Raw genomic sequence first — 54,981 nt, 5'->3', positions numbered from 1 at the left:
TCAAATAGCCGAGGTAAAGAAATGCAAAGGCTTTGAGTATAATGTAGCATTATGCTACAAATTAGCTGTGTATAACTACCGAGGACAATTTTCATCCGCAATGACGAGAAGCAATACCGCGGATAATTGTAATTTTATGGACAATCAGTTCAGTATCTATATTTGTTATCTCCCTTCGCTTTCCCGCACAAACTCACGCTTTGCTGGCGAACAGCACTGGCGTTCAGCGCTTTAGATCCCTCTCTCTGCCTGAGCTGGCGCAGCGTTGCGCACGGCTAAATCTACGTCAGAATTTTTCGGTTTACCTTTGCTGTAGGCCGTAATGGATTATATTCTCAAGCAGGAGAAGGGATCATGTTTTATTGGATTTTATTAGCACTTGCTATCGTAGCAGAAATTACCGGGACCCTTTCGATGAAATGGGCGAGCGTCAGCGGCGATCGCACCGGTTTTATTTTAATGCTGGCAATGATTGCGCTTTCCTATATTTTTCTGGCCTTCGCGGTTAAAAAAATTGCCCTCGGGGTGGCCTACGCCCTGTGGGAAGGTATCGGTATTTTGCTGATCACGCTGTTCAGCGTCCTGCTGTTCGACGAGACGCTCTCGGTGGTCAAAATGGCGGGTCTGGCGACGCTGGTGGTCGGGATTGTTCTCATCAAGTCCGGCACCAAAAAGGCGGTGAAGCAGCCAGAAGAGAGGACCCATGCAACAGTTTGAGTGGATCCATGCGGCCTGGCTGGCGCTGGCCATCGTGCTGGAGATTGCCGCTAACGTCTTCCTGAAGTTTTCTGATGGCTTTCGCCGCAAGATCTACGGCGTGATGTCACTGCTCGCCGTACTGGGCGCGTTCAGCGCGCTTTCGCAGGCGGTGAAGGGGATTGAGCTGTCGGTGGCCTATGCGCTCTGGGGCGGCTTCGGTATCGCCGCGACCATCACTGCCGGCTGGGTCCTGTTCGGCCAGCGCCTGAACAGTAAAGGCTGGGTCGGCGTGATGCTGTTGATTATCGGGATGGTGTTAATAAAACTGGCCTGATTGAACGCCGCCTGCGCGGGCAGGCGGCAAAATCTGTTCTCTGTATTACTCTTTAAAAAAGAGTATATTCGGTGCGTTTTTTCCCAGCCGCGATGAGGATAGATAATGGTTAACTTGCCTGGTTGGCGTCATCTTCCTTCGGCCAAAACGCTTGCGGTCATTATTCTCCTCGCCGGAATTGGCCTGATCGCTTCGGTTATATCTCTGCTTTATCTGTCGCAGCACCTGATTGGCATCAAAGCGAACGAGATCGACCGCCACCGCTCGGTGCTTTCGGTTAACGGCGCGGTGCAGACCTCAGTGAACCGCGTGATGTCGCTGGTGCTGGATAACTCCATCTGGGACGACGCCGTTAAGCAGGCCTATGCCCCAACGCTCGACACCAAATGGCTGTTCGATTCATGGGGTTCGGGCTTCAAAATAAATAACCTCTACGACGGTACCTTCGTCCTCGATCAGCACTACCGGGTGCTGTGGGGATCGTTTCGCAGTCAGTCCTTTAACGAGTCGGATATCGGCTTTTTCGGCAGCGGCCTGCAGTCGATGATCGCCCAGCACGGCGCGGCGCTGCGCAGCGGAACCAGCGCCTGGGCCGGGATAACCCGAACCCGGGAGGGCATTGCCTTTATCGCTATTGGCCTGATACGCCCGACCGTGGGCCGCCTGCAGGTGTACGACGATACGCGGCGCTATCTGGTGATTACCCGACACATCAACCCCGATATGCTGCAAAAGCTCGGGGATACGTTTCAAATTCGTCATCTGCATACCACCGAAACCAGCGGTGACTATAGCGTGGCGCTGCGCACCAACGGCGGGGAGATTATTAGCTACCTCAGCTGGCAGCCGCGGCTGCCGGGGGCGGAGGCGGCTCAGGCGGCATCCGGCAGCATTCGCCTGATCGCGCTGGTGGCCGCCAGCCTGATCCTGCTGTTCATCCTCTTTAGCTGCTTGGGGCTGTATAAGCTGGCGCGCGGGGAAAAGCTGGCGCGTAAAATTGCCATGACCGACTGGCTGAGCCGGCTGCCCAACCGGCGGGCGCTGATTGAGCGGCTCAACGTGGTGTGTGAACGATCGCCGCACGAGATGCAGAGCGTGGTGTTTATCGACCTCGATGGCTTTAAAGACGTTAACGATAACTACGGGCACGACGTCGGCGATGCGCTGATTACCCACGTCGCCCGCGCGCTGCAGGAGAAGGTCCCCGCCGGGGGGATGCTGGCGCGCATGGGCGGGGATGAGTTTGCCATGACCGTCGGCGGCGAGCAGGCGATAAGCCAGGCGTCGGCGTTCGCCTGGGCGGTGCTGGAAATGCTGAAATCGCCGATTGACCTGAGCGATCGCAAAATCTATATCAGCGCCAGCCTCGGGATCGCCAGCGGAGCGCCGGCCCTGTGCTCCAGCACCGAGCTTTTCCGCCGCGCCGATATCGCCATGTATCATTCGAAGAAGACCGGAAAGGGGCGCACAACCTGGTACGACGAGGCGCTGAGCGACGCCAGGCAGTATCAGCTGAATCTGGAAAACGGCATCCGTCAGGGGCTTGAAAACGACGAGTTTGACGTCTGGTATCAGCCGATAGTCAACGCCGGAACCCTGACCATCGAAGGCGTGGAGGCGCTGATACGCTGGCCGCGGCGGCCCCAGGGCGCGCTGCCGCCTGACGCCTTTATCAGCGTCGCCGAGAGCAGCGGCCTGATTTACGCGCTCGGCCAGTTTGTGCTCCATCGCGCCTGCTGCGACCTGCAGCCGATGGGGGATCTGATGCTGTCGGTAAATATCTCCCCGGCGCAATTTCGTGACCCGGAGTTTGAGTCGCGGGTGGTGCAGGTCCTCGCCCGCTGCCATTTCCCGGCCCGCCGCCTGCAGGTTGAAGTCACCGAGAGCTACGTGATGGAGAACCCCGAACGCGCCCGCGCGGCCATTGAAAACATGAAGGCGCTGGGGGCGGCCGTTGCGCTGGATGATTTTGGCATCGGCTACTCCAGTATTGGCTATCTGCGCAGCTTCAGTTTTGACACGCTGAAGATCGATAAATCGCTGGCCGGGCTGGTAGACACCGACCCGCAGGCGGCGGAGCTGGTGCGCGGTACCGTGCGCATCGCCAGCGCGCTGGGCATGACGGTGGTAGCGGAGGGCGTGGAAAATCAGCAGCAGCTGGCGCTGCTGCGTCGTGCGGGATGCGACAAGCTGCAGGGCTACTATTTCAGCGAGCCCATGCCGATTGCCTCTTTGCTTCAGCTGCGCCAGCAGCAGGGGTAGCGGTTACTCGCCGGCCAGCGTCTCCAGCTTGTCACGAAAACCGGTTACCGAAATGGCCCGATTATCTGCGCGCCAGCGATCCTTCGGCCCCGGCGCCGAGCTCTGGACGGCAATCACCTGCCAGCCGTCTTCGGTTTTTAACAGCAGCGGTGAACCGCTATCGCCGGGTAAGGTATCGCACTGGTGCGACAGAACCGAGGTCTGGGCCCAGCCGGTCACGATGCAGTCCTGATGGTTGTACAGATTATCGAGGTGATCTTCCGGGTAGCCGGACTGGGTCACCTTGCGCTCGGCGACCTTTAGCGCGGCGGTCAGGTCGGCCTTACTGCCGGGAAACAGCGGGATCGGGTCGATTCCGGAAGGCGCATAGCGCAGCACCACTAAACCAAAGTCCGAAGGCGCGGCGGCGGAGGGGACTATCCAGCCGTCACCGTCGGCCTTCAGGCGCCTGCCTAATGACGGGTCCACCCGACCCTCGACGCCGTGAATTTCGTAAACCCAGCCGTTTTTGCGCGAGATAAAGCGCAGGGCGACGACTTTATCCGGCTTGCCCTTCGGCGGCGTCAGCAGGCAGTGCCCGGCGGTCAGCGCCAGGTTGGGGGCGATAAGGGTGGCGGTGCACAGATTGCCGCTGGCCGTCTCCAGCTGGCCAATGGCGTCCCACGGGGCTTCGGCGGGGTTGCTTACCGGCTTGCGGTCATCATGACCAAAAAACAGGGTCTTGATATCTTTCGCGCTCATGCCGTCATCGTCAGCCTGTGCAAACAGAGGAAACAGGCAAAATGAACACAGTAATAACAGTACGTCTCTACGCATATCACTCTCTGAGGAGATAATTATACTCACCATCCTGCTGGCCACCCGAGTGCGCCGGGGATGATTTTGGGTATATTGAAAGTAGCAGGAGATTTAAGTTTATGAAAGTTAACAGTAATTTTAATTAAATCACTACACCGTTAGCCCCCGGTAAAATTGCCGCTTCGCACGCAAAGAAGGTCGATAACTCAACTAGTTAGCGCGTATTTTTTGCTGCTGTCATTTCCGCAGAAAGCGGCCCTGGAAGCAACAGATATCGGGTTACAGAAAGTACCAAAAAGAGGGCGCCATCTGCGCCCGGTCATGATGCGTTTTTCCAGCGTTTGTTAATAATAATCATTAGACTAATGCTATATAAAACAAACAACTTCACAAAAAACCGTCCTTTTTTACACCATTTGTGCTTACTTGCAAAACGAAACATTTTCTCACTCAAAACGCTGTTATTGATAGCAGCCGTTGAGCAAACAGAGATGTTGTCCCCGCGATGATATCGGTGATTTCTGGCTCCAGTCTCGGGAGGACGTATGTCGAAAAAAGGTATTCGTGCGTTGGTTTATGTATCCGTTGTGTCCGTCTTTATCTGGGGTGCTGCGGGGTATCTGGTGGTGCAGGCGGTCAGCGTTTTGTAAGCCATCACCACATCGCTGCACGTCATTGCGGGGCTTTTCCCCGCCGAAGGATCCCGTCGGGAAAAGGCCACGGGACGTGCGCGAGCAAAAATGCCTGCAGCAGAGCAATCGGCTGCGGGCTGAGCGTATTTGCAGACCACACCAGATAGTATCCCTCACCGGTAGCGACGGCCTGCGAAAACGGCAGCGTCAGCAGTCCCGCCTGCAGCGCCTGCTGGCTAAGTAGCAGATCGCCCACCGAAACGCCGTGACCGCTCATGGCCGCCATATTGCCCTGTTCCAGGCTATCGAAAACCAGCCCCTGAGAGAGATCTACCGCCGAATGCTGCCCGCTATGCTGCAGCCAGCGCCGCCAGTCCCGGCGGTCGGTGGTCGGGTGAATTAGCGGACAGGAGGCTAAATCTTCCCGCGCCGCCGGCGTCATTGCCGGCGCGCAGACCGGGATCAGCCACTCGGCGAACAGCAGCGTCTGGCGCTTATCCGCGCCAAAGTTCCCGTCGCCAAGGAGGATCGCGCAGTCGTAAGGCTCCCGCGCAAAATCCACGCTGTCCTTATCCATCCATACGCTGCTGAGCTCGATTTCAGGGCGCTGATGCTGCTGGCGAAAGCGCTGCAGTACGTCCAGCAGCCAGCGCATGGTTAGCGTCGAGGGCGCCTTCAGCCGCAGCTTTCCCGCCTGTCGGCGCAGCGTATGGCAGGCCCTGTCGATGGCCGAAAAGCTCTCCTCCAGCGCGTTTGCCAGCTGCCGCCCGGCATCGGTGATGATCACTTTTGGCCCCTGACGAATAAACAGTCGGCACTCGAACCACGCCTCCAGGGTAGCGATATGCCGGCTGACGGCGCCGGGGGTGACGTGCAGCGCGGCGGCGGCCCGGCTAAACGAGCCCAGACGCGCGGCGGTTTCAAACGCGCGCAGGGCGTAGAGGGGAGGCGTCGACATCGTTATGGATCTCTATAGTGAGTAATACTCACATTCAAACTCACCATTTCTCGTTTTTCAATCTGTTAATCAAAGAACAGAATGCAGAAATCTAAATTATTGAGTGAGTTATTATCATGAACTACATGCTGGTGGCGGGATATTGTCTGACGGTCGTGGCCCTGATTGCGACCCCGGGGCCGGTGGTGCTGCTGGTGACCGGGACGGCGGCGCGGGAGGGTTACGCCCGGGCGATACGGACGATGATCGGCGGCAATCTGGCCTCGCTGCTGCTGATAGCGGTCGCTGCGGCAATGCTGACCGGCGCGCTGCACCTCGACCCGCAGGCGCTGACGCTGGTGGCGATCGGCGGATCGCTGTACGTTGCCGTTCTGGCGGTAGGAATGCTGCGCGAAACCTCAGCCGCTCGCCCGGCGGCCCGGCGCGGCGGGCTGACGGTGGGATTTATCACCGCCCTGGGTAATCCCAAAGACATTCTGTTTTTTGTCGCGTTTTTTCCGCAGTTTATTCATATCACCGCCGATAGCGGCACGAGCCTTGGGATCCTGACCGCGCTGTGGGTGGTTATCGACCTTAGCGTACTCTCACTTTATATTCTCGCCATTCATCGCTGGCTGACGCCGGCGCACACCCGGCTGTTAACGATGATGTCGGCCGCTTTCCTGCTGGTCATGGCCCTCTACGGCCTTGGCTACAATCTTTGGCAATTCATCGGGAGCCGGGCCTAGGTCCGCGTAAAGAGGCTATGGTTGAAGGGGGCTACCGGGAAGGAGAGTTAACGATGATCGAGAATGACGCGCTGCGCGCAGCGGCGAACGGTGAAAGAGACGATATTGCGCCCGCGCTATTCGCCGCCGAGCTTCTGGCTGCCCGGGAGAGAATTACGCAGCTGGAGCGGCAGCTGGCAACGCCGGTAAGGCTGCCGGTGTGCTGTGCGAGTCCGGTCTGTGAGATTGAAGCAGGTTATGCGGCAGGGGTCAGCGACTGTCGAAATGCGATACGTCAGGCGGGTTATCCGATCGAAGGGGATGATTAAGCGGTTCCGCGTTAGTAGAGAAAAAAGCGGGTCGCAACCAGCGCACAGATAATCAGCAGGATCAGAATGAGCTCGAAACGGTAGCGCCGCAGCATAGTATCCTCCAGAAAAAAACGGCGCTGAAGCAGCGCCGATTTATTACGATACCAGACTAACCGGGTTAATTATGCAGCCGGCTGTGCAGCAGGTTTAGCCGCAGCGTGGTGTTTAGCTTTGTGGTGTTTTTTAGCGGCCTGAGCTTTCTGCGCTACGGCAGGTTTAGCGGCAGCTTTGTGGTGTTTTTTCGCAGCCTGAGCTTTCTGCGCTACGGCCGGTTTTGCTGCAGCTTTGTGGTGCTTTTTAGCGGCCTGGGCTTTCTGAGCGGCAGCCGGTTTAGCTTCTGCCTTTTTGTGTTTTTTTGCAGCCTGAGCTTTCTGCTCTGCGGCCGGTTTAGCGGCAGCTTTATGGTGTTTTTTGTGATGAGTGGTCTTGGCAGTGGTGCTGTGAGTTGCAGCAGCCGGAGCCTGAGTGGTGCTTACTGCATCAGCAGCGAAAGCAGCAGAAGACAGACCCATAGCAGCGGCAACGACCAGAGCTAATACTTTTTTCATTCTGATATCCTCGAAAAGGTTTTTTTCATTCAACCCCACTGCGGGGCCGGTGAAAGAACTATATGCTTCTCTTTTCGAGCTTTCCGTGAGTGTTTGGTATCGGCGTGTAACCGAATGTACGACGCGGATCATTATGTAGAAATAATGCGCCGGGACGTTGCCCGGCGCGGAGTTTTACAGATAGCGGGAGATCAGATGCTGGCGGAAGTAGTCGCTGTTCAAATCTTCCCCGGTGGCGTTGTGAATCAGCTGGGAAGTGGTGAAGCGGCTGCCGTGCTGCCAGATGTTCTGCTGCAGCCAGTCGAACAGGCTGGAGAAGTCGCCGCTGGCAATCTGGCTCTCGAGCTGCGGTAAGGCGCGTCTGGCGGCCGCCATCAGCTGCGCCGCGTACATCGCTCCCAGGGTATAGGAAGGGAAGTAGCCAAAGCCGCCGTCGGTCCAGTGAATATCCTGCATACAGCCGTTGCGATAGTTACCGGTGGTGGAGAGTCCCAGCCAGCTCTGCATTTTTTCATCCCACAGCGCCGGGATATCGTCAACCTCGATGTCGCCATCGATCAGCGCTCGCTCAATCTCATAGCGCAGAATAACGTGCGCCGGATAGCTGACCTCATCGGCGTCCACGCGAATAAACCCGGGCTTAACGCGCTGATTCCAGGCAACGAAGTTCTCGCTGCTGAACGCCGGCTGCTCGCCGAAACGCTGGCGTACGGCGGGCAGCAGACGGTTTAAAAACGCGTCGCTGCGGCCGAGCTGCATTTCGAAAAACAGACTTTGTGATTCGTGGATCGCCGTCGAGCGGGCGAGGGCGACCGGCTGATCGATCCAGGTGCGCGGCAAATTCTGCTCATAGCGGGCGTGGCCCGTTTCGTGGATAACGCCAAACAGCGCGCTCAGCAGATCGTCTTCGTTGTAGCGGGTGGTGATTCGCACGTCCTGCGGCACGCCGCCGCAGAACGGATGGGCGCTGATGTCCAGACGCCCGGCGTTGAAGTCAAAGCCCAGCACGCGCATCGCTTCCAGCCCGAGCTCGCGCTGATCGGCAATGGGGAACGGGCCCTGCGGCGCGATGAGCGGATGCTGGGCCTGTTTCTCAACCACGTTCGCCAGCAGCGACGGCAGCCAGGACTTGAGGTCGGCAAACAGCACGTCCAGCCGGGCGCTGGTCATATCGGGTTCAAAAATATCCAGCAGGGCATCGTACGGCGAACAGCCCTTAGCTTCGGCGCGCAGGGCCGCCTCCTGGCGGCTCAGCTTGACGACTTCGCGCAGGTTATCGGCGAAGCCTTCCCAGTCATTGGCCGGACGCTGGCTGCGCCAGGCGTGCTCGCAGCGGCTGCCGGCCAGCGATTTAGCCTCAACAAGGCTCTCCGGCAGCAGGGCCGCCTGGGCGTGCTGGCGGGTCATTTCGCGCAGGTTGGCCTGCTCAACGTCGTTAAGATCTTCCTGCAGGGCGTTGTGCAGCGCCTGAGCCACGCTCTTATCGGTCAGGATTTGGTGCTGCAGCACGCCCAGCTCCGCCAGCGCCGCACCGCGCGCCGCGCTGCCGCCCGGCGGCATCATGGCGAACATATCCCACCCGGCGATGGCGCCCAGATGTGAAAAGCGCGACAGACGCTGGAAAGTATGGGTAAGCTGCTGATAGTTTTTGTTTTCTGCCATAGTAAATTCTGACCTGTTGCAAGTGAACGAGAGGCATAGCCTGTTGACCCCTACACTATCCTGATCCTCCGGACGGGTCGAGTGACGCGAGTGAATTGCCTGCCGGGATTGGCGATGCGCTGAACTGCACAAATCTTCCAGACAGACGTAAAAGGATAGACAATGCTGATGGCGTGGGGGAGAGATTATGACAAACGACTGGCTTGAGCTGCGACAGCATGCAGATTCGGGAATTGAAACCATCAAGGCGCACTTCGAGGGGCACGCCTACGATCCGCACTGGCACGACAGCTATCTGGTGGGGATAACGCTGTCCGGGACCCAGCAGTTTTCCTGCCGCCGGGAGCGCCATCGCAGCCATCCCGGCGACGCCTTCCTGCTTGAACCCGGCGAGATCCACGACGGCGACGCGCCGGTGGCGGGGGGCTTCACCTATCTGACCTTCTATCTCGACGAACGCTGGCTGACGCACACCCTGCAGGGCCTCTACGAGTCGGTTCCCGGCAGCTACTCGCTCCATTTCCCCCGCACCTTGACCCGCGAGCCGCGTCTCGTTCGGGCTATCGGCGAGACGTTTTCGACGCTGCACGGCAATGAGATGCGCATCGTGCAGCAGAGCCGTATGGATGACCTGCTGGCCGAGCTCACCGCGCACTGCAGCTGGCGGAAAAAGCTGCCGTCGCATATCCGGAGCGCGGCGGTGGCGCACCGGGCGAGGGATTATCTGTATGCGCATATGGGGGACAATATCGGTCTTGCCGACCTGGCGGCGGCAACCGGGACCGATCGCTTCACGTTGACGCGCTGTTTTAAGCGCGAGTTTCACCTCGCGCCGCACGCGTGGCTTATCCAGCTGCGGCTGGCGAAAGCGCGCCAGCTGCTGGCCTGCGGCGAGCTGCCGGTGGACGTTGCCGCCGCGACGGGGTTTGCCGATCAAAGCCATCTTGGCCGCTGGTTCCTGCGTTCGTATCGGCTCACCCCGGCCCACTACCGGCGCCTGTGCACAAACCTTCCAGACGTTTCCAGAAAATAGCCGCACAGTGGTGGCTCCTGACAACAAGGAGTCACCTGTGGATCTGCTGCCCTATCTGCTGTTTGCCTTCGTCGCCTCCATTACTCCTGGGCCGACGAATATCCTGATCCTCACCAACAGCCAGCGCTATGGCGTACGCGCGACGCTCTCCGCGGTGGCGGGGGCCTGCGTCTCGGCCAGCGTGATTGTATTGATATCCGGCGCCGGTGCCGGGGAGCTTCTGCATCAACATCCGCTGGTCCGCCAGCTGATGAGCTGGACCGGCGCGCTGTGGCTCAGCTGGCTTAGCTGGCAGCTGTTCAACGCGCCGGCGCCGAATTTGCAAACGTCCACCGCGGCGCGCTTTACCGCCCGCGCCGCCGCGCTGCTGCAGATAGTCAATCCGAAGACGTGGATGATGGCGCTGGCGGTGGTTGGCCTGTTTGCGCCCACCGGCGACGGGGCGATATGGAGCATTGCGCGGATGGCGGCGTGGTTTTTAGTGATTTCGCTGCTGTGCCTTGCGGCGTGGGCGTTGTTGGGGCAGATCGTCAACCGGGTCTTTCGCACCCCTGCGGCGCTGGTTCGTTTCCAGCGCGCGATGGCGCTGCTGCTGCTGATTTCCGCGTGGGCGGGAATCCTGTAGCCACCCCGCGACGGCGGCGGTCATCATAATGTCATCATGATGTGGCCAGGATAGCAGATTGTTTCTCAGCCAGCGGCTAAACTCATAGGGAGCCAGGGCCGCTGATGCGGGGTTAATATGAATCCGTTCACCTTGCTGTTTATCGCACTCCTTTCAATCGACGCCGTCAGAGAGCTGCTGGGGGCCTCATCGATACTGGGAATGTGGTGAGCAGCGTGGCCGTGAAGGCCACGTGATTACTCGCTATTTCAGACGCTTGTGCAAACAGGCGCCGGTAACGAGTGCTACCGTCAGCATCAGGGCAATAAAGCCGCCAACGCCATTCCAGCCGTAGTTATGCCAGAACACCCCGCCTAAGGTCCCGGCAATGCTTGAACCCAGATAGTAGCTAAACAGATACAGCGATGATGCCTGGCCGCGGGCGCGGCGCGCGCGCGGGCCAATCCAGCTGCTGGCGACCGAGTGCGCGGCAAAAAAACCGGCCGAAAAGAGCAGCATGCCGCTGAATATCAGCCACAGCGAGGGGAAAAGCGTCAGCAGCAGGCCGCCAAGCATCACCGCGATAGAGACCAGCATTACCGGGCCGCGTCCGTAGCGGGCGGTCATGGCCCCGGCCTTCGGCGAGCTCCAGGTTCCGGTCAAATAGGCGACAGAGAGCAGGCCGACCACCGCCTGGTTCAGCGACCACGGCGACATCATCAGACGATAGCCGATGTAGTTAAACAGCGTCACGAAAGCCCCCATCAGCAGGAACCCTTCGAGAAAGAGCAGCGGCAGGCCGCGATCGCGCCAGTGCAGGCGGAAGTTAATCAGCAGCGATTTTGGCCGCAGCGAGGTCGGGCGGAAATGGCGCGACTCCGGCAAAATTCGCCAGAACATAATGGCCGAGGCGAGGGCAAAGCAGCCGATCGCCGCCAGCGCCACGCGCCAGCCGAAGAAGTCGGTAAACACCCCGGTGAGCAGGCGTCCGCTCATGCCGCCAATCGAGTTGCCGCTGATGTACAGCCCCATCGAGAAGGCCACCACGCTGGGGTGGATCTCCTCGCTCAGGTAGGTCATGCCAACGGCCGCCACGCCGCTGAGCGACAGGCCGATCAGTGCGCGCATGATGAGGATCCCGTGCCAGGTGGTCATGACCGTTGACAGCAGGGCGCAGCAGGAGGCCAGCACCAGCGCGGTAACCATCACCTTTTTACGCCCGATGGCATCCGAGATGGGACCGGTAAACAGCAGCCCGACGGCGAGCATGGCGGTGGAAATCGACAGCGAAATACTGCTGCTGGCCGGCGTGATGCCGAACTCGCTCGACAGCACCGGCAGGATCGGCTGCACGCAGTAGAGCAGGGCAAAGGTGGCGAGACCGGCAGAGAACAGCGCCAGGGTGACGCGCATAAACTGAGGAGTACCGCGTTTAATAAACTGATTTGGCTGGGATACCACATTATTGTCGATGACTTCGCTTGCCGGCGCGATGTCAGCGGTAGTTGTACGACTCACGGAAAATCCTTGCTGAGAAACTCGGGGTTAGGTGACCTCACAGGTCACATTTTTAGAGTATGAAAATGTAAATATTCTGTCTAATATATTAATAATCTCAAATAAGACGTTTTAAATATGAATATCGAGCTGCGCCACCTGCGCTACTTTATTGCCGTCGCCGAAGAGCTCCATTTTGGCCACGCGGCGGCGCGGCTGAATATTTCCCAGCCGCCGCTGAGCCAGCAGATTCAGATCCTCGAACAGCAGATCGGCGCCCGGCTGTTTGCCCGCACCAACCGCAGCGTCAGCCTGACGGCGGCGGGAAAGCAGTTTCTTGCCGATAGCCGCCAAATCCTCACCCAGGTTGAGGATGCCGCCGCCCGGGCGGGGCGCCTGCACCACGGCGAAACCGGCGAACTGCATATCGGCTTTACCTCCTCGGCGCCGTTTATTAAGGCCGTCTCCGATACCCTGTCGACCTTTCGCCGCCGCTACCCGGACGTGCATATCCAGACCCGGGAAACCAACACCCGGGAACAAATTGTGCCGCTTAACGAAGGAGCGTTAGACCTCGGGCTGATGCGCAACACCCGGCTGCCGGAAACGCTGGTGTGGCAGTGCATTCTGCGCGAACCGCTGCTGGCAATGGTGCCCAGCGATCATCCGCTGGCGCGCCAGGATGCGGTGAGCCTGGCGGAGCTGGCGCGTCAGCCGTTCGTCTTTTTTGACCCGCACGTGGGTACCGGTCTGTATGACGATATTCTCGGCCTGATGCGCCGCTACGGTCTCACGCCGACGATTGCTCAGGAGGTCGGCGAGGCGATGACGATTATTGGCCTGGTGTCGTCCGGGCTTGGCGTATCCATTCTGCCAGCCTCATTTAAGCGGGTTCAGCTCAATGAAATGCGCTGGCTGCCGATCGTCGAGCAGGACGCCGTTTCCGAAATGTGGCTGGTCTGGTCGAAGCATCGCGAGCAGGGGCAGGCGGCACAGCGCTTCCGGGAGCAGCTTCTTCACGCCGCTTTGATGCACAATTAGGACAAAATCAGCTCAAAATTGTGCGGTAAATCACAAGGCTAAGCAAAAATTTGACGTGCACCGTCGAAGTGCTTCACCATAGCTGAAAGTTTATTTCGAAGCGCGAAAATAAAGGGAGTCAACGGTGGTAGCGGATAGTCAGCCTGGCCATATCGATCAAATAAAGCAGACCAATGCAGGAGCAGTGTATCGCCTGATCGATCAGCTTGGCCCGGTATCGCGCATCGATCTCTCCCGTTTTGCCCAGCTGGCGCCGGCCAGTATTACCAAAATTGTCCGCGAGATGCTGGAAGCGCATCTGGTGCAGGAGACGGAAATCCAGGATCCGGGCAGCCGCGGGCGTCCGGCGGTGGGCCTGATGGTGGAAACCGAGGCCTGGCACTATCTTTCCGTGCGTATCAGCCGGGGTGAGATTCACCTCGCGCTGCGCGACTTAAGCAGCAAGCTGGTGGTCGAGGAGCAGCTCGAGCTGGCGCTGCAGCACGAACAGCCTTTCCTGAGCCGGGTCGTTGAGCATATTGACCGCTTTTTTATTCGCCATCAAAAGAAGCTGGAACGCCTGACGGCAATCGCCGTGACCATGCCGGGAATTATCGATACCGAAAATGGCATCATCCATCGGATGCCGTTTTATGATGACGTGAAGGATCTGCCGCTTGGCGAAGTGCTGGCCAACCATACCGGTGTTTCGGTTTATATTCAGCACGATATCAGCGCCTGGACCATGGCGGAGTCGCTGTTTGGCGCTTCCAGAGGGGCGAGGGACGTGATTCAGGTGGTGATTGACCATAACGTCGGCGCCGGGGTGATTACCGACGGCCGCCTACTGCACGCCGGGAGCAGCAGCCTGGTGGAGATCGGCCATACTCAGGTCGACCCTTACGGCAAGCGCTGCTACTGCGGCAACCACGGCTGTCTGGAAACCATTGCCAGCGTCGAGAGCGTGCTGGAGCTTACTCAGGTACGGATGACCAAATCGATGAGCTCAATGCTGCACCAGCAGCCGCTGAGCGTTGAGTGGCTCTGTCAGGCGGCGCTGCAGGGCGATTTGCTGGCTCGCGATATTATCAGCGGCGTCGGCCAGCACGTCGGACGAATTCTGGCAATCATGGTTAACCTCTTCAATCCGCAAAAAATTCTTATCGGCTCTCCGTTTAGCCTCGCGGCGGATATCCTGTTTCCGGCTATTTCTGACTGCATTCGTCAACAGTCGCTGCCGGCCTATAGCCGACACATTACCGTCGAAAGTACCCAGTTCTCCAACCGCGGAACTATGGCCGGCGCCGCGCTGGTTAAAGATGCCCTCTATAACGGATCGCTGCTGATACGACTGTTACAGGGTTAACATTTTTTCATAGTCACACTAAAAATTGCGCTATCTCAAGCTGGCATTCGCCGGCTTCGCGTAGACTTTTCCCACAGTTTTCTATCCATTTTCTGTATATATCCGCACGATTCGCGCAGCCGGAAGGCCGCTACGCAGGGAATCCCGACGCCTTACTTTGCTAAGTGTTCAGGGTGAGCGAGGAGCGCTAACCGCTATGCCGCCTGAAGCATGACGGGTATATATTTCATCAACATAACTGTGGGGTTAGTGATGTTTAAGCGTTTCTTTATAACAGGTACTGACACCGCCGTCGGGAAGACGGTGGTTTCTCGTGCGCTGCTGCAGGCACTGGCCGCTGAGGGCAAAAGCGTCGCCGGGTACAAGCCTGTAGCGAAGGGCAGCAAAGAGACGCCGGACGGGTTGCGTAACAAAGACGCGCTGATTTTACAAAGCGTGTCGACGCTGGCGTTACCCTATGATGCTGTCAATCCCATAGCGTTAAGCGAAGATGAAAGCAGCGTGGCGCACAGCAGCCCCATCAACTACGGGCTGCTGACGGACGGACTGCAGCGCCTGAGCGGCCAGGTCGATCACGTGGTGGTTGAGGGAACCGGCGGCTGGCGCAGCCTGATGAACGATCTGCGTCCGCTGTCCGAATGGGTGGTGCAGGAGCAGCTGCCGGTACTGATGGTGGTGGGCATTCAGGAGGGCTGTATCAACCACGCCCTGCTGACCGCGCAGGCCATTGCCAATGACGGCCTGCCGCTTATCGGCTGGGTCGCCAACCGCATTAATCCGGGTCTGGCGCACTACGCTGAAATCATCGACGTCTTAAGCAAAAAACTGCCGGGTCCGCTGATCGGCGAATTGCCCTATCTGCCGCGCGCCGAGCAGCGCGAGCTGAGCCAGTATATTGACCTGGCGCGGCTAGGTGAGGTGATGGCGGTAGATCGAGTCCTGGCGTAGCGTTCGCGACAGCACCGATGCCAGCACGCTGGCCATCAACAAGCCGGGCAGTAGCGCATATTGCCCGGTCATTTCACAAATCATCAGGGTCGACATAATTGGCGCGTGCGTTGTTGCCGCCAGGAAGGTCGCCATTCCGGCCAGACCCAGCATAATCGCCACCTCAGAACCGTGCAGCCACAGGCCGGTGAAGCTGGCGAACAGCATGCCCATTGCCAGCCCGACAAACAGCGTCGGCGTAAACACGCCGCCGGGCGCGCCCGAGCCGCTGCTGGCCAGTACCGCAAGCAGCTTACAGGCGAATACCACGGCGATTGCTCCCAGCAGCGGCGGCGACTGGAGATAGCTCTGTACAGTGCTGTAACCGTTCCCCCATACCGCCGGCGCCAGCAGCGACAGCAGGCCAACGATGACGCCGCCGAGCGCCAGCGGCCAGGGCGGCGAGAGGCGCATGCGCAGAAAGCCGCGATGGCTCCAGCCCATCAGCCAGACGAAGATCGGCCCGCAGAGCCCGGCCAGCAGGCCGGTCGCCAGCATCAGCCCGTAGTGAACGGCGGTGAGGGGAAGGCTGAGCGTCACCTGGTAAAGGGGCTGCTGGCTGCCGTTTAGCAGATGGCTGACCAGCAGCGCGACAACCGCTGAAATAACCACCGGGCCGAGCGAAGCCAGCATCAGCGTACCGAACAGAATCTCGGCAATAAACAGGCTTCCGGCCAGGGGGGCGTGATAGGCGCTGGCCATGCCGGCGGCGGCACCGCAGGCTACCCATAATTTCCACTCCTCTTTGGGCGTGAAGCGCCGGGCGAACAGCGAGGCCGCCAGCGCCGCCAGCAGGATCATCGCCCCCTCGCGGCCAATGGCGCTGCCGGTGGTCACCACCAGCAGCGAGGCGCAGGATTTTATCAGGCTGGCCGGCGTATCGAAGCGGCCGTCGCCGGTTTCCAGCGCCTCCATATAATCGGTCGGCGCATGCGGACGCTGGCGGGTGCGGCGCTGCCAGATCCAGAGCAGGGTGCCGGCGGCAAATCCTCCGGCCGCTGGCGTCAGCAGCCGTCGCCACCACGGCAGCGATTCGGCGGCGTTGACCAGGCTTCCGCTCCGATTGCTGAGGAGCAGCGCCTCCAGCAGCCCCATCGCGGCATGAAAGAGCGCCACGGCGAGTGCCGCCAGAATACCGATCAGCGTGGCGACCAGCAGGCGGCGAAACATGACCTGAATATCAGGATAAGCAGGCAAACGATGCATCGGACATTACGCGTTGCGGGAATGAGTGCCTTATTGTGCAGGGGAATAACGTTATAAGCAAAAGCGATAAGTGCCTCCTTTGCCGCCGCGCAGCGGAGAAAAGGAGGAACGGAAGACACTTTATGTGACGTTGTCACTCATGGGCTGGACATCTGAGATCCGCGACATGGCGACGAGGCTAGCGATAGAGCGGTTTGTCGGCGACGACAAGAGTCAGCGTGTCTTGCCACTCCGCCAGCGTGGCCTGGCTTAGCTGACCCAGGGCCTGGTAAAACGGATGTCCGGCTTCGCTGACGAAAACCGCCAGGAAGCGGCCCGACCAGGGCAGCAGATGCCGGGCCAGCAGCTGCGAAAAGGCCTCATCCTGCCCGGACTCGCATAGCCAGGCGGCCAGCAGCAGCAGGGTGCCAAAGCTATCTTCCGGATCGTTGTTCTGCGCGGCGCGGGCGATGCCGTTCTGCCGCATCCACTCCCTGAGCTCCAGCGTCGAATCGCCGAACAGGACATTCTCTTTATCCAGCCAGACGGAGCCCCACGGCGGTGCCGGCAGGGCCCAGGGGCCGATAAACAGGCGCTGCCACGCCTCGTCCAGCGGCTCGTCGTTGTGTTCGGTGAAGCGGGCAACCACCTCAGCGGGCACCGCAAAGGGCCACTGGGCCTGCCAGCTTCCGTCGCGCAGGGCGCTGACCAGCGGGGCGGCCTGCTCGCTTTGCGGGGCAAACGAAAATAGCGCGCCGAGGGTGCGGGCGCTCAGCGCGACGGCGTCGCGGAATGGGGGTTGCATCATGCTTATATTCCTTAGTGCGGCGCGGCTGTCCGCGCACGAAAAATTAACCGGCAACTGCCGTGCCGACGGTCATATGCAGGCCATAAAACAGGCTGCGGCCAATCAGTTCTCCGGCCAGCACCAGCAGCAGCCCGAGGCATAACCCGCCGGTACGCGGGCGGATGCCGCGAATGAGCGGGCACAGCCAGCAGCCGAGACCAAGGGCCAGCAGCGCGATGCGCCAGGTTTGCCAGAACCCGTACCCCGGAACCAACGCGCCGGCGCGCTGCACCGAGCTGTGAATATCGCCGAGGCCAAAACCCTGCAGCACGACGATGGCACTGCTGGCCAGCAGCGCCAGAACGCTCAGCGAGGCGAAGACGCTGCCGTTAAACGACACGTTGGCTGCGCGCAGCAGCAGTGCGGCAAACAGCGGCCCGCAGAGCAGCATGGTCAGAAAAAAGGCGCCGGTGGTATAGCCATTATACCATGTCGGAACGGTATCAATCTGGTAAACCCGGGTCATTGCAAAGACAAAAACGCCCCCCAGCAGCATGCTCACGGCCAGCCACGGCGCACTCAGCGCGGCGGGCATTTTGCTGGTGACCGCCAGCAGCCACCACAGCCCGCCGACGGCAAAGAAGATGATGCCGCTGGCGATTTCATTACTCAGCGCCGACTCGCCGAGGCGATTGAGCGAATTGAACGCCCGCAGCGGTGAACCAAGGTGCAGCATGGAGGCGAGAAAGCCGACCCCCATCAGCAGCCAGATAGCGATCATGCTGCGCACCAGGCGCTGCCGGGCTTCGGAGTTATTTTTCAGCGACAGCCAGCCCAGGCCGCTGACGATCAGCGCTCCCGCCGCACACTGGCCCAGCACCGTAAACAGCACCAGCGGCCATTCATGCCATCCGTTTCCCATACTCGTTCTCCTTAGGCTTTGGCAATTTCAACCAGGTTGGTGTGCTGAGGATTGCCTTTCGCCAGCGGCGACGGACGGTGGGTGGTCAGCGTATTAATGCAGGCGCCGCGGTCGACACGATCCCCGTCCATATTGGCGTCATGCCACGCACCCTGGCCCATCGCTGAGACACCGGGCATAATGCGCGGCGTTACTTTTGCCGGAATGCGCAGCTCGCCGCGCTGGTTAAAGACGCGCACCATATCGCCGTTTTTAATCCCGCGACGCTCGGCGTCCAGCGGGTTAATCCACACCTCCTGGCGGCAGGCGGCCTGCAGAATATCGACGTTACCGTAGCTCGAGTGGGTGCGCGCTTTGTAGTGGAAGCCAAAAAGCTGCAGCGGAAACTGGCTGCGCAGCGGGTCATCCCAGCCTTCGAAGGTGGAGGCGTACACCGGCAGCGGGCTGATGGTGTCGTCCGCCGCAAGCTGCCAGCTGGCGGCGATATCGGCCAGCCGGCTGGAGTAGATCTCAATTTTGCCGGAAGGCGTTTTTAGCGGATTGGCGAGCGGGTCGCGGCGGAAATCGCGATAGGCGACAAAATGGCCCGCGGGATCCTTACGCTTATAGATCCCCATGGCTTTAAGTTCGTCGTAGGCGGGCAGCGCGGGGTCTTTCGCCAGCATCAGGGCGTAAAGATGCTGCAGCCACTGCGCCTGAGTGCGTCCTTCGGTAAACTTTTGCAGGACCTCATCGCCGAGGCGTTTTGCCACTTCGCTGAGGATCCAGTAGATCGGTTTGCGCTCAAACTTCGGCGAGGTGGCGGGCTGAATAAAGATCAGGTAGCCCATATTGCCGGCGTAGTCGTTGGGGATAATATCCTCCTGCTCGACGGTCATCAGGTCCGGAAGCAGGATGTCGGCATATTTAGCCGATGAGGTCATAAAGTTATCGATCACCACGATGGTTTCGCACCTGCTGTCGTCCTGCAGGATTTCGTGGGTCCGGTTGATGTCAGAATGCTGATTAATAATGGTATTCCCGGCGTAGTTCCACAGGAACTTGATCGGCACGTCCAGCTTATCCTTGCCGCGTACGCCGTCGCGCAGGGCGGTCATTTCGGGCCCGCGCGCGATGGCGTCGGTCCAGCTAAAGCAGGAGATGGCGGTTTTCACCGGGTTAGTCAGCACCGGCAGGCGCTCGATGGTGATGGTATAGGTTGATTCGCGCGCGCCGCTGTTGCCGCCGCTAATCCCGACGTTGCCGGTCAGAATCGGCAGCATGGCGATGGCCCTGGCGGCCAGCTCGCCGTTGGCCTGGCGCTGTGGCCCCCAGCCCTGACAAATATAGGCCGGCCTGGTGCTGCCGATCTCTCGCGCCAGCTTGACGATGCGGTCGACCGGAATGCCGCAAATCCGCGACGCCCACTGCGGCGTTTTAGCGGTTCCATCATCCCCTTCGCCTAGGATCCAGGCCTTATAATGGCTGTTTGCCGGCGCGCCTGCGGGCAGCGTTTTTTCGTCGTAGCCTACGCAGCAGGTATCAAGGAACGGCTGGTCGACAAGGTTTTCCGTTATCAGTACCCAGGCGATGCCGGCCACCAGCGCCGCGTCGGTGCCGGGGCGAATGGGGATCCACTCGTCTTCGCGGCCGGCGGCGGTATCGGTATAGCGCGGATCGATAACGATCATTCTGGCGTTGGAGCGCGCGCGAGCCTGTTCAAGATAATAGGTAATCCCGCCGCCGCTCATGCGGGTTTCCGCCGGGTTATTGCCGAACATCACCACCAGCCTGCTGTTTTCGATGTCGGAGGTGCTGTTGCCCTCGTTGCTGCCGTAGGTGTAGGGCATGGCGCAGGCAATTTGGGCGGTGCTGTAGGTGCCGTACTGGTTTAAAGAGCCGCCGTAGCAGTTCATCAGGCGGGTTACCGGGGAAGCGGAGGGCGACGAGCGGGTCATGTTGCCGCCGACGATCCCGGAGGAGTAGTTGATGTAGACCGCTTCGTTACCGTACTCTTTAACGATCCGCTGCAGGCTGCCGGCCAGGGTGTCCAGCGCTTCGTCCCAGCTGATGCGGGCAAACTTTCCTTCGCCGCGCTTACCGACTCGTTTCATCGGATAGTTCAGGCGGTCGGGGTGGTTGATGCGTCGGCGGATAGAGCGGCCGCGCAGGCAGGCCCGCACCTGGTGATCGCCATAAATATCCTGCCCGGTGTTATCGGTCTCAACCCACACCACTTCGTCATCGCGTACGTGCAGACGCAGCGCGCAGCGGCTGCCGCAGTTCACCGAGCAGGCTCCCCACACCACCCGTTCTTCGCCCTGGGTGGCCTGCTGAACGGCCGCCGCCGCGCCGCGCAGGCTAAACGGCAGCGACACTGCGCCGGCCGCTAACGCCAGTGAACCGATCGCTGAGGATTTAATTAGCGTGCGACGGCTGAGGCCGCCGTCATATTCCGGATAAGACATTACTCACTCCCTGATTGTTATTATGATGAAATTCCGCCGGATTCTGCATTCGAGCGGATGGGAGATCCATAATACTTATATAGAGGTAGATGAATATTATCCCTGGTCAACCCAGGGATAATATCCTTCACTTGAAGCAGGGGCGGGTTACTGCGCTTCGCTGTCGGTGCCGGCGCTGCGGGTATAGGTGATTTTAAAGGTGTCGTTGGCGCAGTGTCCGACAACCTGAGCGCCGGGCTGGTCAGGCTGGTCGCTGGGGACGATGCTCAGGCTAAAGCTCGTCGCCGGCACGCCGTTATTGATGATTTTCTGCTGAATATCGCTTTTTACCCGTTCGCAGGAATCCGGTGCGGCAAGCGCTGATGTCGAACCCAGCAGCAGAGCCGCGCAGAGCCAGGGGGATATTTTCATCATAAACTCCTTATTGACGTCATCCAGATTTAAGCATAGCAGAACTGGTGTAAACAATTGTATTTGCTAATATGATTGCATAGGGACACAGAAGGAATCGGGCGTGAACAAACTGTTTTTACTGGTTTTGGCGACCATGGCGCTCAGCGCCTGCGATAATCAATCCGCGCCGCAGGCCTTTACGCCAGAAATGGCGAGTTTTTCCAACGAATTTGAATTTGACCCGCTGCGTGGCCCGGTGAAAGATTTCAGCCAGACGCTGCTCGATGAGCATGATGAAGTGGTGAAACAGGTCAGCGGGCGATTATCCAGCGAGGGCTGCTTCGATCTGCTGGCTTTCCAGGATCGCGAAAATAACACCGGCGCCACGCTGCTGCTCGACGCGAACTACTATCTCGATGCGCAAACGCGTGAAAAGCGCCTGCGCCTGCAGGGAAAGTGCCAGCTTGCCGAAATGCCGTCGGCGGGCGTGAGCTGGGAAACGGATGACAATGGCTTTGTGGTGACCGCCCGCGGCAAAGAGACCACGGCCAGCTACCGCTATGATGACGAAGGCTATCCGCTAGGCAAAACCACCACCGCCAAAGACGAGCGCTTTACGGTGGTCTCAACGCCGGCGGCCGATCCGCGTAAAAAGCTGGACTACACGGCGGTGAGCACCTTCAACGATCGCGAGCTAGGCAGCGTGCGGCAGACCTGCGACTACGACAGTCACGACAACCCGGTGAAGTGCGAGCTGCAGGTTATCGATGAAAGCGTGCAGCCGCCGTTAACGCGCCACTACACCATCAAAAATAGCATCGAATACTACTGAGCCGTTGGCTTCAGCAGCGTCGGGCCCTGCGGGCGGTGTTCGCTAAGGTACTGATGCTGGAACAGGCACATCCGAATAGTATTGCGGTATTCGCCGTTAATGAAAAACTCGTGAATGAGCTCGCCCTCGACCATAAACCCAAGCTTGCGGTAGATGTGGATCGCTTTTTCATTTTCGCTGTCGACGATGAGGTACAGCTTATAGAGGTTGAGTACGGTAAAGCCGTAGTCCATTGCCAGCTTAGCGGCGCGGGTCGCAAGACCTCGCCCCTGATAGTCCGGGGAGATAATAATCTGAAACTCGGCGCGTCGGTGGACGTGGTTAATCTCAACCAGCTCGACCAGACCGGCTTTTTCCCCGTCGCACTCAATCACAAACCGGCGCTCGCTCTGATCGTGAATATGCTTGTCATAGAGGTCCGAGAGCTCGACAAAGGCCTCATACGGCTCTTCAAACCAGTAGCGCATTACGCTGGCGTTGTTATCGAGCTGGTGAACAAAACGGAGATCTTCGCGCTCTAGCGGGCGCAGCTTGACGGTATGAGCGTCGGTCATGGGTGTTCCTGTGCAGCAATGCTGGCGATAATAATGAATTATGGCGCCCGCAGGCGCCATGCGTGACGGGTTACGGCGCTACGGTACGGCCGGTGCGGCGATCGAGGCAGCGCAGGGTATTCGGCTCCCAGTAGGCGTTGACGTTCGCGCTTTTCTGGCAGTTATCCTGGGCATCAAAAGCGACGTCGGCCTTATCCCATTCTTTCTCGGTGCGCGTGTTGACCTTATGGCGCAGAGTGCGGGTGTCGTTCCACTGCTCTTTTTCCATGGCGGCGTTCTGGCGGCTCTGCGCGCTATCGCCGGATTCAATCACCAGCGTGTCGGTTTTAGCAAAAGACGAGGCGGTGAAGGCCACGGCGCTTAGCGCCAGCATGGCGGTCAGGCACCAGCGTTTGTTCAGTGTCATTTTCATCACGGTTTCCTTTGAGTGATAAAAAGGGATAGCCCTTAATACGAGTTTACTACATCTCTTTTCTACGGCATACCCGACAAAAGGAAGTGGGAGCGGGGCAATTATCGCGTAGAATGCCGCCACTCTCTGCGCTATTTACGTATCTTTAATGCTCAAAACCACGCTGCTCTTTTTCGCCACCGCCCTGTGCGAAATCCTCGGCTGCTATTTACCCTGGCTCTGGCTAAAGCGGGGTGCCACGCCGCTGCTGCTGCTGCCCGCCGGACTCGCGCTGGCGATGTTCGTCTGGCTGCTGACCCTGCACCCGGCGGCGAGCGGACGCGTTTACGCCGCCTACGGCGGAGTCTATGTCTGCACCGCGCTGCTGTGGCTGCGCTTTGTTGACGGCGTTAAGCTCAGCCACTACGACTGGGCCGGCGCGGTTATTGCGCTGTGCGGAATGCTCATTATCGTCGCCGGATGGGGTCGCGCGTAGCCAACCTTACGGGCGCAGCGCCGGGGCAGACGATGCGCCGACCGTGCGGAATCGCGCCTGTTTCCACCTCTGTTTACCGCGTTTCTTCAGCCAGCGGCCGCCGCGTCAGGCCCGGGCATTAATGTGACCAATAGCATCTTTTTCGATCATTATACTTGTATGGTAGTAGGTCTGGTGATTTAATTTTATTCACTAACCGCAGAGATGTAAGGAATAAAAAAAGATGAAGATCGTTGCCGCTGAAGTTTTCGTCACCTGTCCTGGACGTAACTTTGTCACCCTAAAAATCACCACCGATGACGGCATCGTCGGGCTGGGGGATGCCACCTTAAACGGTCGCGAGCTCTCCGTCGCATCGTACCTGCAGGATCACCTCTGCCCGCAGCTTATCGGCCGCGACGCGCAGCGTATCGAAGATATCTGGCAGTTCTTCTACAAGGGCGCCTATTGGCGCCGCGGGCCGGTGACCATGTCGGCTATCTCTGCCGTCGATATGGCCCTGTGGGATATTAAAGCGAAGGCGGCGGGGATGCCGCTGTATCAGCTGCTGGGCGGGGCTTCACGTGAAGGGGTGATGGTTTACTGCCACACCACGGGCCACTCCATTGACGAAGTGCTGGATGACTACGCTCGCCACAAAGAGATGGGCTTTAAGGCCATCCGCGTGCAGTGCGGCATTCCTGGGATGAAGACCACCTACGGGATGGCAAAAGGCAAAGGGCAGGCCTACGAGCCGGCGACCAAAGGCCTGTGGCCGGAAGAGCAGCTGTGGTCGACGGAGAAGTATCTTGATTTTACCCCGCAGCTGTTTGCCGCCGTGCGCGAAAGATTTGGTTTCAACGAGCACCTTCTGCATGACATGCACCATCGCCTGACGCCGATCGAGGCCGCGCGCTTTGGCAAGAGCATCGAGGAGTATCGTCTGTTCTGGATGGAGGATCCGACGCCGGCTGAAAATCAGGAGTGCTTCCGCCTGATCCGCCAGCACACCGTGACCCCCATTGCGGTCGGGGAAGTCTTTAACAGCATCTGGGACTGCAAGCAGCTGATAGAGGAGCAGCTGATTGACTATATCCGCACCACCGTGACCCACGCCGGCGGGATCACCGGCATGCGCCGTATCGCCGATTTTGCCTCGCTTTATCAGGTGCGCACCGGCTCGCACGGCCCGTCCGACCTGTCGCCGATCTGCATGGCGGCGGCGCTACACTTTGACCTGTGGGTGCCGAACTTTGGCGTCCAGGAGTACATGGGCTACTCCGAGCAGATGCTCGACGTTTTCCCGCATAGCTGGACGTTCGATAACGGCTATATGCACCCAGGCGAAAAGCCAGGGCTGGGAATTGAGTTTGACGAGAAGCTGGCAGCGAAATATCCGTACGATCCGGCCTGCCTGCCGGTGGCGCGGTTAGAAGATGGCACCTTGTGGAACTGGTAAGGAGAATAAAATGAAAAGTATCGTTATCCGCCAGCCCAATGAGCTGGTGATTGAGGCGCGCGCGCTGCCAGAGCCTGCCGCGGGGGACGTTCGGGTCAAGGTGCAGCTGGCGGGAATATGCGGCTCGGATAGCCACATCTATCGCGGACACAACCCGTTTGCAAAATACCCGCGCGTTATCGGCCACGAATTCTTCGGCACTATCGATGCGGTTGGCGCCGGGGTGACGGATAAAACCGTGGGCCAGCGGGTGTGCGTGGATCCGGTTATCAGCTGCGGACGCTGCTATCCCTGCTCGGTAGGCAAACCGAACGTCTGCACCTCGTTGGTGGTTATCGGTGTGCACCGGGACGGCGGCTTCAGCGAGTATGCGGTGGTGCCGGCGAAAAACGCCTGGCAGGTGCCAGACGGCGTGTCGGACAGGCATGCGGTAATGGTGGAACCCTTCACGATCGCCGCCAACGTGACCGGGCAGGTGACGCCGACCGAGCAGGACGTGGCGCTGGTTTACGGCGCCGGGCCGATGGGCTTAACCACCATCCAGGTCCTTAAGCAGGTCTACAAAGTCGGCCAGGTGATTGTGGTTGACCGAATCGATGAACGGTTGCAGATGGCCCAGCGCAACGGTGCCGACCGCACGATCAATAACGGCGAGCACTCATTAGCCGAGGTGTTAGAGGTGAAGCCGACGCTAATTATCGACGCCGCCTGCCACCCGACAATATTACAGGAGGCGGTTACGCTGGCTTCACCGGCGGCCAGAATTGTCCTGATGGGATTCTCTACCGAGCCGTCGCAGGTGGCGCAGCAGGGGATTACCGGTAAAGAGCTGTCGATATTTTCCTCGCGGCTAAACGCCAATAAATTCCCGATTGTTTTGCGCTGGCTGGAACAAGGGCTGATTAATCCGGAAATGTTAATTACCCATACCTTCGACTATCAACAGGTCGCTGAGGCAATGGAGCTGTTTGAAAATGACCGCAAGAGCTGCTGTAAGGTTTTATTAACCTTCTGACAGCCAATACAACGCCAGACTCTATATCCTACACAATTAGAGATTATAAAGATGACGACAGTAAAGAATGAGAGAACAACCTCCGATCTCATCCGCGCGGCTGTATCCGGTTGGTTAGGTACCGCGCTGGAGTTTATGGATTTCCAGCTTTACTCTTTAGGCGCCGCGCTGGTATTCCATGAAATATTCTTCCCCGAACAGTCTGCGGCGATGGCGCTTATTTTAGCCATGGGGACCTACGGCGCAGGATATATTGCCCGCATCGTCGGGGCGTTTATTTTCGGCAGAATGGGCGATAGCATCGGCCGCAAGAAAGTTCTTTTTATTACCATCACCATGATGGGCATCTGTACGACGCTGATCGGCGTTTTACCCACCTATGCCCAGGTGGGGATCCTTGCGCCGGTGCTGCTGGTCACCCTGCGCGTGATTCAGGGGCTGGGCGCGGGCGCGGAAATATCCGGGGCCGGAACGATGCTGGCGGAATATGCGCCGAAAGGTAAGCGCGGCATTATCTCTTCGCTGGTGGCGATGGGAACCAACTGCGGCACCCTCAGCGCTACGGCAATCTGGGCGGTGATGTTCTTCCTGCTCGACCGCGAGCAGCTGGTGGCGTGGGGCTGGCGTATTCCGTTCCTTGCCAGCGTGGTGGTGATGATCTTCGCCATCTGGCTGCGCTTGAACCTCAAGGAAAGCCCGGTATTTGAAAAAGTCGCCGAGGGCGGCAGCCGGCAGAGCGCCGCCAGCAGCCAGGAGAATAGCTTTGGCGCGATGCTGAAGAGTAAATCATTCTGGCTGGCAACCGGCCTGCGCTTCGGCCAGGCGGGCAACTCGGGGCTGATTCAAACCTTCCTTGCGGGCTATCTGGTGCAAACCCTGCTGTTTGATAAAGCGATCCCGACAGATGCGTTAATGATTAGCTCGGCGATCGGTTTTATCACTATTCCGCTGCTAGGCTGGCTTTCAGATAAAGTAGGGCGGCGCACGCCGTATATTATCGTCAATATTTCGGCGATTATTTTAGCCTATCCGATGCTGGCAATTATCATGGATAAAAGCCACAGCGTGAGCACTATTATGGCATCGTTGGTTGTTATTCATAACGTGGCGGTACTGGGCCTGTTTGCGCTGGAAAATATTACCATGGCCGAGCTGTTTGGATCGCGTAATCGCTTCACCCGCATGGCTATCTCAAAAGAGATGGGGGGGCTGGTTGCCGTGGGTTTCGGCCCGGTGCTGGCGGGTATTTTCTGTAATATGACCGACTCGTGGCTGCCGGTGGTGGTGATGCTGATTTGCTATTCGGTGATCGGCTTACTGTCCGCCATCCTGATGCCGGAAGTGCGCGACCGCGACCTGAGCCTGGCAAACGATGCCGCCGATACGCTCCCGCTGCGTAAAGACGAAAAATCCGGCCAGTATATTTAAAAAAAGAGTCTGGCTCTGCGTCATTATCATCTCTGCTGATAGCTGGAAAGTATTTATTGATATTTAGATGGCCTCCCGGTCGCGCTGATTATTTTCTCTGGCGACTGTCCGGGAGCTCTGACTCTATTTTACATATTACGCAGAGAGTCAGGCGCCGCTGCGGATATATTCTCTGCATCTTATTGAGCAATGGACGTGATTGTTAAGAGGGGAGTTATGGCATTAATTAATGAGCGTTTTATGATGAGTAACGATCGTGGCGTGAGCTTATACAATGATATTGCTAAGAATCTGCCGATTATTGACTATCATTGTCATCTCGAGGCCAGGGACATTTATGAGAACAACGCCTTTGCTAATATAAGCGAGCTTTGGCTGGCCGGCGATCATTATAAATGGCGGGCCATGCGGGCTAACGCTATTGATGAACGTTTTATTACCGGCGACGCCGCAGCCGAGGAGAAATTCCAGGCCTGGGCGGAGACGGTCGAGTCCTGCTTTGGCAACCCGCTTTATCACTGGACTCATCTTGAGCTGCAGGCCTATTTTGACTGCGATGAAGCGCTGAATCGCCAAAGCTGGCGCCGAATTATGAACCACTGCAACGCGCGGCTGCGGGAGAACGCGTTCACGCCTCGCCAGCTGATCCTGCGCTCGAATGTCGAGACGATCTGCACCACGGACTCGCCGCTGGATACCCTGCATTACCACAAGCTCCTGAAGAGTGATGACGGCTTTCCGGTGAAGGTACTGCCCACCTTTCGCCCAGACGGTTTCTTCGAAGAGAACCCGCAGGCGTTCTTCATCTTTATGCAGCAGCTCGCGGCCATAGCTGATGTGCCGATCGCCACGCTGGATGATTTTGAAAGGGCGCTAGCCAATCGCGTCGACTATTTCCACGATGCCGGATGCCGCATCTCCGATCACGGTTTACAGGCTCTGGTCTGGCGCGAGGTGTCTCGGCAGGAAGCCGCAAGGCTCTTTGCGCAGAAGCTCAGCGGCCAGGAGCTGACTGCCGAAGAGCAGCATGGCCTGAATAGCGCGATTTTTGTGCTGCTGGCAAAGCACTACCGGCGCTGCGGCTGGGCGATGCAGATTCATTTTGGCGCCATTCGTAACAATAACAGCCTGATGCTGGAGCAATCCGGAATTAACTCTGGCTTCGACTCCATTGCCGATCAGCCGGCGCTTGCCGGCAGTTTGAATCAGTTTCTCGACGGCCTGAGCCGGCGCCATGCGCTGCCGAAAACCATCGTCTACAACCTGAATGCGGCCTACAACGACGTCGTGGCATCGGCTATTGCCAACTTTCAGAGCGCAGAGCACGGCGTTAAATCGCCGATCCAGTTTGGCTCCGGCTGGTGGTTTAACGATACCCGGCGCGGCATGGAGAGTCAGCTAAACACGCTGGCCGACCAGGGCTTACTAATGAATTTTATTGGCATGCTCACCGACTCCCGCAGTCTTATTTCGTATCCTCGCCATGATTATTTTCGCCGTATTCTTTGTAATTTAATTGGCGGCTGGGTGACGCGCGGTGAAGTCCATGATGATGAAGTGATATTAACCAGAATGATAAAAAACATCTGTCACGATAATGCGCAAGCATATTTTAAATTTTAATATTCATCCTGACGTGAGGATTTGATATGGCTCGGAGTAATAAGAAAATTACCATCCCGGTAAGTATCGGATATGGTATGACCGATATTATGGGAGGCGGAGCGTTTACCGTAATTGGTGCCTGGCTGCTGTTTTTTTACACCACCTTTGTGGGCCTCTCGCCCATTGAAGCCGCCTCTATTGTGGCCATCGCACGTATTGTGGATGCCATCGTTAGCCTGTTTATGGGCAGCTTTACCGACCACTTTTATAAGAATTATTTAGGTAAGAAGTTCGGCCGCCGGCGCTTTTTTCTGCTGATCGGCGCGCCGCTGATGCTGGTCTATGCGCTGCTTTGGCTGGATGGCATGAGCTACGGCTTCTACCTTGCGGTATATCTGGCGTTTGAGATTATTGCCGCCATGGTCTTAATTCCCTGGGAAACCCTGCCTTCGGAAATGACCAAAGATTTTAATGCGCGTACCAAGCTTTCAACCTGCCGCATGTTTCTCTCCGCTTCCGGAACCTTTCTCGCAACGTTTATTCCCGGCCTGCTGATTAATCACTTTGGCGAAAATGACGCCAGCGCCTATTTCATCAACGGGGTGGTGTTTGCGGTGCTGTTTATGCTCTGCGTGTTTATCTCGTGGAAGGTCACCTGGGAACGTGAGCTGACGCCGGAAATGCAGGCAGAGTTAGAAAGTAAAGCCGTGGAGAAGACCTTTGCCGAGAAGATGAGGTCCTTTGGTCATCTATTTAAGGAGTACGCTTCGACCCTCAAGGTTCGCGCGTTTCGCAAGCATTTGGCTATTTATCTGTTCTCGTTCACCGCGAAAGATGTCTATAACACGGTGTTCGTCTTTTTCTGCGTCTACTGCCTGAACGTCTCATCTTCGCTGGCGGGAACGCTGCTGTCGATGAGCATCGTGGGCCTGCCGGTTACGCTGGCGGCCGGGGTCGCCATTATCAAGTACGGCCCGTCGCGTCTGTACGTCTTCGCCTATTGCCTGATGATGCTGTGCCTCGGCGGGCTGTTCCTCGTTTATCAATTCCCGACGGACAATAAGGTTCTGCTGCTGCTGATCCTTGCCGGCGTGTACCAGGTGGGGCGCTGCGTCCTTGAATTTACGCCGTGGAACGTTTTCCCGTTTATCCCGGATATCGATGAAATGATCACCCGTCAGCGTCGGGAAGGCCTGTTCGCCGCCGTGATGACGTTTTCGCGTAAGACGACGGTGGCGATCGCCACGTTCGCGGTGGGGCTGCTGCTGCAAAGCGGCGGTTTTGTGAAGGGCAGCGTCAATCAGCCGCAGGAAGCCATTGATACCATCGCCATACTGCTTTTCGCCGGTACCGCAGGGCTGCTGCTGATCGCGCTGTGGCAGGCGCTGACCTTCCACCTCAACAAGCAGACGCACAAGATCTTTGTCGATGAGGTCGATCGCCTGAAGGCCAACGGTCTCAAGCAGAACGTCACCCCCGAAGCGCGACGCATTGTTGAAGACCTCACCGGCTACGACTATGACCAGCTGTGGTGCGATATCCCGGCGGAAAAACGTCGCCCAGAGCCGGCACCCTCGGCGCAAAGTTAAGCAAACCTGTGTGATAGCTTGTGGTGAAAAACAAAAAAATGCCAGACCTGTCACACAACATTGTATTTCTGTCGTACCAATCGCCCGTTAATTAATGCAAATCAAAACACAGTCACTCACGGGCGGTAATCTGGTATGGCAGTCAACACTCATACCGTTTCTATACAGCGAGTCTAAAGATGCAAAACACGCTTTTAACAGCCAGAGCAACGCTTCCTTCTTACGATCGCAGCACCCTTATTTCCCGTATCGTTCACCTCGGTTTCGGCGCCTTTCACCGCGCGCACCAGGCGGTCTATGCCGATATTCTGGCCGCGGAACACGGCAGCGACTGGGGGTATACCGAGGTAAACCTGATTGGCGGCGAGCAGCAAATTGCCGATCTGCAGCAGCAGGACCTGCTGTATACCGTCGCCGAAATGTCGGCGGAAGCCTGGACCGCGCGGGTGGTCGGCGTCGTTAAGCAGGCGATGCATGCGCAGGTTGCGGGGCTGGAAAGCGTACTTGCAAAAATGTGTGAACCGCAGGTGGCTATTGTTTCGCTGACCATCACGGAAAAGGGCTACTGCCATTCACCGGCCAGCGGTGAGCTGCAGCTGGATCATCCGCTGATAGTTGCCGATATACAGAATCCGCATCAGCCGAAGTCCGCGCCAGGCGTTATCGTGGAAGCGCTGGCGCGCCGTAAAGCCGCCGGTTTACAGGCATTCAGCGTGATGTCCTGCGACAATATGCCGGAAAACGGTCACGTATTACGTAACGTGGTCTGCGCCCTGGCGCGGGCTATCGATAGCGAGCTTGCCGACTGGATCGCCGAAAGCGTGACCTTCCCGTCAACGATGGTCGATCGCATCGTTCCGGCAGTGACCCCCGCGACCCTGGATAAAATCGAACAGCTGACCGGCGTGCGCGATCCGGCCGGCGTCGCCTGCGAGCCGTTCCGTCAGTGGGTCATTGAGGATAATTTTGTCGCCGGGCGCCCGGAATGGGAAAAGGCGGGCGCCGAGCTGGTGGCCGACGTTGTGCCGTTTGAAGAGATGAAGCTGCGTATGCTCAACGGCAGCCACTCCTTCCTCGCTTATCTCGGCTACCTTGCCGGGTATCAGCACATTAACGACTGTATGCAGGACCAGAACTATCTTCGCGCAGCCCGCAGCCTGATGCTCAACGAACAGGCGCCGACGCTGAAAGTGCAGGGCGTCGATCTGGCTCGCTACGCCGGGCTGCTGATCGAACGCTACAGCAATCCGGCGCTTCAGCACCGGACGTGGCAGATTGCGATGGACGGCAGCCAAAAGCTGCCGCAGAGAATGCTGGATTCGGTACGCTGGCATCTGGCGCAGCGCAGCGATTTTAGCCTGCTGGCGCTGGGCGTAGCCGGCTGGATGCGCTACGTTGGCGGTGTCGACGACCGGGGCGAGGCGATTGAGATTTGTGACCCGCTGCTGCCGGTGATTCAGCAGGCCGTGCGCGCGAGCGCCGATGGCGAAGCGCGGGTGAACGCGCTGCTCGGTATCGAGGCCATATTTGGCGCCAGCCTGGCGCAGGATCCGCGCTTTGTCGATGCGGTGACTCAGGCCTATCTCTCGCTGCAGAGCCGGGGGGCGAAGGCGACCGTTGCGGCCTGGGCACTGGCGCAGTAATCTCGCTTCAATGCCGCCGGCTCCGGCGGCATTAACGCGGCTTTGGCGAATAGCGTTCGCCAGCGCGTCTTACCCGTACGTCATTCCACCGATCTTCACTCTTTCTGCAATAAATATGATCCGGGCCATTGCATATACATAACTATAGCTATCCACAGTTAAATAAATATAAGCTGTGTTTGTTTTAATGGCTTATGTATTTATTAGGCCGATTGTTTGTTCTCCATTTAGAATGTTTATGGCATAGTGAAGCCTCTGGAATACACTTCCTCAGGAAAAAGGAGAGCGGGCTATGTACAAAAAAATTTTATTGCCTGTAGATGTTTTTGAAATGGATTTAAGCGATAAGGCGGTACGTCACGCTGAATTTTTAGCCTCAGCGGAAAACGGCGAAATTACGTTATTAAACGTCCTGCCAAACAGCAGTCGCTCTATTCTTCGCGGTTTTGCGGCCGATATTCATAAATTCGAAACCTTTATGAAAGAGGAGTCGGAGAAAAAAATGAAGACCCTGTCGCGTCTGTTTTCAATCCCGCCAGAGCGTCTTCATACCCGGGTCGTGTTTGGCAACGTGCGCGATGAAATATTAGCTATCAGCAACAGCGATGAGTATGACGTGATTGTTGTCGGCTCGCGCAAACCGGGTATTTCCACCCATCTGCTGGGCTCTAACGCCGAGTCTATTCTACGCTACGCTAAAATACCGGTGCTGGTGGTTCGATAACGGCCCTGGTCTGCATCTTTAGCGGCAGGAGAGTGCACCTGCCGCTAGCGCAACTACTCTTCGCTAAACCAGTCGCGGTTTTCCTGGCGAATTAATAGTACCGACTCGCTAATTTCGTGCAGGTGCAGATGCATCGCCGCGTCTACCGCGTCGGCATCGCGATTTTCCAGCGCCTTGAAAATTTGGTGATGCTGACGCAGCAGCATTTCCGGCGAGCTGATGTGATCGAGGCTCATATAGCGTACCCGGTCAATCGTCGCCTTAATATTCTCCACGGTGTCCCAGGCAAGCTGGCAGTCGGCAATAAGCGACAGCTTCTGATGAAACTCATCGTCCAGCTGGAAGAAATCATTGAGCTGCTGGCGTTCAACCGCCGTGCGCTGCTGATTAAGATTTTGCTCAAGCTGATAAATTTGCTCGCTGTTGACCATTCCCGCCGCCCGACGCACCACCGCACACTCGATGGCCTGGCGCACGAAGCAGCCGTTGCGGACCTGCGACAGGGATATTTTATTGACGTAGCTGCCGCGCTGCGGACGGATTTGGATCAGGCCATTTTCCGCCAGCTTAATAAACGCCTCGCGCACCGGCTGACGGGAAACGTCAAAGCGCACGGAGACTTCCTTTTCAGACAGCGGCGTGCCGGGTGGGATCAGACAATGGACGATATCCCGGCGGAGGATCCGATAAATCTGCTGATTTACCGGTTGTGTTGGATTGAGCTGTGATTCTGCGGCCATTGATGGTTACTTTTTAATGGATTATGTGCGCTATTTTACGCGTTTTTTGCCTTTGCGCCCATACCCGGCCCGCAGGCCGGGCAAGGGGATTAGCCCTGACGGTGCACGCTGAGGCCGGCGAAGCTTTGGCTAACCGGCATCATTTCCAGAGTATTAATATTGACGTGTTTCGGCAGGTTGGCGACCCACCACACGGCTTCCGTCACGTCGTCCGGCGTCAGCGCCTGGGTATTTTCGTAGGCTTTGCCGGCTTTCGCGTCGTCGCCTTTAAAGCGGACGTTGGAAAACTCGGTGCCGCCCACCAGTCCTGGCTCGATGTCGGTGACGCGAATCGCCGTGCCGTGCAGGTCGGTGCGCAGGTTGAGGCTAAACTGACGCACGAAGGCTTTGGTCGCCCCGTAGACGTTACCGCCCGCATAGGGCCAGTTGCCGGCGGTTGAGCCGATATTGATAATATGGCCGCGGTTGCGCTCAACCATCCCCGGCAGCACGGCGCGGGTCATATAGACCAGCCCCTTGTTGTTGGTATCGATCATATCTTCCCAGTCTTCAACGCTGGCCCTGTGCGCAGGCTCCAGCCCCAGCGCCAGACCGGCGTTATTGACCAGCACGTCGATGGCCTGCCATTGCGCAGGCAGGCCGGCCATCATCTCTTCGATGGCCGCGCGATTACGGACGTCGAGCTGGGCCGTATAAATGCCGTCGCCAAGCTCGTCTTTCAGCGTTTGCAGACGTTCTTCACGACGTCCGGTGGCGATCACTTTATGCCCATTCTCGACAAAGCGGCGGGTCATACTCTCACCAAAACCTGCTGTTGCTCCGGTAACCAGGATAATCATCTTACTGTTCCTCAACGCTTTTGTGTCGTCATACCATAGCATGCGTTAACGCGGACCGGTAACGGAAATCACCGCGCCTGGTGTGGTTACAGGCGATGAAAAATGAGGCACAGCCAGGCGGTACTTCGAGAATTGATTGCGGTCAATCAATGAGTTGCCTAATCTAACCTGATGCCCGCAGCCTGGAGATAATAATGTCGGAAAATAACCCCTTTTTAAGCGTCAGCCTGCTGCCCTATCAGGCGCCGCGTTTCGATCTGATCGAGGATGAACACTACCGCCCGGCCTTCGATGAAGGCATGCGGCGCCAGCGCGAAGAGATTGCCGCGATAGTGAATAATCCGGCGCCCGCGGATTTTGCCAATACGGTGGTGGCGCTGGAGCTGAGCGGACAGCTGCTGTCGCGCGTGACCCGGGTCTTTTTTGCGATGGCCGGGGCGCATACCAATCCGCTTCTGCAGCAGCTTGATGAGCAGTTTTCCGCCGAGCTTGCGCAGGCGGGCAACGATATCTGGCTTAACACGGCGCTGTTTGAACGCGTGCAGCGCGTGTGGGAGGATCGTGAGCATCTGCAGATCGATGCGGAGTCCCGGCGCCTGCTTGAGGTCACCTGGCAGCGGTTTCTGCTGGCCGGCGCGCGGCTGGCGGAAGAGCAGAAATCGGTGCTGCGGGCGCTAAATACCCAGGCCGCGGCGCTGCAGAGCCAGTTCCAGCAGCGGCTGCTGAGCGCGGCAAAATCCGGTGGCCTGGTGCTTGATTATCTGCACCAGCTGGACGGGCTGAGCGCGGAGGAGATCGCCGAGGCCGCAAAAGCGGCGGCTGTAAAGGGTCTCCAGGACCGCTGGCTGCTGCCGCTGCTCAACACCACGCAGCAGCCGGCGCTGCTGTCACTGCGCAGTCGTCAGACCCGGGAAAACCTGTTTGCCGCAGGCTGGACGCGCAATCAGAAGGGCGATGATAACGATACCCGCGAACTGCTGCTGCAGCTGGTGGCGATCCGGGCGCAGAAAGCGGAGCTGCTGGGCGCGGCTGACTACGCCAGCTGGTCAATGGCCGATCAGATGGCGGGCGCGCCTGCCCAGGCCTTTGAGTTTATGCGCCGAATTGCTCCGGCCGCGCGAGCAAGGGCGGAGCAGGAGCTGGCGGATATTCAACAGGTTATTGATGATGAAGGCGAGGATTTCACCGCCGCCGCCTGGGACTGGCCGTACTATGCGGAGCAGGTGCGGCGCGCCAGGTTCGCTATCGATGAGGCGCAGCTAAAACCCTATTTTGCGCTCGATCGCGTACTGCTGGACGGCGTATTCTGGACCGCATCGCAGCTGTTTGGCCTGCGCTTCGTCGAACGTTTCGACATTCCTGTCTATCATCCAGACGTGCGGGTGTGGGAAATTTTCGACGCTAACGGCGCCGGTATGGCGCTATTTTACGGCGACTATTATGCGCGAGATTCAAAAAGCGGCGGCGCGTGGATGGACGTGTTCGTTGAGCAGTCCACGGAGCTGCGGCAGCAGCCGGTTATCTACAACGTCTGCAACTATCAAAAGCCCGGCTCGGGCCGCAGCGCGCTGCTGTCGTGGGATGAAACCATCACCTTATTCCACGAATTCGGCCACGCGCTGCACGGGCTGTTCGCCAGCCAGCGCTATGCCAGCCTGTCGGGAACCAATACCCCGCGCGATTTTGTCGAGTTTCCGTCGCAAATCTTTGAGCACTGGGCCAGCGAGCCGCAGGTATTTGCCCACTATGCGCGTCATTATCAAACCGGAGAGGCGATGCCCGACGCGCTGCGCGAGAGCATGTACCGGGCGGCGAAGTTTAATAAAGGCTACGACATGAGCGAGCTGCTGGCGGCGGCGATGCTGGATATGCACTGGCATAGCCTGGCGTCGGCGAAGGTCCCGCAGGAGGTGGACGCCTTTGAAGCGGCGGCCCTGCGCGCGGAGAAGTGCGATCTCGCCGCCGTACCGCCGCGCTATCGCAGCAGCTATTTTTCGCATATTTTCGGCGGCGGCTACGCCGCGGGCTATTACGCCTATTTGTGGACGCAGATGCTGGCGGACGACGGCTACCAGTGGTTTGTTGAGCAGGGCGGCCTGACCCGTGAAAACGGCCAGCGCTTCCGCGACGCGATTCTGTCGCGCGGCAATAGCACGGATTTAGCTGAACTTTATCGCCAGTGGCGCGGGCACGATCCTAAGATTGAGCCAATGCTAAAAAATCGCGGGCTAAACGAGTAGGCGATTTTGCCAGGCAAAAGAGAGCCGGGCGTGGAGCCCGGCTTATTTGCCGGTTTTTCTTTTCTCCCAAATCCTTCTAAAACTTCTCCCCAAAAATCGATTTTGACCTTTACAAATTCAGCGACCGGAAGAATGCAGAAACTGCCAAATAAGCATTGTTAAAGCCCATACCGGTACTGTGATTACGAAAGATGGCCTCCGGAAAAAGCTGCTGCATGAAACCACATTGATGTGGTTTGTAGGGAAAACTGAGAACTATCACAAAGATGCCTGCAAATATTATTTTGCAGAGAAAATGTGCTTTAGGTTCAATTTAACCGATTGCGGAGATCGCAAAATGAGCAACGACTTTGGTTATGTAAATTTTCACTATGGTGTTAACGCCTGCGTAGATCGTCGAGTTGTGGCCTATGGTGCATGCGAGGCTATTCGCTGGTGGATTAAAGATGGTGGCCGTGACTGCCGACTGACAAAAGGCCAGAAGAACGGCTGTTACGGTCAGGTCGAACGGCGGGACCAGGAAAGCGCGTTGACGTGCTGGGGGTTGGAACAATGAGTCGATTAACCGCCATTATCTGGGCAGTGGTTATCTGCCTGAACGTTTGTCTTGGGTAGCTGGCCAATCACTACTACGACAACGCCATCGAGTTCAAAAAGCAGCGCGATAAAGCGACTGAGCAGCTCAACCTGGCAAACGCCACCATCACCGACATGCAGACCCGTCAGCGCGATGTAGCTGCACTGGATGCCAAATACACGAAGGAATTAGCCGATGCGCAAAACACCATTAGCGATTTGCGTAGGGATGTCGATTCTGGCAAGCGCAGGTTGCAGCTCAGCGCAAAATGTCCCGCGAACGGAGCGACCGTCGCCGGCAGCGTGGGCGATGCTTCCAGCCCCCGACTTACTGACTCCGCTGAACGGGATTATTGGAGTCTCCGAGCCGGAATCTCCACCATCACAGGGCAAGTGAGCTACCTGCAGGAATACATCCGCACACAGTGCCTGAAATAGTGAATACACCAACATCTTAAGCGCGAGCTACAGAAACCCGCTTTTCTTTAGTTTTTTAGCCAATAAGTAATTAGTGATTGCAGCGAGAGAAATCCCAACGACCCACGGTACGGTTGAAGCCAGCATTAGTGAATTGTTCACGTTAATGCTGGCGGTGATGCAGGCGAAGGTATTTGTTAAAACAAACCATGCAAAAAGTATCTGTTTCATTTGGTTATCTCCATGCGTTTCATCCGAGCAATATCCACCTACAAGCCAGCAAAAGCAAATTGGCGCACAACAATCAGTGCTGGCGAACTGCCCGCAACCAATCGAAAGGGCTACGACGAAATGAGTGAGGCGAAACCGCAGGACGGCAGCACCGTAAAGGGCTATCGCCCGCACCAAAATGCAAGAAGCCTGTATGTGGGCCTGCCGCGCCGTGGCGCGTCCTGACGCTGATTGTTAAGCAGCAGGAGTATATACGCACGCAGTGCCTGAGGTGACGATGCTCATTTTCTTCATAGAGGGGCTTTGATAACGCTCTTCACATCACTGCAAAAAGGCCGAGATTCGTGGTACTGTTTTTTTATTCTAAGGACAGGACTGAAAAATGAAAAAATTTTGTATTATTGTTCTGCTTGGCTTGATGCTCTTGGGGTGCGCACCAAAACCTGCACCTATAATCCCCAAGAATTTATATGAGTATGCAGTGAACGTAAAAAAAGCTGTAGAGCATAATTTTTTTGATTCGATAAATTACAAGGGAGAGGGTTGCACGCTCAAGGTCACGCAACCGCCGGGAGAGCAAATTCAAAAGATTGAGATTGTTTCCGGTGATGACGAACTTTGTAAGCGTGCTATTGAAGCAATAAATGATACGGTTGATTCAGGTAAACTCCCTACAAAGCCAAAAGGCTTACCAACTACAATTCTTTTTGACTTTAAACCCTAACTGTCATCCTGACAGATGAAACACCCAACCGGCAATCCCTGACAATCTGACGTGGGGACAAAGCCTCGATTTGAATGTCAGTCTGCTATCGGCTCTGGGTCAGTGCAACCGGGACAAAGCCGATATCAGGCAATCAGATAAACAACGGGCCTCGCAATAGCGGGGCTTTTTACTATCTAAACAGAGAGAAGATATGAAATTTGGCGAAGCTCTTGAGGCAGTTAAATCTGGCGCGAAGATTTATCGCGAAGGCTGGAACGGGAAAGGTCAGTTTGTCATTAAGGCTGGTGGATACACCGTCAGCGAACCTCGACCCGGCAGTGATTATGCAAAGGCTGGCATTACTGGTGAATTCACTATCGCGCCACATCTCGACCTGAAGAACGCACAAGGCATTATGCAGCCTGGCTGGGTTCCGTCGCAGGTCGATTTGTTCGCTGATGATTGGTTGGCTGAGCCAGTGGCGTAGGCATTATCGAGCCACCTTGTGAGATGGCTCGATAATGCCTACGAAATTAAGAAAATCCCCCCGCATCAATAAAGTCTATGCCGTATGAGTTGATACTGGTGAGCGGTAGTACGATATTAAATATGAGTTTCCCATCCTCATCATCAATTCTTGTTTGGATATAACCTTTCTCTTCCAGGTATTTAAACTGGGCTGCTACATGCTTTATGTCTGTTTCCCCTTCGATAGCCTTGCTCCAGGACTCTGACGACATATTTGATGGGTATGTGAGCCCGGGACCATCGTTAGATCATTCGGGCATTACATCGGCATGGTTCTCGATACGGATCCCTATTCAGCCCCTGAACGATACATCCTATAGATGGCAATACACATGACGAAATCGTTGGCTATGAGCCGCCAAAGCTAAGCTCCACCAGTATCGGGAAAAACGAAATTATCAAGAGTTTCTGGATGCCGATTGCAGTCATGACCTCCATAAATGGCTTGGTATTGACAAGTTTCGAATGGATTGCAACCACCACAGCAAATGTCGCATGTATCGCATCGGTAACATACCAGAGTTATGCTTGGCCCTTCGCCGCCGCTGAATCTGGCATTGTTGAACATCAAGCACTGGCTGAGCAAGAGCGGGCAAGGCAACATACTTCATTTCACGGGTGTTCCGCTGCTCATCGCTTACGGTCTGGCTGTAGATGAAATGTTAACGATCGGTTCTTCTACTACGACCCGTTTCGACGGTCGCGAGCGGCAAGCCTGGAATATGTCGAGCATACCGGCTCAGCCATTGGAGCTGGGAAAACTTCACTGGAAGACTTTGAAAACCAGATACGTCACGCCGAAGCAAAGCTGCTGCGTGCCAAAAACACGTCGACCCAATCTGATGGCGCATGTAGGAGAATTCCCCGCCCTATACGATGGCGAGTTCACTAGAGGACGCCATCGTTACCCGGGCGTTAATCACTGGTGACTTATCCCACCATCCGGGAGCATATTCCAGACAACCAGATCGAGGTGCAAGGGTTCGTCGCGCTCGCTCAGCAGCAGCTCGTGTGGGCAAAGAGCAAGCTTGTAACGTCCGATTGGCTTGGGGGCATAGGCAATGTCACGATCGGCTTCTTCGGCCAAATAAGCGATATATTCTTCTCGGGTTGCAATTGAGCAAAACGCCTGCACATTGTCATCCACTGTCAGATGCCAAACTCAAATTATAGGCCAGAAGCAAAAGATGCCATTTTCTTATTCTCGCGGGGAGTTGTTTCATAGTTTCTGCGTAAAATATTGTCCCTTGATTTACAAGCCTAAGGGTGACCAAAATGCATGTCTCTCCCTTTTACAGGCAGATCCTCCAGATGCTGATAGCGAAAAAACTACCGTCCCCGATGTACCCGACAGTTGATATGGGTCAGCGATCGAAACGCAATCATTGGTATGTAAGAGAAAAGGGCAGCGACCAACCCCAAGACCAGTCATGGTTCGACTGGTGGAAGTCGCGCTCGCTGGGTGGGGGTAAGAATGGCCATATCACTTGGCGATCGACCTGCATCGCCAGAAACGTTCCTGACCCTTTCAATCCGCCTAACTCATTTGAAGTTGATTTCAATGCCCCGGATGGCGAGATTTATCACCTTCTGTTCACCCTGGCTCCTCATGGACCGAATAAATAATAGGGGCGTGATTCAGGCTACTACCGCGCAGTACTGTAGGTGAGGCTTTCGTGGCAGTGAGCTGTTACCAGCAAAGTTTCTGTAGCAGGTACATAAATCGTTGCTTCTGAGACGCGGTAGAAGCCGCGCCCGTTTTACTTTCCGGGCACAGAGCATCCTGCATGAGATCGATGATGAAGAGAAATATGCGCAGAGTTCTACCCGTTATTCTCGCCGCCGTGCTGATTAGTGCCTGTAACGATACGCCTGCGGAGAACGGGCTGATGTACCGGGCCGGTGACGACGCGTTTTATCTTAACAAGCGCTGCCTGGGAGAGATTCGCGTAAGAGATGCACTCTCGCCGGGGGTGTTCATTAAACTCAAACACAGCGTAAACTGCTCTGAGGCGCTGAACAACGTCATCGCGGATAATATCAACAAGGACCTGGTTGTCACCTTCCAGCGGCAGGAGCTGCTCATAGCGAAAATTGGTTCGCAGATGAAAACAGAGAATGGCTTCAGCCTGTCAACTGCGGATAAAACGGTTGCCCGCAATATCTACGACTTTTATCAGCAATAACGCACTGCCGGCGAACGAATGCCCGGCCATCGCGCGCCGGGCGTCCTTTCTGCCGCCGCCGCGAACGACAGCGCGCGCCTTACCAGTGCTTAACCAGCGTCTCACCAATCTCGGCAATCTGCCGGTTCCGCTCATCCATTGAGGCCTCGGTGCCGGTTAAATAAATAATTACGATACGCGCGGGCTGCCCGTCCGGGCCGAGGGCGGCGATAATACCGCGCGACCCGCGGTTGCCCGCGCCGGTTTTGTCAGCGATAAACCAGCCGTGCGGCAGCGTCGAGCGCAGCAGCGGGCCGGCAACCTTATCGTCAACCATCCAGCTGCGCAGCTGCTGTCGCGATGCGGCGGAAAGCACGCTGCCGGTGAGCAGATTGTGCAAGGTTTTGGCCATCGCCTGCGGCGTGGTGGTATCACGCGCGTCGCCGGGCAGGGCCTCGTTAAGCTCGGTCTCCCAGCGGTCGAGGCGCGAAGTCTGGTCTCCGCTGCGGCGCAGGAAGGCGGTCAACCCCTGCGTGCCGCCGACGCTCGCCAGCAGCAGATTAGCGGCGGTGTTATCGCTAAGGGTGATTGCCGCAGCGCACAGCTCGGCTACCGTCATGCCGTCGGCGAGGTGCTTTTCGGTCACCGGGGAGTATTCAACCAGATCCTGCTGACGGTAGCGGACGCGGCGATCGAGCTTCTCCTCTCCGGCATCCACGCGCGCCAGTACCGCCGCGCAGAGCGGCACTTTAAAGGTGCTCATCATCGGGAAACGCTCGTCGGGGCGATAGCTTGCCAGCAGCCGTCCGCTGGCTAAATCCAGCTCCGCGTAGCCTACTCTGGCCTCGAGCTGGCGCTCAGCGGCTTTGACCTGGTTTACCGTCGCCTCATGCGCCCAGGCGGGCAGGGCGAACAGGGCGAGCAGGAGGATCGGGGCAAAAAGAGAGTGGCGCATTCCGGTGACTGTTCCTTCGTTTTTATTTCTTCACGCCGCTATGGGTAAAGCCCGGCGACGCCCGCCCCTGAAAATAATGCGAAATAAGAGTTGTGAAGATTCACAATTTCTCTTTTTTCCTTCATCATTCGTCAGCTTTTAGTCGTAATAATCAATGCTTAGCTCAGTATAAGAAAGAGTTTTTTTATTTAGGGCCGGTATGAACTATAAGAATGTACTGAAGGTAGCGCTATTGCTACCAGCCGTCGGCTATCGAACGTTAATCATTGACCCCAATCCGGGAGGAACATGGTGGACCTGCTAATTAAGGTCATGCTGGTGGGGGGGAAGGCGGATGGCCTGCTGGTCAGCGTCGCCGATACCGCGACGGAACTTTCCGTCACCGCCGCGCAATATGGCGCGAAATCCGGGCAGCCGCTGAGTTATCGGATCGTGTCGCAGACAATCGATAATGAGCGTTACTTTTTTGGCGTGTTTAGCGATACTCATGACGACACCGATAAACTAACCAGAGTTGCGCTGACCCGGGGTATGAAGAAATCGCTGTGCTGAGCCTGTGCCGGACGGCAGACCGCCGTCCGCTCAGGTGGCGTTTTCCTGGCGACAGCAAATGATTTCGCGATCTTAGGGAGCACCATGATCCACCATCTCCGCATACAAAATTTCAGATCGGTAAGGGATATCGAGCTGGATCTGGGGGCGCTGAATATCGTCTTCGGGCCGAACGGCTGCGGCAAGTCCAATATCTACAAGGCCATCCATCTGCTCACCGCCTCCGCGGACGGTAAATTCTCCAGCTATATCAGCGATGAAGGCGGCCTCGAAAACATCATGTGGTCCGGAAAGAGCGCGCCCACGGCCCGCTACCCGAAGCGGCTGCAGATCGCCTGCCTGACGGAACAGTTCGACTATGAGCTGCAGGTTGGGTTTCCGGAAAAGCTGCCGTATCCCACCCAGTTTATGCTCGATCCGATTGTGAAAGAGGAATCTATCTGGCTGGCCGGCTTCTCCCGCCGTCCCTCGGCCAGAGTGCTGCAGCGGAAAAATCAGGCGGCGTTTCTGATTGACGTGAACGGCGAGAAAAACACCTTTACCGAAGCTATCTACGAGAACGAGTCGATCTTCGGCCAGCTTGGCGAACCGCACCGCTTCCCGGAAATATCCCGCGTCCGGGAGACCATGCGCCAGTGGCGCTTTTATCACGAATTCAATATCGGCCGCCACTCCGCGCTGCGCCATCCGGCGGTGGGCTATCGCTCGCCGGTACTGGATAGCGACGGACACAACCTGGCCGCCGCGTTTCAGACCATTGTCGAAATTGGCGCCGTGGAGCTGCTGCACGAAATCCTCGAGAGCGCCTTTCCGGAGTGCCGTTTCTTCTGTGAAAATGAGAATTCGCGCTTTTCGATAAAGATGCGCCGCGAAGGTATTTACCGGCCGCTGCTGGCGGCGGAAATGTCGGACGGCACCCTGCGCTTTCTGTGCCTGGCGGTGGCGCTGCTGAGCCCAAGGCCGCCGGCATTTTTGGCGATTAACGAACCGGAAAACAGCCTGCACCGGCAGATGTTTCCGGCGCTGGCGCGGCTGATCGTTGAAGCATCGCGCTATAGCCAAATCTGGCTGACCAGCCACTCGGCGGAGCTGACGGAGCTCATCTCGTCGCTGGCGGAAAGCCAAATTTATGAGCTGGAAAACAGCGGCGGTGAGACCCGAATCAGGCGCTGAAAGCCCGCCGTGCGGCGGGCGTTATGCCTCAGACGGCGTTGTTATATCCCGGAGCCGGCAGCAGCGTTTTGCTGCCTTTGAGGGTAAACAGCGAAATAAGCGTAAAGCACAGCGTAATCGATCCGAGGATCAGGTAAGCCTGATGGAAGCCCACCGTGTCGTACATGCGTCCCACCCACGCCGAGAGCACGACGCCGGAGAGCTGTTTCGATAAGTTAAAGCCAATCAGGAACAGGGTGGCAGAGAGCTTCGGGTTAAAGGCGGAAGAGATATATTTGAAGGTGCCGACCAGCAGGAACGGAACTTCAAACATATGCAGCATTTTTAATATCACCACTTCAACCGCGCTGGTGGCGAATGAGGAGCCGAGAATGCGTACCGACATAATTATCCCCGCGGTCAGCAGCGCATTTTTCGCCCCGATGCGGTTAACAATCGCCGGAGCGCAGAACATCACCAGCGCATTCAGCAGCTCGCCGCCGGTGGTGACAAAACCAAAGACTTCGGTTCCGCGCTGCGGGCTGGAGAAGAAGCCTTTAAAGAAGTTAGCAAACTGCTGATCGAAAACGTCATAAACGCTGGCGACGCCGACCACGTAGATAATAAATCCCCAGAACCGCGGCATGCGCAGCAGCTCGGCGGCAACGCGCAGCGAGAAGGCCTGGCGGTTGGCGCCCAGCGCGTCCATCACCTGGGCGCTATTGCTGCTTTCCGGACGAGAAAACCACAGCAGCACCCCGAGCGCCAGCGCGAAGCCGGAGGCAATCCAGAAGGTAATATTCGGGTCGATACCAAACAGGATCCCGGTAATCGACGCGCAGATAGCCCAGCCGACGCAGCCGGCTACGCGCACCTTGCCGTATTCAAAACGGTTGGCGCGGCTGACGCGTTCAATATAGGCCTCGACCGCCCCGGAACCGCTGGAAAAGACGATCCCCAGATAGACGCCGCCCACCAGCGCCCCCAGAATAATATTCATCTGCAGCAGCGGTGAAAAGACGAATATAAAGAACGGGGCGAACAGAATTAATAGCACCACGATCGTCCACAGCAGATGCTTGCGCAGCCCGAGCTTGTCAGAGATCAGGCCAAATATCGGTTGGCAGATAATGGCGAACAGCGAAATTGAGGAGAAGACGATCCCGGTTTCCGTTTTGGTTAAATGGTTAACGTCCGCCAGCCACACCGGGAAAAAGGGAAAATAGGCCGACATAATGAAGTAATAGAAGAAAAAGAACAGCATGAAATAGATAAAGTTATGCCGTTCTCGCGGCGCGAGCTCAGAGAATTTCATAGAGAGGTTCCATTTTTATTATGCCTGTAGGGTTGGGGGCGTGACGCCCCGTTTATACCGCTCATACTTCAGGTTGCATGTGCGCTGCTTTTCCTCGCTCACCCCGGGCTGACGTCAGTAAGCCGTCGGGTTTCCCGCCTGCAACGCGAATTATTCCGGGTTTATACCGTTATGATCCAGGCGGCCGGCGGGCGATTCGTTTGCTGAATCACCCGCGGCGTAGCCCGACTATTCCGGGTTTATTACTGGAAATGAATGCTTACCTGATACTGCCACTGCGTCTCCTGAAGCAGCCACTGCGGCAGCACGCTCGGAGTCCAGGAGTCATCGCCGCCGACGCCCATATGCTGGCCGTCGAGGGTGATCCAGACGCCGCTCTCCGGGCGCATCAGGTGCCAGTGGTCGGTTGCCATCAGCTGCGCGGTACCGTAGGGCTGCACTGAGAAGTGGAAGTGGCCCGCGACGTGCCAGCGCCCCCAGTCCAGCGCGGTGCTATCGCAGCGCAGGCCGTTTTCGGTGGGGAAGATGTACGGCGTGCTCATCTCCGCAAGGGGCAGCTGCCAGCGGGAGAACTCCGCGCTGCTGCGGCGATCCGGGTAGTTTTCATGCGGGCCGTAGCCGAGCCACGAGACCGGCTGCTGCTGATCGGCGACCTGGAAGTTGAGGCCGACTCGCGGCAGCGGCGGCAGGGTACCGGCGCGCTCGCCGTCCACCGCCAGGTGTAGGCGGCCTTCGCTATCAAAGGTCATACGCCAGCGGCTGACGATGACCACTTCATCGCCGCGCAGATAGTGCCAGCGGCTGTCGATGACCACCTCATGGGCCAGACGCTGGGCTTCGCAGCGAACGCAGCGCGCTTCAAGGTCGTACAGCCCGGCGCTTTTCCAGCGCTCAACCCAGGCGTTAGGGTCGATGCGTTCCACTTCGCTGACGCCGATATCGTTATCCAGCGGGGCGCGAACAAACTGGTCGCGCAGCGGGGTCAGCAGCTGCTCCACGCCGTCGGCGCGCCACTGGCTGAGCAGGCCGCTTTGCCGATCGACGGTCCACTGCTGCGATCCCAGGCTAACGACATAGAAAGACTCATCGATCTCCAGCGTCGGTGCGCTGCCGGCAGGCGCCGGTTTGGCGAGCGCCAGCGGGGCGGCGAGGGCAAACTGCTGCCAGGCGACGCGGTGTTCGGCCGGCGACCAGGCGGTAGCCTGCGGCTGAACCACCTCCAGCAGCAGCCAGACCTCTTTCGCTCCCTGAGGCAGGGTCAGGGTATCGCACAGCGTCAGCTCCGCCTCGCCCTGCGGGATGAGATCGAGGGCGGTGCTGCCGCTGGCGACGGTTTCGCCCGCTGACTGTACCTGCCAGCGCAGCTCTTCATTATTGGTCGCGCGGAACAGATATTCGCTATTGACGCTAACCCGCAGCGGCGACTGCGCCAGCAGCGTGAACTGGAAGAACTGCTGGGCGTGTTTGGCCTCGATGAGCGACGGGTGCGGGCGGCGATCGGGGAAAACCAGCCCGTTCATGCAGAACTGACGGTCGTTGGGTTTATCGCCAAAATCACCGCCGTAGGCCCAGCCGGTGCTGCCGTCTTCGAAGGTTTTGCTAATAGCCTGATCCGCCCAGTCCCAGATGAAACCGCCCTGCAGGCGCGGATATTCGCGAAACGCCTGCCAGTAGTCGGCGAAGTTGCCCAGGCTGTTGCCCATGGCGTGCGCGTATTCGCAGAGGATCAGCGGGCGCTGCTCGCCCGGCAGGCTGATCCACTTTTTGATGCCCCATTTCGGCACCGCCGGAATGAGCTGGTCGCGCTCAACGCGGGCGTACATCGGGCAGATAATATCGGTGGCGCTGCTGTCCGCTCCGCCGCCTTCATACTGCACCGGACGCGAAGGATCGTTGCGCTTGATCCAGTGGTAGAGGGCTTCATGGTTGTCACCGCCGCCGGATTCATTTCCCAGCGACCAGATAATAATCGACGGATGGTTACGGTTGCTTTGCACCATGCGCGTCACGCGGGCGCTAAACGCCGGCAGCCACGACGGGTCGTCGGAAAGGCGGTTCATCGGCACCATACCGTGGGTTTCGATATTGGCCTCATCGACCACGTACAGGCCGTAGCGGTTGCAGAGTTCGTACCAGCGGGAGACGTTCGGATAGTGCGAGCAGCGCACGGCGTTAAAGTTATTCTGCTTCATCAGCAGGATATCCTGCAGCATATCCTCCTCGGTCACCACCTGGCCGCGCTGGTGATGGTGCTCATGGCGGTTAACGCCGCGGATCAGCAGCGGTTTGCCGTTAAGCAGCAAAAGCCCGTTGCTTATCTCGACCCGGCGGAAACCGATATCCCAGGCTTCTGCTTCAATCAGCCGATCGCCTTGCCACAGCGAGACCACCGCGCGGTAGCAGTGCGGCGTTTCGGCACTCCACAGCGCCGGGCGCTCGACCGCCAGGCTTAAGCTGGCGCGCTCGGCATAGTTACCGCGCTCGTCGATGACCGGCGAACCGGGACGCTGGCGGATGCTGGCAACCTGTTTATCCCCCTGCCACAGGCTGACCTCGGCGGTCAGCGCGTCGAGCTCCCCGGCTGGCGCGGCGATGGTCAGATCGACCGCCAGCTCGCCGTCGCGGTAGAGCGCATCCAGGCTGGGGGTGATTTGCACGTCGCTGAGGTGCTGATGGGGCTTATTGAGCAGCCACACCGAACGGAAAATGCCGCTCATGCGCCACATATCCTGATCTTCCAGCCAGCTGCCAGCGCTCCAGCGCATCACCATCACGCACAGGCGGTTATCGCCCGGCTGCAGATACGGCGAGAGGTCAAACGCGGCAGGAAGGCGGCTATCCTGGGAGTAGCCGACCCACTCGCCGTTGCACCACAGGTGGAAGGCCGAGTTGACGCCGTCGAAGATCGCCTGGGTCTGGCCTTCCGCCAGCCACTGCGGATCAACGGTAAAGGTCAGCGAGTAGCACCCCGTCGGGTTATCTTCCGGCACGCGCGGTGGCGTGGTGTCGATGGGATAGCGGACGTTGGTATAAATCGGCGCGTCGTAGCCTTCCATTTGCCAGTTTGAGGGAACCGGCGTGCTGCGGCTGTCCGGCAGATCGGCGTCGATCCAGCTGGCGTCAACGGCAAACGGGCTGCGGGCGTAGGAAAACTGCCAGCGTCCGTCCAGCAGACGACGGCGATCGCCGGGCAGATTGTCGCGCGCGTCGGCGATATTTCGCCAGCTGGCAAAGGTTGGGTGGGCCGCCAGGCGGTTAAGGTGAGTAATGGTCTGGTTTTGCCAATCTTCACGCGCCAGCACTTCATGGAACAGCGGAGAGCGGGCGGCGGTTGAGTCGTGTTGTTGCATACGCATACCTGACGGATAAGTGAAGGAAATGTCATTCGCTAGACAAGAATGAACGTGTTATCAGATATTTTTCCTTGTGCCGCAATATCATTGGAAATGAAACCCATTAACGATCACGAAATGCCGGAATTAGAGCTGATTTTTGTCGTTAATTAGACATAAAATGTTAGCGTGAGACATTTAACCAATACCTACTGAATTTTGGCGACCAGGAGAGGACTATGCAGCGGCGTTCGGCAACCTTAGATGATGTGGCGAAAGAGGCCGGAGTCTCCCAGCAGACGGTCTCCCGGGTGCTGAATAATCCGGACGTGGTCTCTGACCGCACCCGCGACAAGGTGATTCGCGCGATGCAGGCGCTGCACTATGTCCCTAACCGTTCCGCCCAGTTGCTGGCGGGGAAGGCGGCGCCGTCCATAGGGCTTATCACCGCCTCCTTGACCCTGCATGCGCCATCGCAAATTGCCGCGGCGGTGAAGCTGCATGCCGGCATGCACCGGCTGGAGGTGTCGATCGCCATGCCGGAACAGACCGACTATGCGTCGCTGCAGGCGCGGCTGGACGAGTTTCGCGCCCAGCATATCCGCGGGGCTATCGTCAGCCTGCCGTTGGAGAGCAGCACCGCCGAGCGCCTGGCCGCTGAGAACCCCGATATCTCCTGCCTGTTTCTCGACGTCTCTCCTGAAACGGACGTCTCCTGCGTGCGCTTCGATCACCGCGACGGCTGCGGCGCCTGCGTGCGTCATCTGTGGGAATCCGGGCATCGGGAGTTTGGCCTGCTGGCAGGGCCGGAGAGCTCTATTTCTGCGCGAATGCGCCTCGGCAGCTGGCGCGAGGCGCTGCATCGTCTGGGCATTAGCCGGGAGGTGACGGTCTTCGGCGACTGGAGCGCGGCCAGCGGCTGGCAAAAGACCTTTGAACTGCTGCACCTTCAGCCGCGGATCAGCGCTATCGTGGTAGCCAACGATCAGATGGCGCTGGGGGTGCTCAGCGCGCTGGCGCAGCTTAACCGCACCGGCAGCAGCGCCATCTCGGTGACCGGCTACGACGATACCGCCGATAGCCTCTACTTCCAGCCGCCGCTGACCACCGTCGCGCAGAATTTCGATCTGCTGGGGAAAAGGGCCGTGGAGCTGCTGGCTCAGCAGATGGCGACGCCGCAGATGCGCATTCGCGAACTCCTGCCCACCACGCTGATTGTGCGTCAGTCCACCTGGGCGTACGGCGCCGAGCCCGCCCGCGATCCGCTGATTGCTCAGCTAAAAACGCTGGTGGAAAAGCTTTAAGTTGGTTGGTTTAAGCTTCATTGAAGTAGAGGGTGCTAAAGTGCGCGACAGGCGTAAAGAAAGATAGACTCTTTTTTTGCGTACAATGCAAAACACAATCTATCCATGCAAGCATTTATTTACCGCCATTTCACTGGCGGTTTTTTTTCGCCCGTACCTTGCTCGCACTTTACCCACGCGATGCCCACGCCGCCATGGCGTATTTTATTTAATGCTACCATTTGCGTGCTTATTAGCCGTTTATCGGAATAAACACGCTGTTTTTGCAGTAGGCGGTGCGCCGGTCTTCCCGGGTTAGAGTTTTCAACCCAGCATAAAATGCTGTGAGACCATACGCGGCCGGGAAGCCTGGTGCGCTTCCTTCTGCGGCTATCCTGGCGGGTGCTGCGGGCGAGCGACAATATAGCCGGGGCTGAATTGGTGAATCTTATATTTTGCCGCCCTCGCAGGGTTAAATACCGCTTCGGCGATAATTGCATAATATCTGTACCCTTAACGCGCGAAAAAAGAGAACGGCGCCGTCTGGCGCTCAAGCGCGCGGTTGCGGAATTCATAATTACCATCAATGGATGCGGCGCAATTAATATAATAAAATAATTAATTGTCCAAATTTAAATTTAACCCTTTGTTACAGATGGAGTTTATTATTCAGGTGATAATTCAGGTTCTTTTACAACATTAAGGATAATCTTTCGTGAATAAATTTGTGCGTAATACCCTGATTGCCGTTGCCATCACCACCGGTTTCTCCGCTGCCGCTCAGGCTGCCAGCGCGAGCTACGTTCCGCCGGTATCTCAGGACCCGGTGGTTCAGCATCTTAAATTAAGCAATGAGCAGGTGACTAAAATAAAAGCGCTGCATCAGGAATTTGAAACCAACGTGAATAATATCAAAATTGACGGTTTCAAAGAGGGCGCGCTGGTGGAGACCATTCAGTCCGGGAAGTGGGACGATGCGAAAGTGAAGCAGCAGCTGGCGGCCTTTGGTCAGCTCGATCAGCAGGTTCGCTACTACCGCGTAAAATACTATTTTGGCGTCAATCAGGTTCTGACGGCGGAACAGCGCACCCAGGTTAAAAAAGATCTCAGCGAAGCGCTTAATTAATCCGCTCCCGCCAGCAGTGGCGGGATCCCTTCGGGGAAGGTTTGCCAAAACGGCGCCGGAATAACGCTTTGCGGCACGCCCCCTTGAGGCACTCTCTTTTGAGGCAAATGTTTGAGGCATTATGAAGAAATTCACGCTCGTCGCGCTTAGTCTGCTTGCCTTCACCAGCCTGCCGGGCTTTGCCGGCAGCAAAACGGTGGTGGAGTATGGTGTTGTGCAGCAGAGCCAGATTATCAGCAGCCAAACGCGCTCCCACCCTCTGCGTACCGTCGCCGCCGGGGCGCTAGGGGGCGTAGTGGGCCATCAGTTTGGTAACGGTAAAGGACAAACCGCCATGACCGCCGCGGGCGCGGTGGCCGGAGCCGGGGTTTCTCGCCATCGGCAAAGCCAGCAGCAGGCCGTTCAGCAGCTTGAGCTGACGATCAAAATGCAATCGGGACAATTAATTCAGGTTGTTCAGCAGGTTGATGGCAGCCTGACCTTTAGTCAGGGCGATAAGGTTCGCGTTTTGACGTCCGGGAGCAATACCCGCGTCGATAAATCCGTTTAGTTAACGGTCCGGGCCGTCGCCCGTGCGTAAAAAACGTCCTCTGGTGCCGGCAGCAGAGGGCGGCTTCAGGCCTTCGCTCGTTGGGCCGTTAGCGTTTTCCCGGCAGGCTAAAATCCACCGAATCCGCTCTGTTCCTTGCTAACCCTATCTGTTTACTCGATTAACCAGGGGATGGATGTGCCCGACCGCGCCATGCTGTTTGCTCATGCAGGTCAGGATCACGCTATCGGACCACTGGCATTGACTGCGCCCGCGATGGGTTGACGATGAGTTAAATAAAGCGCTGATAAGAAGCCCGACAAAAAGGGTGAGCAGCGGGAATGCGAGCGAGGTTTTCACTTTATAACGGTCCTGGCGGTCAAGGCGATTTTCAGTACCCTACACTAAAAATGTGACAGTTATCCCATTTATGTTTTGTATGACCGACCCGGTCACCGGGAATGACGACCCTTCAGCCAGCGGCCGACGATCCTAACGGGCGCGTCGAACCGCGTGACTTTAGCGGCCAGAAAGCATACGATACGTATATGTTTTATTACGGTATATATATATGGGAATTGTAAAAATTTCAGATCTGCTGCATGACGATATCCGCGACGCCAGCCGAGCCATGTCGCGGTCGGTGAACGCTCAGGCCGAATACTGGATCCGCGTGGGAATGATGAGCGAGCTCTATCCCGAGCTTAACCATCAGCAGATTAAGCTGCTGATGCTCAAATCAGGGTCCGACCGTCTGCTGGAGGTGATTAATGCCATCCATTCCCATTAAGACCGCCGAAGAGCTGGCTTTACAGCGCCATGCCGGGGAACTGTTAGCCGCCGTTTTTGACATGCTGGACGCATTTATCCAGCCGGGCGTCACCACGATGGAGATTAACAATCGCGCCGAGGATTTCATCGTCAACCAGCTGCACTCCCGGCCTGCCAGCAAGGGGCAGTATGATTACCCCTACGTGCTGAACACCTCCATCAACGAGGTCGTGTGCCACGGGATGCCGAAGGAGACGGAGCACCTGAAATCAGGGACGATTGTTAACGTCGATATTACGCTTGAGAAGAACGGGTTGATTGCGGACTCCAGCAAAATGTACCTGATCGGCGACGTTTCTCCGCTCGCTCGCCGGCTGGTGAAAACGACCTATGAAGCGATGTGGAAGGGGATCAAGGTCGTGAAGCCCGGCGCCACGCTGGGCGATATTGGCCATGCGATTCAATCCCATGTTGAGAAGAATGGCTACAGCGTCGTCAGGGAGTACTGCGGCCACGGCGTGGGCAAAGAGATGCATGAAGACCCGCAGGTGCTGCACTATGGTAAACCCGGCGAAGGGGCCGTTTTGCAGCAGGGAATGGTCTTTACCATCGAGCCGATGGTCAACCAGGGCGACAGCAAAACGAAGCTCAAGAAAGATGGCTGGACGGTGGTGACCCGCGATAAGAAGCTCTCGGCGCAATGGGAGCACACCATCGCGGTGACCGACACCGGCTTTGAGGTCCTGACCCTGCGCCAGGGGGAAGAGCGGCAGCTTTGACAGGCCCGCTCCGCCGACCGCCACATCGATAAGAGACGGTCGGCGATGAGCAGGATCCCGTCAGCCGTTCGCCGGATCCTGCTTTTGCTTCAGCCACAGCCCCAGCTCCTTAACGACCTCGACCACGTTTACCAGCCTGAGACCGTCGGCCGTCAGGTTGTAAACAACCTTAACCGGCACTTCGGGATAAACGGTACGCTGCACGACGCCGGCCTCTTCTAACGCCCTGAGATCCATGGTGAGCATCCGCTGAGATATGGCGGGGATATCGCGACGGAGGTCGCTAAACCTTTTCGGCTTTTCCAGCAGGTACGACACAATAAGTAAACGCCAGCGGCCGCCAATCAGATTCATCGCAACTTCGACGGAACAGCCGGAGATAACGTCTTTCATGTTAATACTCAGTATAATTTATGTACCTACACTACAATAATGCGCCTTCTTTAAAGTATCAACTAACTTTGTTAACCTCGCGCTATACTTAAACGGCGAGGGTGTTATTACATGAAACTTTATTATTCTCCGGGCAGCTGTTCGCTTTCTCCCCATATTGCCTTACGTGAAGCGGGTCTTGATTTTGAGCTTATTCGCGTCGATACCAAAACCCATACCTGGGGCGCCGGGAATAACTATTATGATATTAATCCGCTGGGTTATGTCCCGGCCTTAGAGACCGCCGACGGGGATATATTCAGGGAGGGCGTCACGCTTATTCAATATATTGCCGATTTAGCCCCCGACGCCGGACTGGCTCCCGCCAGCGGGACCCTCGCGCGCTATCGCCTTGAAGAGTGGCTGGTTTTTTTCAATAGTGAAATTCATAAAGCCTTTATTCCCCTCTTTTATAGCGAGCACGGCGGGGCCTATATCAATATTGCGCGCGAGAAGCTGCTTTCGCGTTTTGCGTGGCTCGACCAGCAGCTGGCAGATAAAGCATTTATCACCGGGGCGCAGTTCTCGATTGCCGATGGCTATCTGTTCGCGCTGGTTGGCTGGGCGCAGGCGGAGTGGCTGATATCGGTTTATAACCTGGATATTGACCTGACGGATTATAAAAATATTGCCGCATGGTATCAGCGGGTGCTGGCGAGACCGGCGGTTCGCCAGGCGTTAAAGGAGGAGGGCATCGACTTCCTGCCTCTCATATAATACCGCCCAGTTGTGCTATTATGGCGCTCCACCAACGCTTATAGGGATGAAAGGATGTTAGAAGAATATTTTGGTAATGCTGCCACGGCAGAAGAGAAGAAACGACTCCTTGCCGTCCAGGCCGCCTTAGAAATCTCGAAAGCCGCCGTCTCTTCATCAACCGCGAATTCAGGGATCCGCAGCCAGATGGATCTGCGCAACGTGGCGCAGGAAGTGGCTTCATTAGCTGACGCTATTCAGGATGCGCTCGAAGAGAGCGAGTAAACGCAGAGTGGGCTAAGCAGCCCTCAAGGCATAAGCCCCCTGGCGTATTGGCCGCAGGGGGCCTTCACAACAGCACGCCGCCTGCCCACAAGAAAGCAGCCCTGGCCGGCACGACTTGATTAAAATCAATTTTTTTGTCAAAATCCCGCCTCAAGCATCAAGTATTTTGAAGTTCACACGGATGAACAGAGCCACAGAACGAGCACAGGGACCCGGAATGAAGTATCTATTTGCAGTTATGTTGAGTATGACCTTATCAGGATGTACGGCCGGCGATTGGATTGACGCGGCGGGTGGAATAATGCAGGCGACAGACCAGCAGCAAAAAGACGACCGAACCAAACGTATTAAAGCTGCCAATAAAGCCGCTGGCTATTAATTACGCAAAATAATAGCCGCTGGGCC

General features: G+C 57.3%; 55 protein-coding genes and 6 pseudogenes. 40 read left to right on the top strand and 21 right to left on the bottom strand.

What is annotated here, in order from left to right:
• Positions 1-354: 354 nt before the first annotated feature.
• From mdtJ to RTE01_RS02725, 3 genes are all read left to right on the top strand, one after another.
• Positions 355-717 (top strand): multidrug/spermidine efflux SMR transporter subunit MdtJ, encoded by a 363-nt coding sequence (gene mdtJ, locus RTE01_RS02735; protein WP_041145764.1) that lies wholly within the window; start codon positions 355-357, stop codon positions 715-717.
• Positions 704-1,033 carry a multidrug/spermidine efflux SMR transporter subunit MdtI gene (mdtI, locus tag RTE01_RS02730; protein WP_041145763.1) on the top strand — a complete coding sequence of 110 codons (330 nt, stop codon included), beginning with the start codon at positions 704-706 and terminating at the stop codon, positions 1,031-1,033. The genes mdtJ and mdtI overlap by 14 nt, the downstream gene beginning before the upstream one ends.
• Before the next feature lie 105 nt (positions 1,034-1,138).
• Positions 1,139-3,295: a putative bifunctional diguanylate cyclase/phosphodiesterase gene (locus RTE01_RS02725; protein WP_134526265.1), complete on the top strand. Its 2,157-nt coding sequence runs from the start codon at positions 1,139-1,141 to the stop codon at positions 3,293-3,295.
• Positions 3,296-3,298: 3 nt separating this feature from the next.
• Here the strand turns inward: RTE01_RS02725 and RTE01_RS02720 are convergent, their stop codons facing one another.
• Complete coding sequence (locus tag RTE01_RS02720) at positions 3,299-4,111, bottom strand: trypsin-like serine peptidase (RefSeq protein WP_134526262.1); 813 nt, start codon at positions 4,109-4,111, stop codon at positions 3,299-3,301.
• Positions 4,112-4,765: 654 nt separating this feature from the next.
• Positions 4,766-5,683, bottom strand: coding sequence for a LysR substrate-binding domain-containing protein (locus RTE01_RS02715; RefSeq protein ID WP_134526259.1), 918 nt, complete (start codon positions 5,681-5,683; stop codon positions 4,766-4,768).
• 116 nt (positions 5,684-5,799) lie between these two features.
• Between RTE01_RS02715 and RTE01_RS02710 the strand changes: the two genes are divergently transcribed.
• Together RTE01_RS02710 and RTE01_RS02705 are read left to right on the top strand one after the other, a co-directional pair.
• Complete coding sequence (locus RTE01_RS02710; protein WP_134526256.1) at positions 5,800-6,411, top strand: LysE family translocator; 612 nt, start codon at positions 5,800-5,802, stop codon at positions 6,409-6,411.
• 53 nt (positions 6,412-6,464) lie between these two features.
• Positions 6,465-6,719, top strand: a complete 255-nt coding sequence (locus RTE01_RS02705; RefSeq protein WP_041145758.1) for a hypothetical protein — start codon at positions 6,465-6,467, stop codon at positions 6,717-6,719.
• Positions 6,720-6,730: 11 nt separating this feature from the next.
• Here the strand turns inward: RTE01_RS02705 and ydgU are convergent, their stop codons facing one another.
• The 3 genes from ydgU to RTE01_RS02690 form a co-directional block, all read right to left on the bottom strand.
• Positions 6,731-6,814, bottom strand: coding sequence for a small membrane protein YdgU (gene ydgU / locus RTE01_RS26690; RefSeq protein ID WP_095103248.1), 84 nt, complete (start codon positions 6,812-6,814; stop codon positions 6,731-6,733).
• Between the two features lie 69 nt (positions 6,815-6,883).
• Positions 6,884-7,309 (bottom strand): acid resistance repetitive basic protein Asr, encoded by a 426-nt coding sequence (gene asr / locus RTE01_RS02695; RefSeq protein WP_071844927.1) that lies wholly within the window; start codon positions 7,307-7,309, stop codon positions 6,884-6,886.
• Between the two features lie 174 nt (positions 7,310-7,483).
• Positions 7,484-8,971 (bottom strand): carboxypeptidase M32, encoded by a 1,488-nt coding sequence (locus RTE01_RS02690; RefSeq protein ID WP_141334650.1) that lies wholly within the window; start codon positions 8,969-8,971, stop codon positions 7,484-7,486.
• Between the two features lie 187 nt (positions 8,972-9,158).
• Between RTE01_RS02690 and RTE01_RS02685 the strand changes: the two genes are divergently transcribed.
• The 3 genes from RTE01_RS02685 to RTE01_RS26240 all read left to right on the top strand — a co-directional run bounded on the left by RTE01_RS02685 (position 9,159) and on the right by RTE01_RS26240 (position 10,839).
• Positions 9,159-10,004, top strand: a complete 846-nt coding sequence (locus RTE01_RS02685) for an AraC family transcriptional regulator (RefSeq protein ID WP_041145756.1) — start codon at positions 9,159-9,161, stop codon at positions 10,002-10,004.
• A 37-nt stretch (positions 10,005-10,041) separates the two neighbouring features.
• A complete protein-coding gene (locus tag RTE01_RS02680; protein WP_141334648.1) occupies positions 10,042-10,629 on the top strand; it encodes a LysE family translocator in 588 nt (195 codons plus the stop codon).
• A gap of 117 nt (positions 10,630-10,746) precedes the next feature.
• Positions 10,747-10,839, top strand: a complete 93-nt coding sequence (locus tag RTE01_RS26240) for a KPN_01571 family protein (protein ID WP_217698319.1) — start codon at positions 10,747-10,749, stop codon at positions 10,837-10,839.
• Between the two features lie 33 nt (positions 10,840-10,872).
• Here the strand turns inward: RTE01_RS26240 and RTE01_RS02675 are convergent, their stop codons facing one another.
• A complete protein-coding gene (locus RTE01_RS02675; protein WP_141334646.1) occupies positions 10,873-12,126 on the bottom strand; it encodes an MFS transporter in 1,254 nt (417 codons plus the stop codon).
• 117 nt (positions 12,127-12,243) lie between these two features.
• On the opposite strand from RTE01_RS02675, the gene RTE01_RS02670 reads away from it, so the two are divergent.
• From RTE01_RS02670 to bioD, 3 genes are all read left to right on the top strand, one after another.
• Entirely contained in the window at positions 12,244-13,146 is a 903-nt protein-coding gene (locus RTE01_RS02670; RefSeq protein WP_041145753.1) for a LysR family transcriptional regulator, read from the top strand.
• Between the two features lie 124 nt (positions 13,147-13,270).
• Positions 13,271-14,491, top strand: coding sequence for a sugar metabolism global transcriptional regulator Mlc (gene mlc / locus RTE01_RS02665; RefSeq protein WP_041145752.1), 1,221 nt, complete (start codon positions 13,271-13,273; stop codon positions 14,489-14,491).
• Positions 14,492-14,743: 252 nt separating this feature from the next.
• A complete protein-coding gene (bioD, locus tag RTE01_RS02660; protein ID WP_041145751.1) occupies positions 14,744-15,439 on the top strand; it encodes a dethiobiotin synthase in 696 nt (231 codons plus the stop codon).
• Here the strand turns inward: bioD and clcB are convergent.
• The 5 genes from clcB to RTE01_RS02635 all read right to left on the bottom strand — a co-directional run bounded on the left by clcB (position 15,401) and on the right by RTE01_RS02635 (position 21,230).
• The gene (gene clcB / locus RTE01_RS02655; RefSeq protein ID WP_141334644.1) at positions 15,401-16,684 is read right to left on the bottom strand and encodes a voltage-gated ClC-type chloride channel ClcB; all 1,284 of its coding nucleotides are present in this window, start codon (positions 16,682-16,684) and stop codon (positions 15,401-15,403) included. The two genes, bioD and clcB, sit on opposite strands and share 39 nt — an antisense overlap.
• Before the next feature lie 178 nt (positions 16,685-16,862).
• Positions 16,863-17,471, bottom strand: a complete 609-nt coding sequence (dmsD, locus tag RTE01_RS02650) for a Tat proofreading chaperone DmsD (RefSeq protein WP_135184498.1) — start codon at positions 17,469-17,471, stop codon at positions 16,863-16,865.
• A 43-nt stretch (positions 17,472-17,514) separates the two neighbouring features.
• On the bottom strand, positions 17,515-18,372 hold the full coding sequence (locus tag RTE01_RS02645) for a DmsC/YnfH family molybdoenzyme membrane anchor subunit (RefSeq protein WP_134526253.1): 858 nt from the start codon (positions 18,370-18,372) through the stop codon (positions 17,515-17,517).
• Between the two features lie 11 nt (positions 18,373-18,383).
• Positions 18,384-20,819, bottom strand: a complete 2,436-nt coding sequence (gene ynfE / locus RTE01_RS02640) for a selenate/tellurate reductase subunit YnfE (RefSeq protein WP_115192596.1) — start codon at positions 20,817-20,819, stop codon at positions 18,384-18,386.
• Positions 20,820-20,966: 147 nt separating this feature from the next.
• Positions 20,967-21,230 carry a DUF1161 domain-containing protein gene (locus tag RTE01_RS02635; RefSeq protein WP_134528508.1) on the bottom strand — a complete coding sequence of 88 codons (264 nt, stop codon included), beginning with the start codon at positions 21,228-21,230 and terminating at the stop codon, positions 20,967-20,969.
• Positions 21,231-21,366: 136 nt separating this feature from the next.
• Between RTE01_RS02635 and RTE01_RS02630 the strand changes: the two genes are divergently transcribed.
• Entirely contained in the window at positions 21,367-22,044 is a 678-nt protein-coding gene (locus RTE01_RS02630; RefSeq protein ID WP_374761788.1) for a YnfC family lipoprotein, read from the top strand.
• Here RTE01_RS02630 and speG read toward each other — a convergent pair.
• Positions 22,038-22,598, bottom strand: a complete 561-nt coding sequence (gene speG / locus RTE01_RS02625; protein WP_041145744.1) for a spermidine N1-acetyltransferase — start codon at positions 22,596-22,598, stop codon at positions 22,038-22,040. The genes RTE01_RS02630 and speG overlap by 7 nt on opposite strands.
• Before the next feature lie 70 nt (positions 22,599-22,668).
• Positions 22,669-23,010: a DUF1283 family protein gene (locus RTE01_RS02620; RefSeq protein ID WP_041145743.1), complete on the bottom strand. Its 342-nt coding sequence runs from the start codon at positions 23,008-23,010 to the stop codon at positions 22,669-22,671.
• Positions 23,011-23,158: 148 nt separating this feature from the next.
• Between RTE01_RS02620 and RTE01_RS02615 the strand changes: the two genes are divergently transcribed.
• The 8 genes from RTE01_RS02615 to RTE01_RS02580 all read left to right on the top strand — a co-directional run bounded on the left by RTE01_RS02615 (position 23,159) and on the right by RTE01_RS02580 (position 32,927).
• Positions 23,159-23,485 (top strand): YnfA family protein, encoded by a 327-nt coding sequence (locus RTE01_RS02615; protein WP_041145742.1) that lies wholly within the window; start codon positions 23,159-23,161, stop codon positions 23,483-23,485.
• 223 nt (positions 23,486-23,708) lie between these two features.
• Positions 23,709-24,923 carry a D-mannonate dehydratase ManD gene (gene manD, locus RTE01_RS02610; protein ID WP_076946862.1) on the top strand — a complete coding sequence of 405 codons (1,215 nt, stop codon included), beginning with the start codon at positions 23,709-23,711 and terminating at the stop codon, positions 24,921-24,923.
• Between the two features lie 10 nt (positions 24,924-24,933).
• The gene (locus RTE01_RS02605) at positions 24,934-25,938 is read left to right on the top strand and encodes a Zn-dependent oxidoreductase (protein WP_134526250.1); all 1,005 of its coding nucleotides are present in this window, start codon (positions 24,934-24,936) and stop codon (positions 25,936-25,938) included.
• A gap of 51 nt (positions 25,939-25,989) precedes the next feature.
• Positions 25,990-27,366 (top strand): MFS transporter, encoded by a 1,377-nt coding sequence (locus tag RTE01_RS02600; RefSeq protein ID WP_134526246.1) that lies wholly within the window; start codon positions 25,990-25,992, stop codon positions 27,364-27,366.
• A 216-nt stretch (positions 27,367-27,582) separates the two neighbouring features.
• Positions 27,583-28,989: a glucuronate isomerase gene (gene uxaC, locus RTE01_RS02595; RefSeq protein WP_134526242.1), complete on the top strand. Its 1,407-nt coding sequence runs from the start codon at positions 27,583-27,585 to the stop codon at positions 28,987-28,989.
• Positions 28,990-29,015: 26 nt separating this feature from the next.
• The gene (locus RTE01_RS02590; RefSeq protein ID WP_115192600.1) at positions 29,016-30,560 is read left to right on the top strand and encodes an MFS transporter; all 1,545 of its coding nucleotides are present in this window, start codon (positions 29,016-29,018) and stop codon (positions 30,558-30,560) included.
• A 179-nt stretch (positions 30,561-30,739) separates the two neighbouring features.
• Complete coding sequence (locus RTE01_RS02585; protein ID WP_134526238.1) at positions 30,740-32,203, top strand: mannitol dehydrogenase family protein; 1,464 nt, start codon at positions 30,740-30,742, stop codon at positions 32,201-32,203.
• Positions 32,204-32,495: 292 nt separating this feature from the next.
• Entirely contained in the window at positions 32,496-32,927 is a 432-nt protein-coding gene (locus tag RTE01_RS02580; protein ID WP_141334642.1) for a universal stress protein, read from the top strand.
• A gap of 53 nt (positions 32,928-32,980) precedes the next feature.
• On the opposite strand, the gene RTE01_RS02575 is transcribed toward RTE01_RS02580, so the two are convergent.
• On the bottom strand, positions 32,981-33,667 hold the full coding sequence (locus RTE01_RS02575; protein ID WP_041145734.1) for a GntR family transcriptional regulator: 687 nt from the start codon (positions 33,665-33,667) through the stop codon (positions 32,981-32,983).
• Positions 33,668-33,756: 89 nt separating this feature from the next.
• The gene (ydfG, locus tag RTE01_RS02570) at positions 33,757-34,506 is read right to left on the bottom strand and encodes a bifunctional NADP-dependent 3-hydroxy acid dehydrogenase/3-hydroxypropionate dehydrogenase YdfG (protein ID WP_041145733.1); all 750 of its coding nucleotides are present in this window, start codon (positions 34,504-34,506) and stop codon (positions 33,757-33,759) included.
• A 194-nt stretch (positions 34,507-34,700) separates the two neighbouring features.
• Between ydfG and dcp the strand changes: the two genes are divergently transcribed.
• The 3 genes and pseudogenes from dcp (at position 34,701) to RTE01_RS02555 (ending at position 37,760) form a co-directional block, all read left to right on the top strand.
• Positions 34,701-36,746: a peptidyl-dipeptidase Dcp gene (dcp, locus tag RTE01_RS02565; protein WP_134526235.1), complete on the top strand. Its 2,046-nt coding sequence runs from the start codon at positions 34,701-34,703 to the stop codon at positions 36,744-36,746.
• A 412-nt stretch (positions 36,747-37,158) separates the two neighbouring features.
• A pseudogene (locus RTE01_RS02560) lies at positions 37,159-37,302 on the top strand (lysozyme); the annotation flags it as partial.
• Positions 37,299-37,760, top strand: a pseudogene (locus RTE01_RS02555) (lysis protein). The pseudogenes RTE01_RS02560 and RTE01_RS02555, both read left to right, overlap by 4 nt.
• A 27-nt stretch (positions 37,761-37,787) precedes the next feature.
• On the opposite strand, the gene RTE01_RS02550 reads toward RTE01_RS02555, so the two are convergent.
• Positions 37,788-37,970, bottom strand: a complete 183-nt coding sequence (locus RTE01_RS02550) for a hypothetical protein (RefSeq protein ID WP_134526232.1) — start codon at positions 37,968-37,970, stop codon at positions 37,788-37,790.
• A gap of 160 nt (positions 37,971-38,130) precedes the next feature.
• Between RTE01_RS02550 and RTE01_RS26685 the strand changes: the two are divergent.
• The 5 genes and pseudogenes from RTE01_RS26685 to RTE01_RS02535 form a co-directional block, all read left to right on the top strand.
• Positions 38,131-38,208 (top strand): annotated as a pseudogene (locus tag RTE01_RS26685) (Acb2/Tad1 domain-containing protein); the annotation flags it as partial.
• 144 nt (positions 38,209-38,352) lie between these two features.
• On the top strand, positions 38,353-38,694 hold the full coding sequence (locus RTE01_RS02545) for a cell envelope integrity protein TolA (protein ID WP_134526229.1): 342 nt from the start codon (positions 38,353-38,355) through the stop codon (positions 38,692-38,694).
• Positions 38,695-38,719: 25 nt separating this feature from the next.
• Positions 38,720-38,854 (top strand): annotated as a pseudogene (lysC, locus tag RTE01_RS26680) (Rz1-like lysis system protein LysC); the annotation flags it as partial.
• Between the two features lie 33 nt (positions 38,855-38,887).
• The gene (locus tag RTE01_RS02540; protein WP_134526226.1) at positions 38,888-39,163 is read left to right on the top strand and encodes a DUF2829 domain-containing protein; all 276 of its coding nucleotides are present in this window, start codon (positions 38,888-38,890) and stop codon (positions 39,161-39,163) included.
• Between the two features lie 565 nt (positions 39,164-39,728).
• Positions 39,729-40,096 (top strand): annotated as a pseudogene (locus tag RTE01_RS02535) (DUF4055 domain-containing protein).
• Here the strand turns inward: RTE01_RS02535 and RTE01_RS02530 are convergent.
• A pseudogene (locus RTE01_RS02530) lies at positions 40,086-40,341 on the bottom strand (SOS response-associated peptidase); the annotation flags it as partial. The pseudogenes RTE01_RS02535 and RTE01_RS02530 overlap by 11 nt on opposite strands.
• 174 nt (positions 40,342-40,515) lie before the next feature.
• On the opposite strand from RTE01_RS02530, the gene RTE01_RS02525 reads away from it, so the two are divergent.
• Both RTE01_RS02525 and RTE01_RS02520 read left to right on the top strand, forming a co-directional pair.
• A complete protein-coding gene (locus RTE01_RS02525) occupies positions 40,516-40,830 on the top strand; it encodes a hypothetical protein (RefSeq protein WP_134526223.1) in 315 nt (104 codons plus the stop codon).
• Positions 40,831-41,015: 185 nt separating this feature from the next.
• Positions 41,016-41,390, top strand: coding sequence for a hypothetical protein (locus RTE01_RS02520; RefSeq protein ID WP_134526220.1), 375 nt, complete (start codon positions 41,016-41,018; stop codon positions 41,388-41,390).
• 79 nt (positions 41,391-41,469) lie between these two features.
• Here the strand turns inward: RTE01_RS02520 and RTE01_RS02515 are convergent, their stop codons facing one another.
• Positions 41,470-42,324, bottom strand: a complete 855-nt coding sequence (locus tag RTE01_RS02515; protein WP_063865145.1) for a class A beta-lactamase TER-1 — start codon at positions 42,322-42,324, stop codon at positions 41,470-41,472.
• A gap of 291 nt (positions 42,325-42,615) precedes the next feature.
• On the opposite strand from RTE01_RS02515, the gene RTE01_RS02510 reads away from it, so the two are divergent.
• Both RTE01_RS02510 and RTE01_RS02505 read left to right on the top strand, forming a co-directional pair.
• Positions 42,616-42,876: a hypothetical protein gene (locus RTE01_RS02510; protein WP_115193941.1), complete on the top strand. Its 261-nt coding sequence runs from the start codon at positions 42,616-42,618 to the stop codon at positions 42,874-42,876.
• Positions 42,877-42,960: 84 nt separating this feature from the next.
• Complete coding sequence (locus tag RTE01_RS02505) at positions 42,961-44,049, top strand: AAA family ATPase (RefSeq protein WP_041145727.1); 1,089 nt, start codon at positions 42,961-42,963, stop codon at positions 44,047-44,049.
• 28 nt (positions 44,050-44,077) lie between these two features.
• Here RTE01_RS02505 and RTE01_RS02500 read toward each other — a convergent pair whose 3' ends face one another.
• Together RTE01_RS02500 and RTE01_RS02495 are read right to left on the bottom strand one after the other, a co-directional pair.
• Positions 44,078-45,343 (bottom strand): MFS transporter, encoded by a 1,266-nt coding sequence (locus tag RTE01_RS02500; RefSeq protein ID WP_041145726.1) that lies wholly within the window; start codon positions 45,341-45,343, stop codon positions 44,078-44,080.
• Between the two features lie 242 nt (positions 45,344-45,585).
• Complete coding sequence (locus tag RTE01_RS02495; protein ID WP_141334640.1) at positions 45,586-48,693, bottom strand: beta-galactosidase; 3,108 nt, start codon at positions 48,691-48,693, stop codon at positions 45,586-45,588.
• Positions 48,694-48,914: 221 nt separating this feature from the next.
• Between RTE01_RS02495 and RTE01_RS02490 the strand changes: the two genes are divergently transcribed.
• From RTE01_RS02490 to map, 5 genes are all read left to right on the top strand, one after another.
• On the top strand, positions 48,915-49,979 hold the full coding sequence (locus RTE01_RS02490) for a LacI family DNA-binding transcriptional regulator (RefSeq protein WP_041145724.1): 1,065 nt from the start codon (positions 48,915-48,917) through the stop codon (positions 49,977-49,979).
• Positions 49,980-50,673: 694 nt separating this feature from the next.
• Positions 50,674-51,084, top strand: coding sequence for a Spy/CpxP family protein refolding chaperone (locus RTE01_RS02485; protein ID WP_134526217.1), 411 nt, complete (start codon positions 50,674-50,676; stop codon positions 51,082-51,084).
• 121 nt (positions 51,085-51,205) lie between these two features.
• Positions 51,206-51,634 (top strand): outer membrane lipoprotein, encoded by a 429-nt coding sequence (locus RTE01_RS02480; protein WP_115192607.1) that lies wholly within the window; start codon positions 51,206-51,208, stop codon positions 51,632-51,634.
• 550 nt (positions 51,635-52,184) lie between these two features.
• Positions 52,185-52,403 carry a ParD-like family protein gene (locus RTE01_RS02475; RefSeq protein ID WP_041145722.1) on the top strand — a complete coding sequence of 73 codons (219 nt, stop codon included), beginning with the start codon at positions 52,185-52,187 and terminating at the stop codon, positions 52,401-52,403.
• Positions 52,384-53,163: a type I methionyl aminopeptidase gene (gene map / locus RTE01_RS02470; protein WP_134526214.1), complete on the top strand. Its 780-nt coding sequence runs from the start codon at positions 52,384-52,386 to the stop codon at positions 53,161-53,163. The genes RTE01_RS02475 and map overlap by 20 nt, the downstream gene beginning before the upstream one ends.
• 60 nt (positions 53,164-53,223) lie before the next feature.
• On the opposite strand, the gene RTE01_RS02465 is transcribed toward map, so the two are convergent.
• Positions 53,224-53,556: a winged helix-turn-helix transcriptional regulator gene (locus RTE01_RS02465; protein ID WP_134526211.1), complete on the bottom strand. Its 333-nt coding sequence runs from the start codon at positions 53,554-53,556 to the stop codon at positions 53,224-53,226.
• 111 nt (positions 53,557-53,667) lie between these two features.
• Here RTE01_RS02465 and gstA point away from each other — a divergent pair, with 111 nt between their 5' ends.
• The 3 genes from gstA to RTE01_RS26125 all read left to right on the top strand — a co-directional run bounded on the left by gstA (position 53,668) and on the right by RTE01_RS26125 (position 54,955).
• Positions 53,668-54,312, top strand: a complete 645-nt coding sequence (gstA, locus tag RTE01_RS02460; RefSeq protein ID WP_134526208.1) for a glutathione transferase GstA — start codon at positions 53,668-53,670, stop codon at positions 54,310-54,312.
• A gap of 54 nt (positions 54,313-54,366) precedes the next feature.
• Positions 54,367-54,576 carry a hypothetical protein gene (locus tag RTE01_RS02455; RefSeq protein ID WP_041145718.1) on the top strand — a complete coding sequence of 70 codons (210 nt, stop codon included), beginning with the start codon at positions 54,367-54,369 and terminating at the stop codon, positions 54,574-54,576.
• 217 nt (positions 54,577-54,793) lie between these two features.
• On the top strand, positions 54,794-54,955 hold the full coding sequence (locus RTE01_RS26125; protein ID WP_166793730.1) for a hypothetical protein: 162 nt from the start codon (positions 54,794-54,796) through the stop codon (positions 54,953-54,955).
• Positions 54,956-54,981 lie beyond the last annotated feature (26 nt).

Origin of the sequence: Klebsiella terrigena (assembly GCF_006539725.1) — a bacterium.
Taxonomy (GTDB): domain Bacteria; phylum Pseudomonadota; class Gammaproteobacteria; order Enterobacterales; family Enterobacteriaceae; genus Klebsiella; species Klebsiella terrigena.
The sequence above is the reverse complement of the archived record's forward strand: the minus strand, read 5'-3'. Positions and strand labels throughout refer to the sequence as shown.

What these genes read in the sequence shown, in the direction of transcription:
- RTE01_RS02645 (WP_134526253.1), bottom strand. Translation starts at nt 18,372, where the DNA reads ATGGGAAACGGATGGCATGAATGGCCGCTGGTGCTGTTTACGGTGCTG.
- speG (WP_041145744.1), bottom strand. Translation starts at nt 22,598, where the DNA reads ATGACCGACGCTCATACCGTCAAGCTGCGCCCGCTAGAGCGCGAAGAT.
- RTE01_RS02720 (WP_134526262.1), bottom strand. Translation starts at nt 4,111, where the DNA reads ATGCGTAGAGACGTACTGTTATTACTGTGTTCATTTTGCCTGTTTCCT.
- map (WP_134526214.1), top strand. Translation starts at nt 52,384, where the DNA reads ATGCCATCCATTCCCATTAAGACCGCCGAAGAGCTGGCTTTACAGCGC.
- RTE01_RS02705 (WP_041145758.1), top strand. Translation starts at nt 6,465, where the DNA reads ATGATCGAGAATGACGCGCTGCGCGCAGCGGCGAACGGTGAAAGAGAC.
- RTE01_RS02670 (WP_041145753.1), top strand. Translation starts at nt 12,244, where the DNA reads ATGAATATCGAGCTGCGCCACCTGCGCTACTTTATTGCCGTCGCCGAA.
- RTE01_RS02480 (WP_115192607.1), top strand. Translation starts at nt 51,206, where the DNA reads ATGAAGAAATTCACGCTCGTCGCGCTTAGTCTGCTTGCCTTCACCAGC.
- RTE01_RS02550 (WP_134526232.1), bottom strand. Translation starts at nt 37,970, where the DNA reads ATGAAACAGATACTTTTTGCATGGTTTGTTTTAACAAATACCTTCGCC.
- ydgU (WP_095103248.1), bottom strand. Translation starts at nt 6,814, where the DNA reads ATGCTGCGGCGCTACCGTTTCGAGCTCATTCTGATCCTGCTGATTATC.
- ydfG (WP_041145733.1), bottom strand. Translation starts at nt 34,506, where the DNA reads ATGATTATCCTGGTTACCGGAGCAACAGCAGGTTTTGGTGAGAGTATG.
- RTE01_RS02620 (WP_041145743.1), bottom strand. Translation starts at nt 23,010, where the DNA reads ATGAAAATGACACTGAACAAACGCTGGTGCCTGACCGCCATGCTGGCG.
- manD (WP_076946862.1), top strand. Translation starts at nt 23,709, where the DNA reads ATGAAGATCGTTGCCGCTGAAGTTTTCGTCACCTGTCCTGGACGTAAC.
- mdtJ (WP_041145764.1), top strand. Translation starts at nt 355, where the DNA reads ATGTTTTATTGGATTTTATTAGCACTTGCTATCGTAGCAGAAATTACC.
- ynfE (WP_115192596.1), bottom strand. Translation starts at nt 20,819, where the DNA reads ATGTCTTATCCGGAATATGACGGCGGCCTCAGCCGTCGCACGCTAATT.
- uxaC (WP_134526242.1), top strand. Translation starts at nt 27,583, where the DNA reads ATGGCATTAATTAATGAGCGTTTTATGATGAGTAACGATCGTGGCGTG.
- RTE01_RS02715 (WP_134526259.1), bottom strand. Translation starts at nt 5,683, where the DNA reads ATGTCGACGCCTCCCCTCTACGCCCTGCGCGCGTTTGAAACCGCCGCG.
- RTE01_RS02515 (WP_063865145.1), bottom strand. Translation starts at nt 42,324, where the DNA reads ATGCGCCACTCTCTTTTTGCCCCGATCCTCCTGCTCGCCCTGTTCGCC.
- dmsD (WP_135184498.1), bottom strand. Translation starts at nt 17,471, where the DNA reads ATGATGCAACCCCCATTCCGCGACGCCGTCGCGCTGAGCGCCCGCACC.
- mdtI (WP_041145763.1), top strand. Translation starts at nt 704, where the DNA reads ATGCAACAGTTTGAGTGGATCCATGCGGCCTGGCTGGCGCTGGCCATC.
- RTE01_RS02505 (WP_041145727.1), top strand. Translation starts at nt 42,961, where the DNA reads ATGATCCACCATCTCCGCATACAAAATTTCAGATCGGTAAGGGATATC.
- RTE01_RS02630 (WP_374761788.1), top strand. Translation starts at nt 21,367, where the DNA reads ATGGCGCTCAGCGCCTGCGATAATCAATCCGCGCCGCAGGCCTTTACG.
- RTE01_RS02465 (WP_134526211.1), bottom strand. Translation starts at nt 53,556, where the DNA reads ATGAAAGACGTTATCTCCGGCTGTTCCGTCGAAGTTGCGATGAATCTG.
- RTE01_RS02455 (WP_041145718.1), top strand. Translation starts at nt 54,367, where the DNA reads ATGTTAGAAGAATATTTTGGTAATGCTGCCACGGCAGAAGAGAAGAAA.
- RTE01_RS02495 (WP_141334640.1), bottom strand. Translation starts at nt 48,693, where the DNA reads ATGCAACAACACGACTCAACCGCCGCCCGCTCTCCGCTGTTCCATGAA.
- RTE01_RS02540 (WP_134526226.1), top strand. Translation starts at nt 38,888, where the DNA reads ATGAAATTTGGCGAAGCTCTTGAGGCAGTTAAATCTGGCGCGAAGATT.
- asr (WP_071844927.1), bottom strand. Translation starts at nt 7,309, where the DNA reads ATGAAAAAAGTATTAGCTCTGGTCGTTGCCGCTGCTATGGGTCTGTCT.
- RTE01_RS02545 (WP_134526229.1), top strand. Translation starts at nt 38,353, where the DNA reads ATGAAAAAATTTTGTATTATTGTTCTGCTTGGCTTGATGCTCTTGGGG.
- gstA (WP_134526208.1), top strand. Translation starts at nt 53,668, where the DNA reads ATGAAACTTTATTATTCTCCGGGCAGCTGTTCGCTTTCTCCCCATATT.
- RTE01_RS02685 (WP_041145756.1), top strand. Translation starts at nt 9,159, where the DNA reads ATGACAAACGACTGGCTTGAGCTGCGACAGCATGCAGATTCGGGAATT.
- RTE01_RS02635 (WP_134528508.1), bottom strand. Translation starts at nt 21,230, where the DNA reads ATGAAAATATCCCCCTGGCTCTGCGCGGCTCTGCTGCTGGGTTCGACA.
- bioD (WP_041145751.1), top strand. Translation starts at nt 14,744, where the DNA reads ATGTTTAAGCGTTTCTTTATAACAGGTACTGACACCGCCGTCGGGAAG.
- RTE01_RS02490 (WP_041145724.1), top strand. Translation starts at nt 48,915, where the DNA reads ATGCAGCGGCGTTCGGCAACCTTAGATGATGTGGCGAAAGAGGCCGGA.
- RTE01_RS02585 (WP_134526238.1), top strand. Translation starts at nt 30,740, where the DNA reads ATGCAAAACACGCTTTTAACAGCCAGAGCAACGCTTCCTTCTTACGAT.
- RTE01_RS02500 (WP_041145726.1), bottom strand. Translation starts at nt 45,343, where the DNA reads ATGAAATTCTCTGAGCTCGCGCCGCGAGAACGGCATAACTTTATCTAT.
- RTE01_RS02600 (WP_134526246.1), top strand. Translation starts at nt 25,990, where the DNA reads ATGACGACAGTAAAGAATGAGAGAACAACCTCCGATCTCATCCGCGCG.
- RTE01_RS02590 (WP_115192600.1), top strand. Translation starts at nt 29,016, where the DNA reads ATGGCTCGGAGTAATAAGAAAATTACCATCCCGGTAAGTATCGGATAT.
- RTE01_RS02615 (WP_041145742.1), top strand. Translation starts at nt 23,159, where the DNA reads ATGCTCAAAACCACGCTGCTCTTTTTCGCCACCGCCCTGTGCGAAATC.
- RTE01_RS26240 (WP_217698319.1), top strand. Translation starts at nt 10,747, where the DNA reads ATGAATCCGTTCACCTTGCTGTTTATCGCACTCCTTTCAATCGACGCC.
- RTE01_RS02580 (WP_141334642.1), top strand. Translation starts at nt 32,496, where the DNA reads ATGTACAAAAAAATTTTATTGCCTGTAGATGTTTTTGAAATGGATTTA.
- RTE01_RS02575 (WP_041145734.1), bottom strand. Translation starts at nt 33,667, where the DNA reads ATGGCCGCAGAATCACAGCTCAATCCAACACAACCGGTAAATCAGCAG.
- RTE01_RS02710 (WP_134526256.1), top strand. Translation starts at nt 5,800, where the DNA reads ATGAACTACATGCTGGTGGCGGGATATTGTCTGACGGTCGTGGCCCTG.
- RTE01_RS02725 (WP_134526265.1), top strand. Translation starts at nt 1,139, where the DNA reads ATGGTTAACTTGCCTGGTTGGCGTCATCTTCCTTCGGCCAAAACGCTT.
- RTE01_RS02475 (WP_041145722.1), top strand. Translation starts at nt 52,185, where the DNA reads ATGGGAATTGTAAAAATTTCAGATCTGCTGCATGACGATATCCGCGAC.
- RTE01_RS02525 (WP_134526223.1), top strand. Translation starts at nt 40,516, where the DNA reads ATGCTGATAGCGAAAAAACTACCGTCCCCGATGTACCCGACAGTTGAT.
- RTE01_RS02605 (WP_134526250.1), top strand. Translation starts at nt 24,934, where the DNA reads ATGAAAAGTATCGTTATCCGCCAGCCCAATGAGCTGGTGATTGAGGCG.
- RTE01_RS26125 (WP_166793730.1), top strand. Translation starts at nt 54,794, where the DNA reads ATGAAGTATCTATTTGCAGTTATGTTGAGTATGACCTTATCAGGATGT.
- dcp (WP_134526235.1), top strand. Translation starts at nt 34,701, where the DNA reads ATGTCGGAAAATAACCCCTTTTTAAGCGTCAGCCTGCTGCCCTATCAG.
- RTE01_RS02520 (WP_134526220.1), top strand. Translation starts at nt 41,016, where the DNA reads ATGCGCAGAGTTCTACCCGTTATTCTCGCCGCCGTGCTGATTAGTGCC.
- clcB (WP_141334644.1), bottom strand. Translation starts at nt 16,684, where the DNA reads ATGCATCGTTTGCCTGCTTATCCTGATATTCAGGTCATGTTTCGCCGC.
- RTE01_RS02690 (WP_141334650.1), bottom strand. Translation starts at nt 8,971, where the DNA reads ATGGCAGAAAACAAAAACTATCAGCAGCTTACCCATACTTTCCAGCGT.